Raw genomic sequence first — 57,671 nt, forward strand, 5'->3', positions numbered from 1 at the left:
GGTCGTAGAATTTTTCTATCATTTCACGAGCCTGAACTGGTGGTAATGTCCCTCCACAGTTAACCCCAACCATTATAACATTATCTGCATCTACTTTATCCCTTTTCATTAGCTCTACAAGGGTCATTGCATCACAAGGTTTGGTTGTAACGGCTAATTTAAATGTCCTTTCCGCCTTTAAGATATTTTTCAACGGTTTTGGCCATGTTCAGTGTACCGCAGTGTAGGGATCCTGCTGATTCTATGATTTTTTCAGGGTCGGTTATTAATGTGGGCACTGCATCATACAGGTCTGCGCCTTTTTTCACGGCTAGAACTGCATCTACTATGCCTTCCTCAAGCATGAATTTCAGTATTGAGGTTACTGCTCCACCACATTCTCCACTTTCAGCAATTTCTTCGTTAGGAGACCATGCATAACATATCGTTTACTTCAACCATTTGGATCACCCCATTTTCTCTAGGCTTGCTGCAGATACCTTGAATTCTGGCATTTTAGCTGCAGGATCTAATGCAAAACTTTGAGTTAATGTGTTGGCTGCACACTCCACAAAGTGGAATGGTACAAATATTATTCCTTTCATTATATCAGGAGTGACTCTGGCAGCAATTTCAATTACTCCACGTCTTGTCCTGACACGAATCATTTCTTTATTTTTTTTCCAAGTTCGGCTGCATCTTCTGTGTTGATTTCTACGTAACCTGTTGGAACTTCACGGTCGAGGGTCGCTGATCTTCTCGTCATACTACCAGTATGCCAGTGGAACAGAATACGTCCAGTTGTAAGTGTAAATGGATACTCTTCATCCTGGAAGTTCAGCAGCTGCTATGAATTCGATTGGCATTAATACTCCAAGACATCGGCAGTTGCAAACTGTTCTCCCCAAAGTATAGGAGTTCCAGGATGTGTTTCATCTGGGCATGGCCAGTGTAGAGCCTCTGGTTTGGACAGTCTTTCTTTGTTCCATACCTGCATACTGAGGTGTGACAGTTCTTACTTCTTCAAAGATCTCCTGTGGTGAGTTATAGTTGAATAGGTCAGAGCCCATTCTTGTTGCAATATCGGAGATTATTTCCCAGTCAGCTCTTGCTTCACCCGGTGCGTCAACTGCTTTTCTTATGTACTGCACACGTCTTTCTGTGCTTGTGAATGTTCCGTCTTTTTCAGCCCACGAAGTTGCAGGAAGTACTACATCTGCTAGTGCTGCTGTTTCAGTCATGAAGATATCCTGTACAACTAAGAAGTCCAGGTTTTCAAGACCCGCACTAACGTGGCTAATATCAGGGTCTGAGACCATTGGGTTTTCACCCATTATATACATCCCTTGATATCGCCATCGTATGCTCCGTTCATCATTTCAATTACAGTTATACCTGGTTTGCAGTTAAGATCTCCACATCCCCATGCAGTCCTCATCTTTCCGGCTATCTCTTCTTCTATGACTTTCTGGTATCCGGGGTAGCTTACTGGGAGTGCTCCCATATCACATGCTCCCTGAACGTTGTTTTGTCCCCTTAGGGGGTTAACTCCAGTACCCGGCCTTCCAATGTTACCTGTAATCATAGCAAGGTTCGATGTTGACATAACGTTGTCTGTACCTGTTGTATGTTGAGTTATACCCATAGAATAAACAATCGCTGCATTTTCTGCCTTTGCATACATGATTGCAGCTTCTTTAATCAGATCAGGTGATGCTTCAGTTATTTCTGCAACCTTGTCAAGAGGATAGTTTTGACAACTTCTTTCAGTTCTTCAAAGTTTTTTGTCCTTTTTTCAATGAAATCTTTGTCTTCAAGTCCTTCTGAAATTATTACGTTCATCATGGCGTTCATTAATGCCACGTCTGTCCCTGACTTAAATGGTATATACAAGTCTGCTTTTTTAGCAGAAGTGTGAATCTTGGATCTGCGACTATTAGTTTTGCTCCTCTAGCTTTTGCTTGTAATATTCTTCTCCACATAAGTGGATGTTGTTCTAGGGTGTTGGATCCTATTATAAAAATAACATCAGCAAATTCTATACTCTTAAAGGGAGTTAGTCATAGCTCCTGACCCAAAGGTTTGGGCAAGTCCTGCAACCGTAGGGCCGTGACAAAGCCTTGCACAGTGGTCTATGTTGTGTGTTCCTACTACGGTACGCACAAGTTTCTGCATCAAGTAGTTTTCCTCATTTGTACATCTTGCAGATGAAAGAAATGCAAGAGATTCTGGATTTGTTTCTTTTAATTCGGTTAGTTTGGATGCAACAAGGTCTAATGCTTCGTCCCATGATGCTTCCCTAAATTCACCGCCTTCTTTGATTAATGGTGTAGTTAACCTGTCGTCTCTGTGAACAAACTCGTATGAAAAATTACCCTTAGGACATAATTTTCCTTCGTTTACTGGGTTCCTTTTCCATGGTTCGACACCTTCAAGTTTCCCGTCTACACTTACTAAATTAAATCCACATCCACATCCACAGTAGGGACATGTTGTTGGAGTATATTGGATATTCATTTTTTCCCTCCGAAATTGATTGATATAATATTGACATACAAAATTCCTTCAATTTACATGACTAATTCATATAGATTTTGGATTTAAGTATTTTCAAGTGATAAGTAATACGTGTTAAATGTGTGGTTTGACTATCATTTCCTGATAGAATGGGAGTTCCATTTCTCCAAAAAAAAATGAAAATGGAAAGATTTCACAAACCTTACCAATTTTTATATATTTACCTTTCTTTCTGCAATATCAAGTGGCTGTTTTGGTTCCTCTAATGTAGGTCCACCAGTAGATTGCAGCTACAAATATTCCTCCACCGATGATGTTACCTAGGGTAGCTGGTACCATGTTGTTTAGGAAGAACTGTGACCAGGTTACTCCACCTAGGAAAATTCCCATAGGTATAAAGAACATATTTGCAACAACGTGCTCAAATCCAATAGTTACGAAAGCCATTATTGGGAACCATATTCCAATTAATTTACCGATAATATCATCCGAGGCAATAGCGAGGTAAACTGCTAGACATACCAGCCAGTTACATCCAATAGCCCTAAAGAACACTTGTGTCCAAGTTAAAGACGTAACAGTTTTTCCTGCAGCTACAAACTGAGCACCACCAAGTGCTTTAGTTTTAGCAATAGTGATTGCACCTGCTGCCCAGGGGTCAGCTGTTAAAACACCAGTAAGATATGCAAGAACGTAAGCTACAAATAAAGCGCCTACAAGGTTAAAAACCCAGCTTCCTACCCAGTTACGGATAAGTCCAAACCAACTTGCTTTTCCTTCCAATATTCCAAAAGGCATATACATGTTGTTACCAGTAAACAGTTCAGAACCGGCTATAACGACCAGCATGAGCCCAACTGGGAAAGTTGCTCCAAATAATAATTTAACAAGTCCTGGAGGAGCACCAGCAGCTGCTAGGCCTCCTGTAGCGACTTCAGCTAAAAGTCCTCCAAAAGCAATATAAGCTCCTGCTAAGAAACTTAAAAGAATTAAATTGCTCATCGGAGATTTTTCTTTCAACGCTGCAATTCCAACACAAGCCTTGGCTGTGTCTGCAGGTGATTTAAACGACGATGCCATATTTTTCCCCCTTTTACATTATTCAACATTTCTTAATCACGTATTTCTGAATAATCACGAATTTTCCTGAAATAATCAATTCCCCTTAAGAGGATTAGTGATCTGAGGGTTGGTTTTAATTCTCCATGAATATTCATGATGTATTCATAAACATTCCTCTATTAATGTTTAATATAACCTTTATGAACAGGTAAGATTCCGAAAAGATTATAAGCGTTAAGTAGTTAAATTCATATCGTTAAGTAGGAAAAAGGGCATTTATTTACTAATTTTAGAAAAGAATTTAATTTTTGGGAAAAAGTTCAAAAAAGGATTAATAATTATAAAAAAATAATTTTTTAGGAATTATCCACAGCCCTTATTATTTTTTTCCTCTGATCTGTTCTTCTATTTCCTTTTGAATTTCTTTTTCATCTTTCCCTTTTATTTGTTCTTCTATTTCTTTTTCAATTTTGGCCTTAACTTGTCCTCTTATTTGTTCTTCTACTTCTTTTTCAATTTTGGCCTTAACTTGTCCTCTTATTTGCTCCTCTACTTCTGCTTCAATTTCGGCCTGAATTTTTCCCTTAATCTGCTCCCTGATTTCCTTTTCAAGTTCTTTTGTCATACACGTATCACCTAACTCTTATTTTAGACATTCTGTTAATATATTCTATTATCATATTAAAATATATAAAGATTTTTATTTCTTTATTTTGTAGAATAAACTACACTGATAGAGTATATAAATAAATCAGCTCATATTTAACATTAAAAAGTTTGGAAAACAAACTGATGATGAAAATGAAATAATAACTAAAACTGTTTTAATATTGTATCAGGTTTTTAAGAATTATCCTTTTTCTTTCTGTCTGGACTAACAACTATGTGATGTATCAAATTTTAACTTCGTAATTTCTAAGATTTACTATTGATATCCAAGGATCCAATTAATTCATATAAATACCAACATTCATCACTTTATTATTAATATAATTTCAAATAATTTATGATCCAAATATACAACTAAAATAAAATAACAATTTGTTAGAGACTAAAAGGTGAACTAAACAATATTAATAAGTTATTAAATTTAAATATAAAATATAGGTGTTGCCAATGAGGGATGATATAGAACGGGATGGGATGATTATTGCTTCTCTTCCTACGCGGGCGCAGGTTTGTGTCGTGAAGAATAATGGGATTTTTGAGAGATTTTCTCATGAGAAGGTTGTTAAGTCTTGTTTGATGGTTGGTTCTTCGTTGTGGGCTGCGGAGCAGATTGCTGCGTATGTTGGTAAGGCGGCTTATGATGGTGTTTCTACTGCTGAGATTAAGATGTTGGTTTATGATTGTTTGAAGCGGGTTGATCGTAAGGTTGCGGATAAGTATTTGGCATCTAATGCTTTACGCGTGCGTACTTCTAGGGATACTATTGAGTCTTTTGATCAGAGGAAGATTGAGAAGACTTTGATGGTTGAGACGGATGCTTCTGGGGAGTTATCTCGTAGGATTGCAACTGATGTTTGGAAGGAGCTTAAGAAGTTGGATGTTGATTATTTAACTGCTCCGATGATTAGGGAGATTGTTAACACTAAATTGGTTGAGAATGGTCTTGAAACTTTGCGTAAGAAGTATACTCGTCTTGGTATTCCTGTTTATAATATTACTAATCTTATAAGGAATGGTTCGCGTGATAATGCGAATATGGTCCATAATCCTGAGACAGTGCATAAGTATGTTGCTGATGAGGCGTTGAAGCAGTATGCTTTGCTGCGTATTCTTCCGAATGAATTGGCGGATGCGCATCTGGGCGGGGATATTCATATTCATGACTTGGAGTTCTTTGCGGGCCGTCCTATAAATTGTTTGCAGCATGATTTACGTTTGTTTATTAAACATGGGCTTAAAGTGGATGGTACGGGTGATCATACGTCTGTTGCGGGCCCTCCTAATCATATTGAGACTCTTATGAATCATTCTGGAGAGATTATGCTTGCTGCTCAGCAGAATATGAGTGGTGGACAGTCTATGAGTCTTTGGAATGTTTTTGTGGCTCCTTTTGCTGCGGGCCAGCCGTATGAGAAGGTAAAACAGGCTGTTCAGATGTTTATCTATAATTTGAATATGGCTTATGCTGCTCGTGGTTCTCAGGTTCCTTTTACCTCTATTAACCTTGAATTCAGTGTTCCCAAGTTTTTGGAGGATGTAACTGCTTATGGTCCTAAAGGTAAAAATGTAGGTGTTTATGGGGACTTTGAAGAGGAAACACGATTGTTGCAACGTGCTTTTACTGAGACTTTGCTTGAAGGTGATTCTGATGGTAAACCTCATCTTTTCCCGAATACTATCTATGTTTTAAGGGATAAGATTCTTAATGGAGGATTTGAAGAGGATATTAGACGTGTACATGAGCTTTCAGCCAAGTATGGTACTGCTTACTTTGTGAATATGCTTCCAAAGTACAGGGGTAATATGGCTAATTATATGGGCTGCAGAACCTCATTAAGTGATAATTGGACTGGTGACTGGGATAAGGATTGTTTCAGAACAGGTAACTTGGCTTATGTTACTTTGAACCTTCCTAGGATTGCCTATAACTCCCGGGATGATGATGATGTCTTTGATTATTTGGACTCTTATATGAGTATCGGTGAAGAGGTGTTGATGCTCAGGCGTGAGCAGGCTTTGAATTGTCTGGATAATTATAATTTACTCCCATTTTTAACTCAGGAGGCTGATGAGGAACGTTATTATCAGGTGGATAATTCAACACTTTCATTTGGTTTTGTGGGTCTTAATGAGATGTTACTGGCCCATTGTGGTGAGGGTATTGAGGATCCGGATGCTAGGAACTTTGGTATTAAGGTAGTTAAGTATATGAATAAGCGTACGGAGGAGTTGAAGAAGGAAACTGGTTTGAGGTGGACAGTTCTTCAGACGCCGGCTGAGTCTACTGCTTATCGTTTTGCAACGTTAGATAAGGAGAAGTTTGGTGATAGGGCGATTTTACAGGGTGATGAGTTGGCTTCTTATTATACTAATTCTTCCCATGTTCCTGTGAATTCGGATGTTTTGTTGCCTGAGAAAATTAAAATAGAGGAGAAATTCCATCCTATAACGTTGGGTGGTCATATTTTCCACGCCTTTATGGGTGAGGCGTATTCAGATCCTGATTCTTTGATGAGTCTCACCAATAAGATCGCGAAGAAAAGTGATATTGGATTTTGGGCCTACAGTTCTGCACTTAGCTTCTGTATTAAGTGTAAAACACTTATGAAAGGTCTTCAAACAAAATGTGGAACTTGTGGTGAAGAAACAGAAGTTGAATGGTACGATCGTATCACAGGATATGTTCAACAAGTAGGAAGATCCAGATCGGCTTCAGGCGGTTGGAACCCGGGTAAGATGAGGGAACTAATGGACAGAAAGAGGTTTTAATATCTCTAGAATTTTTTTTTATTTAAACAAAGTTCATTTGTATAATTTAAATGCTAAAAAGCTAATAATATTTCAGTTATACATAAAAAAAAGTTGATATCTTTTCCCAAGGATTTTGAAAAAAAACAGTAGAAATTGAATTAAATTATTTTTTTTTTGTATCTTTTTTGAAATAAAATATAATATATAATATCATTATAACCACTCCCAATACAATTCCGGGAATAGGATATACTGCCCATACCATGGATGCTATAATTATCCCTGCTAAAAATAATAATTTTGAATTTTTTTCCATTTTTTTGAACACCTCTCCAGATAATTATTCTTTTCCTTATTCGATATTAATATGAACATATTTGAGGATATTTATGTTTTTATAGTTATATCAAGAACTATAAAAAGATTAATAATAATCGTTTATAGTGGATACTAACATTTTTAATTATAATTTAAATACACACTAAATCTGAGATTCACTGGGGTTTGGTAAGAGAAATAGAAACCATACAGTATCAGCCCATTAAAGCCATAATGGTATTTTCCTCATTTTGGTCATGTGCTGTTTTTAGGCATATTAAAAGATTTTTAAGAAGATTGAATCCAATAAATAAAAAAATAGATATTGCAATTCAATTTTTTATAACTAACATTTATCGGTATAATAGGGTTTTCTATTATTTATGGCCTCTAAAAATGCTTCTTCGAGTTCTTTATCCGATTTTCCACAGCGCATTGGTTCTATGAGATCTACTAGGTTGTCGTTTCTGAGCAGGCATGGTTTTATTTTACCTTCAGGGGTAATTCTCAGCCTAGTACAGTTTTTACAGAACTGTGTGTTGTCCATTGGACGCACAACTTCGATTTCCCCACCATCAATGAAATACTTCTTCCTATCTTGCATGAATGCTCTTTTTTTAACATTTGAGGAAATTTTCCTTAGTTCTTCTTCAAGTGGGTTCATATTGTAATGATATTCCTCAAGGAACTCAGCTTCTTCGCAGTTTTCAGTTTTCAGGAGTTCAATGAGCTGCAATACAACGCCGTTTTTTCGGCAGAACTGGAACATTTCCCATATTTCCGTATGGTTTATACCTTTCATAACTACCATGTTCACTTTAACAGGGTTAAGGCCAGCTTCAACAGCTTTTTTTATCCCATCCTTGGCCAGTTCCATGTAATCACGCTTGGTTATGAACTTGTAGGTTTCGGGGTTCAGGGTGTCAAAGCTGACGTTCACCCTGTTCAAACCGGCATCAACCAGTGCTTTTGCATATTTTCCCAGCAGAGTTCCGTTGGTAGTTATTGAGATGTCCCTGAATTTTAAGTGGGATAGTCTTCTAACAATATCTACCACATCTTCCCTAATAAGTGGTTCTCCTCCAGAAAGTCTTATTTTATCTACACCAATTTTTCTAGCAATTTTTGCTACTCTATAGATCTCTTCTGGATTCATCTCGTAGTCTTGGGCTACTATGCCATCATGGTGACAGTAGAAGCACTTCACGTTGCAGCGATTGGTTATTGAGATACGCAGAGATATTACTGGTCGTTTGTAGTTGTCAGTTGTCTTCATCATTTATCAACAGTTCAATCCTTTTTGTTTCATGGGCACCGTATTCATCCTTTCGAAGTGAATCAACCATACCACGGACCACGTTTTTAACTAATGATTTAACAAAGGGATTCATGGGTATTGCAAATCCATCCACCTTCAAAACAACGTTGTCGTCTTCAGTCTCGCATTTTACATCTTTACTGGCATCACCGCTGATTTTTGCCTTTTGAAAAGCATCACAGCTTTCAAAACCACATTTTTTACAGTTCAAACTCTGATAAATTCCAAAACTCCGGTTTTCTATCATATCAACCAATGATTCAATATCTGCAGGTTTTAAATCTCTTACATCCACATTTTTAATTGTAAGATCATCTTTGTAGTCTGATGTTGATATTTTAGCATATCTAGAATGTTTAAACCCTTCCACGACCACGAAGTCAAGTTCCTTTACATACTTCATCAAGTTAAAAATAAGATCCAGTTCCATGGTTTCTCCAATATTAAGAAAAGTCTCATCTCCTGAACCAACCACAACTTGCGCTCCTGCTTCTTTATGCTTCCAAGTATCTCTATCTTCTATATCAAACCCTTCAGTAGTGTGTTTAACAGTACCTACATCAAAACCTCTTTCAACAAGTTTTTTTACTATATTTGTTACAAGAACTGTTTTTCCGGTATTTTTTGTTCCAACGATTCCAATGATTCTCATGGTTACACCTTGATCTATTAGAAATCTTAACTAAAAACTTACTTATAATATGTATTGTGATCATCCTATTATTTGTGTATGTGATATCCCTCTTAATTATCGATGATGATTATATATTTCAAATCAATTCATATGATATAAATTTAAAGAGCATTATTAATATGAATGGAATCACCTACCAATGTTTTAACTAATCCTGCAGCGGATAAAGTATCATGAACACCTGAATTGAAGTTGGTGCTGTTAAAATTTATAAAACAAAAAAAATCCACCATTTGAGATTGAATTGTGGTATTAATAAGTACATTTTTTTTATTTTTTTCTTAACTAATCAAATTTTTCTTAATATTGCTATCATTCTGTTTAAAGATTTATGAACTTTTTGTAGTGAAAAAATTGAATTGTTCTGGTACATTTCCTATAAGAATGTAAATTTTTGATCCCAATTTCCTTTCATCGTATATGTATATTATTTAACATTTTAATGAATTTGGAACGTGTTTTCAAAGGGATATTTGCCCCACTTGTATGTGTTTTAACAACACACCAGTATATAAGTATTGCTATTTGATTTTTGATGAAAATTATATATATATCTACTGCGAAAGTGTTATTAACACACATGGGGTGCACATGCCGAAACACATAATATCAGGGTTGAAATATTTAACAGCAGTAGAACTAAGAAAGAAAGGACATAATCAAAGAGATATTGCAGCAGAACTCGATATGGATAGATCAACAGTTTCACATTATTTAAATGGTAGAAACGTGTCTTGGAACTCCATAGAAATAGCAGAAGTTATAAAAAATACATGTCCTAAGGATTTTTTGACCATTACCTATGCCCTTTTTAAGGACAAAGATAAAACTAGAACCATAATAAAAACGTGTTTGGATAAAAAATACGATTGCAAGGTGAAGAACTCGTGCATTGGTTGTGGTATTTGTGTTGATGCATGTATGATGAATTCCATTGTGTTAGATGATTTGAAGGCACGGATAGATCCTTATTGGTGCTGCGGATGCCTTATATGTGGGGAGATGTGTCCCACAAATTCAATAGAAATTATGGAGGTTGAAGGTAATGGAGACAACAGAAATGATTGAAGGTAAAGATGTTTCTGTAGAAAGAACGGGTGCAGAAGCTAGAAAGCTGAAATTCAAAAATGAATTATGTGGATCTTGCGGTCTATGTGAAACTATCTGTCCCGTATCAGCTATAGAAGTGAATCCAACTGGAGCCATGGTTCGAACAGAACAGGAATCAGGTAAAATTGAAATAGATGAAAATAAATGCGTATTATGTGGTATGTGTAGTTGTATTTGTCCATATGATGCATTAGACCTTGAAATTGAGGGTAAATCAATTAAAGAATTAGAAGAATATCCTAAACTCTTAAAATCTTCAGAAATTGATGATGATAAATGTATCTACTGTAAAGCTTGCGAAACTGCATGTCCACCCGGAGCTATTACTATTGCAAGGGAACTTCCAGACAGATCCAAACTTGTAACTGGTGAAATAGAAATAGACAAGGAAACTTGTATAAAATGTGGGGTATGCGAAGAAATGTGCCCCGCCGATGCAATTGAACTTGACTACAAATTCCCAACATCTGATGACCCTACCATAGCTTCTGACATAAACGTTGACAAGGATAAATGTGTTTACTGTTTAGTATGTAAAAAAGCTTGTCCTGTTGATGCAATCAAAGCTGTTTGCAGACAATGTTCATATGGTGACTATGATATCAAAGCAGAGGATTCTGAAATTATAGGAAATTCCGATATAAACTCTGAAACTTGTGTTAACTGTGGATGGTGCGAAGATATCTGTCCTGTTGATGCCGCAAAAGTTACCAAGGCTTTTGAAGGCACTATAAACATAGATGAAGAAACATGTCAGGGATGTGAAACATGTGTGATGGCTTGTCCATGCAACGCTTTATCCTTCCCAGAATCTGATGAAATGGGCAGTATAGAAGAGAAACTCCATGTAGATGAAAAATACTGTATATACTGTGGTGCATGTGAAAAAGCATGTCCTGTCGATGCAATTGACGTTAAAAGAACCAATATACACAGCACCCCTGTCAAATCAAAATCATGGGAAAAGGCATTTGAATCTGTAAAAAACTAGTTGAATAAATTTTTTAAATAACTTAAATTGGAGGTAAATAAATGACAATCGGACTTGTAGTATATCCGGAACTTTGCCATGGATGCGGCAACTGTGTTGTAGCATGTCCTGTCAACTCATTAAGAAGTCCAGAGGTTTCTGGAGGAAAGGGACCTACCGATGATGTTGAAATTATAATGATGGTTGACGATGGCGTCATAGAACTAAAAAACCCAAACTTCTGCGGAAAATGTGGAACATGCGTTGAAACATGTCCAGTTTTTGCCATAAGACTTGAAAAAGTGGAGGAGGCCAAATGAATTTTATATTAAATACTGGTAGAACAATCTGGCAGGGACAAGCAATTGAATCAGGTAAAGACCTTCAGATGTATGTTGATGCTGCAGCAATCTGCAACATGAACAAGGATCAGATGGAAAACATGGGCCTGAAAGATGGAGACAACATAGAAGTAGTATCCGAATTTGGAGATGTTATAGTCAAAGTTGTAACAGCCAAAGAAAAGCTTCCAGATGTCATGATATACATCCCCATGGGACCATGGGCAAACAGGGTCATACGTCCCAACACAGACTCAACAGCAACACCAAGCTTTAAAAACATACCTGTTGAGATTAACCCCACAGAAGAAGCAGTTCTAGACATGCCTACTCTGATGAAAGGTTATCATAAGATTTCAAATTACTAATGACTAGGAGGACTTTCGTTGGAACACATAATAAAAAACGGAATTGTTTACGATCCACTAAACAACATCGATGGAGAACAGAAAGATATCTGTATAAAAGATGGAAAAATAGTGGAAAGCGTAAGTGCAGATGCAAACGTAATAGACGCATCTGGACAGATTATAATGCCTGGAGGAGTAGACCCACACACCCATATAGCCGGTGCTAAAGTTAACGTGGGAAGGATGATCCGTCCAGAAGACAGTAAAAAAGATGTTGTAGGAAGAAAGGCCGGTCAAAGGGCTGGAAGTGGATTTTCAGTTCCATCTACATTTATGACTGGATATAGATATGCTCAAATGGGTTACACAACAGCAATGGAAGCCGCAATGCCTCCATTATTAGCTAGGCACACCCATGAGGAATTCCATGATACACCAATCATAGATCATGCAGCTTACCCACTTTTCGGTAACAACTGGTTTATAATGCAATACCTTAAGGAAGGAGACCTAGATAAAACAGCAGCATACGCTTCATGGTTACTCAGAGCAACTAAAGGTTACACCATTAAGATCGTGAACCCTGCAGGAACGGAAGCATGGGCATGGGGAGGAAACGTACATGGAATAGACGACCCTGCACCATACTTCGATATAACAGGGGCAGAGATAATAAAAGGCCTTGCAGAAGTCAACGAGATGCTTGGACTTCCACATGCTATACACCTTCACTGCAACGACTTAGGACATCCAGGAAACTACGAAACAACATTAAAATCATTCGATGTACCAAAAGGGATAAAAGCAAACCCAACAACTGGAAGCAGAGACAAGGTTCTTTACGCTACTCACGTGCAATTTCACAGTTACGGAGGAACCAATTGGAGGGACTTCGTATCAGAAGCACCTAAAGTAGCAGACTACGTGAACAAGAACGATCACATAGTTATTGATGTAGGACAAGTAACATTAGATGAAACAACTACTATGACTGCAGACGGCCCAATGGAATACGACCTTCACACACTTAACGGACTTAAATGGGCTAACTGTGATGTAGAACTTGAAACCGGTTCTGGAGTTGTTCCTTTTATATACTCAGGAAAAGCACCAGTTCCATCTTCACAATGGGCAATTGGTCTTGAATTATTCTTGCTTGTAAACGACCCAGAGAAGATATGTCTCACAACAGACAGTCCTAACGCAGGTCCATTCACCAGATACCCAAGGGTAATGTCATGGCTCATGAGCAACAAGTATCGTGAAGATATGATCGAAAACCAGGTTCACAAATGGGCTCAGAAGAAAACAAGCATTGCAACTCTCGACCGTGAGTACAGTTTCTACGAAATAGCTCAAATATCAAGAGCCACACCCGCAACTGTACTGGGACTAAGCGACACCAAAGGACATCTAGGTGTTGGAGCAGATGCAGATATTGCAATATATGGATTCAACCCAGAAACACAAGATCCGTCTACAGATTATATGGCACTTGAAGAAGCATTAACAGCTGCATCATATGTGCTTAAAGACGGTGAAATCGTTGTCAAAGACGGAAATGTTGTAAACATAGGACAGCACGGAAGAACCTATTGGGTAAACTCAGTTTACGATGCAGAATTAGAAACACAGATAGTAGGTGAAGTTGAAAAGATGTTCAAAAAATATTACTCAGTAAACTTTGCTAACTATGCAGTGCAAGATGAATATCTTCCAAGATCAACTCCAGTCAACGGGGTGATGTTATGAGTGAAATAATCTTAACACCTAAAGAACAACCACTAGTACCGATTGAAGCAAACAACGTAACTCCAGATGCATTTGCAGGCAAAAGTCTTGACGAAATCAAAAATCTGGGAATATGGAACGGTAACAGGCAAGAAAGGCTATCAAAATTCTTCGACATTGAAGGAGAATCCTCAGAAAACCCATCAGAAATTAAAATAGTTATTGATGGGGATGCACACAACACCAAATGGATAGGAAAAGCCATGACAGCAGGTGAAATACTCATCAAAGGAAACGTTAACATGTACGTTGGCGCAGACATGAAGGGTGGAAAGATCACTGTAGAAGGAAATGCAGCTTCTTGGCCAGGACAAAACATGGAAGGTGGCGAACTTACAATAATGGGGAACGCCGGTGACTACGTTGGATCAGCCTATCGTGGTGATTGGAGAGGTATGAGTGGAGGTATTATAACTGTCCACGGTAACGTGGGTAATGAGATAGCCGAATACATGCTCGGCGGTAAAATGATCATTAAAGGAAACGTCGCCATAATGCCCGGAGTTCATATGAACGGTGGATTACTCATAGTAGAAGGTAACGTCATTGCAAGAGTCGGAGGAGAGATGAAAGGTGGAACAATAGTCGTTAAAGGAGTTATTGACGAGTTTTTAGCTGGATTCAAATACCTTGGAATAGAAAGAGATCTGGAATTAGAAGGAGAAGTTATTAACGGTGCTTACCATAAATTTAAGGGAGATCTTGCAACAAAAGGGGCAAGCGGAATTGTTTACGCTGCTGTTGCAGGAAACGGCCACATAGCACCCTATTAATTGGCGTTATTGGAGGGATAACTTTGGAAATCGTAAAAAATGTTGTTTGTCCGTTTTGCGGAACCTTATGCGACGACATCATCTGTAAAGTTGAAGGAGACGAAATAGTAGGTACAATGAACGCATGCAGGATAGGACACAGTAAATTTGTTCATGCTGAAGGTGCTGAAAGGTACAAAAAGCCACTTATGAGAAAGAACGGAGAATTTGTAGAAGTAAGTATGGAAGAGGCAATAGATAAAGCCGCAACAGTACTTGCAGAATCAAAAAGACCCCTTATGTATGGCTGGAGTTGTACAGATTGTGATGCACAGGCAGTAGGGGTAGAACTAGCAGAAGAAGCAAAGGCCATTATAGACAACACCGCATCAGTATGTCACGGACCATCTGTACTCGCTCTACAAGATGTAGGATACCCTATATGCACATTTGGAGAAGTTAAAAATCGTGCAGACGTTGTTGTTTATTGGGGATGTAACCCATTTCATGCACACCCAAGACACTTGTCAAGGCATGTTTATGGCAGAGGGTTCTTCAGAGAAAGGGGAAAACCAGACAGAACACTAATAGTTGTCGACCCTAGAGAATCAGATTCCTCTAAACTAGCAGACATACATCTGCAGTTGGACTATAACAAGGACTATGAACTCTTGGATGCAATGAGGGCAGTTATACTCGGTCATGAAATTTTATACGACGAAGTTGCAGGTATACCAAAAGAAACAATATACGAAGCTGTTGATGTTCTTAAAAATGCACAGTTTGGTGTTCTCTTCTTTGGAATGGGTATGACACATACTCGAGGTAAACATAGAAACATAGACACAGCCATATGCATGGTTACAGACCTGAATGACAGTGCAAAATTCACCCTTATACCTATGAGGGGCCACTACAATGTTACAGGATTTAACCAAGTATGTACATGGGAAAGTGGATATCCTTATTGTGTTGACTTTGCAACTGGAAGCGCAAGATACAATCCCGGTGAATCAGGTTCAAACGACCTTCTGCAGAACAAAGAAACCGATGGAATGATGGTAATAGCTTCAGATCCTGGTGCTCATTTCCCGCAGAAAGCCATAGAAAGGATGGCTGAGATACCCGTGATTGCTATTGAGCCTCACAGGACCCCAACTACAGAAATGGCAGATATAATTATACCGCCGGCAATAGTGGGTATGGAAGCCGCAGGTACTGCATATAGAATGGAAGGAGTTCCAATCAGGATGAGAAAGGTGGTTGACATCGATCTGCTGTCCGACAAGGAAATCCTTGAAAGAATTCTTGCAAGGGTAAAAGAGATCAACGCATCAAAATAGAATTAAGATGAATATGGTTTGCTTTGTGTTAAGCATTCCTTTTTCTTTAATTCTATTAGAAATAAAAGGAAATTTAAAAATAGTCTTAATGGCTAAACAATTTTCTTCATTTCTATATTTTTCTTTTTTTGAATTTCATATTCAAAATATGAGTTCATTAGATGATATAAAATTATTAAAAATAAGATTATTTTAAAGATCATTTTATTTTCAAGGGAATACATGCTTTTCTATCATCAAATTCAACAATATTAACCTTTATACCATATGTTTCTTCCATGTTTTTTTCAGTAATAACTTCTGATGGTGTTCCAATATCTATCAAATTTTTATCTTTGAGTATAGCTACTTTATTTGCCGATATAAAAGCATGATCTGGAAAGTGGGAGGACATCAGAATAGATAACCCGTTTTTAGCTAACTTTTCTATAACATCTAATGTTCTTATCTGGTTGCCGAAATCAAGGTGGGATGTGGGTTCATCGAGAATCAAAATATCAGGTTCCTGAGTTAGTACACGTGCTATAAAGACTAGCTGCTGTTCTCCACCACTAATTTCTGTATAAGGTTTATTCCTCATATGGGCAATATTTAGGGTTTTAAGAGCTTTATCTGCTATTTTGATATCTTTCCTGCTGGGCGATTCGAATATGTCGAGATAGGGTGATCTACCCATCAAAACAACATCTAAAACTGTGAATGCAAAGGTTGAATTGTGAATCTGGGGGATATATCCAATTTCTTTAGCAATTTCAGATGCATTTAAAGAATGTATGTTAATATTGTTTAGAAGTACTTTTCCAGAGCTTGGAGCCAATAAACCAGTTAAACATTTAATCAGAGTAGTTTTACCGGCGCCATTTGCCCCTAATATGCAAAAAACATCTCCTCTGTCCACTTTAAAGCTAATATTTTCAAAAATATTTTTCATTCCATCGTAAGTAAAAGTAGCATCAATTACTTCCATTAGAGGATTCAAGACCACACCTCTTTACTTTTTCCTAGGAGGTATATGAAGAATGGTGCACCAATAATCGCGGTTAATATTCCTAATGGAATTTCAACACTTAGCAGTGCTCTTGATATATCATCTATCAAGAGTAGGAAAAAAGCTCCTAGAATTATACTAACAGGTAAAAGAATCTTATGATCAGGACCTACAATCATCCTTGCTACATGAGGTATCACCAAACCAATCCACCCTATAATGCCACATATACTGACCGATGATGCTGTTAAAACAGTGCAGCTTACAATAACAATAGCTTGTAATCTACCTGTATTAACACCTAAAGTTTGTGCCTCTTCTTCACCCATTGAAAGAACATTTAATCTCCATCTTATCAGGATAAGTATGGTCATACCTATTAAAATGGGTATGCTCACAATTAAGAGCTGTTGTATGTTAACAGAAGCAAGACTTCCCATTAGCCAGAAAACAATGGTAGGTAATTGTTCGTAGGGATCAGCAACATATTTAGAAAGCGCAATCAATGCACCAAAAAATGATTCAATGGCTATTCCACAAAGAACCAAAGTCAACATGGAAGTGCCTTTAAAGGTTCTGCTTAAAAAATAAGTTATTGTAACTGCTAGTAGTCCCCATAAAAGCGCAGAAATTTGTATAAACAATGCACCAGCAGAAATCAGTATTGCAAGAGCCGCTCCGAATCCCGCACCTGCTGTAACACCTAATTTATCCGGAGATACAAGCGGATTCCTAAATAGCCCTTGAAATGCTGCTCCTGCAACTGATAAAGCTGCACCAACAAGCATGGCGGCAAAAATTCGGGGTAATCTTATTTCAAAAATCACTGTATTCATTGATGGTGATACATTTGCATTTATTGGGAATAATTTAGATACTATTGCGATAAACACTTCATAAGGAGGTATGGGATATCTACCTATTAAAAATGAAATAAAAAACAGTATCACCAGAGGTATTATAAGAATAAATGTAACTGATATCGAGTTTTCAGCAATTTTTTTTCTTAAACTCATATTTAACATTTTAACATCCTTAATTTTATATATTAGAATTCTTTGAGTCCCGATGATGATAATATGTTATATACTTGATCATCTGTTAAATTGAAATGGTAGAAGTTGGAGTAATACTCTTTAGTAAGATTTTTAAGGTCAATATCCTTAAATTTATCAGGATATAGTACTTTAGCTGTCCAAGGGATTCCAATTATTGTATTGGCTCCGGGAGGGCCTTCAAACCAATTGAATGGAGAATTTGGCACTAAATAAACCTGTTTATCTTTTACAGCCTTAACATTTTGCCATAATGGGTTTGAATAAACATTATTATAGAAACTTGGGTCGCTGGCTATAATAACATCGGGGTTCCAATCCAATATCTGCTCCATAGATACGCCTATACTCCCTTTCGTAAGTGGAACCTGAGCTACATTTATTCCACCACTGAGTTCTATAAGTTGAGTGTGAGTTGAACCTTCAGGGTTGGTCATTAAACCTGTTGAGTCCCTTGCATAGTAAACCCTTTTTTTTTCAGTATCGGGGATCGTTGATGAAGTGGAATTTACCTTATTTAAAACATTATCATAGAATGAAATTAATTCTATAGATTTTTCATTCTCTCCAAGAGCCGTTCCAAGAAATTTAATAGATTCTGGGAGTGAAGTTATATTATTGTCTCCTTCTACATCTAATAATGGAACAGATCCGAGTTTTTCCTGAAGTTTATTTATATCGTCTATTGACCCACCATGACCCACAAACACCACATCAGGATCCTTAGAAAGATATGTTTCATAGTTTGCATCCTTTTTACCTCCACCCATAATCGGAAGATTCTGGTATTTAATGGGCATGTATAGATTTTCTGCAGTTGTTCTATTTGAATCCCATCCAACTAATTTATCCGGTGCAAGCATGTAAATTTCAACAGTCACAGAATATGAAAGGGAAGCAATTTTGTTTATTTGTGGGGGAATTTGAACACTTCTTCCTCCCATATCGGATATATGACCTTCTGAAATTGAAGAATTATCTGTATTATAATGTGTATATACATAAAGTGTCCCTATAACGACTATTATTCCAATTAAGGATATTATTACTATTTTTTTATTATTCATTTAATTCCTCTATTCTTATAACTGAAAAACTTAAGAAGTTTTAATTAACACGACATGTAATGTGATGAATTTGAAAAAATTTTTTTGCAAACTTTAATGATCTTTTACAAATCCAAAACCATTAATAAGGTTTGGTCGATATGTATATATATACGTATTGAAGAATATTAAATTAGTTTTATAATCTCATTATATTTTTTTTTTGAGATTTAGAGTTTTATATTAAACTATTCGATAAAATAAAGGTTAAATCCATTAGACTTACAAAAATAATATATTAATCCTATAAATTGATGAATCTATTAGAAAAGGATTAAAGTCGGGGGAATAGGTTGAATATTAGATCTATACTATCATTAATGTTGGTTCTTTTTACTATATTTTTAACAATTGGATCAGCGTTTGCAGGTGCCACTATTGGAGTAAAATTTGATAAAGGCACGGTTCATGTTAATGATACAATTAACTTAATAATTACTATAACCAATCCTGGTCCTGATGATTTAAGCAATGTTGCTATATATGCACCATTTCCCAATGGTTTGAATTTAATGAGTTTTTCAACTGGAACAACTAAAAATAATTATAACATTGATTCCGGGATTTGGCAGGTTGATTATTTGAGACTATCTTCCCGGGGGGGAGGAGTAAAAACATTAACCATAACAGCAATGGTAGGTCCTGAACTGGCTGGAAAAACAGTAAAAGCTACAGCAGATTATATTAGTGTTTCATCTGGAGATCCTCCAATTCCATTAAATGGCTTATCAGGGTCATCAACAACTTTAAAAGTTTTAGATAATAACACTATTAATTCTACAAATAACAGTACTAATAACTCTACGGGTAATGAAACAAATAATAATACGGATAATATTACAAATAATGTTACAGATAACAGTAAAAACAACATCACGGCGAATGATACGAATAATAGTTTGATAAAAAATAATTCAATAAATTTGCAAAATATAAATACTACAAAAAGTGCATTAACACAAACGCTTTCTAATAATAACACCAATGGAACAAACATTGGAAAAAATGGTCAGATTTTACCAAATACAAACCCTTCCTATCAAAAAGCCTACGAAGTCTATTCAAATCCTAATACTGAAAATAGTCCATTAATGGTGTATGTGGTGGGTTTACTGGCAATCATGGGTTTAGTTGCGATCGGTTACTTCTATGGAGTAAAAAAATAAAATCTTCTTATCAATGATTAATAAATCAAATTTCTAAGAACAGATATTTCTATTAATGAGGTGTTTGCAGTGGCTTTTGAAGAAAATATTACGAGTATATCCAGCAATACCATCCACATAGTTTCCCAGAGCCTTTTAATACCCGTAATGGCAGTTCTTGTCATATTCTTTATTTACTCTCTCATTAATCTTGGTACTTTAATATCAGAATATTACTACAGAAGAAAAGTTAAAATTGATTTTAAAAATCTTCAGAGGCTTATCTTATCTGTATCAGAACATGAATCATCCGATGAAATAATGAATATAATTGAAGAAAGTGCACTTCCTAGAAGCCATAAAGAAGTATTAATTACAGTATTGGAAAGTTCAAAATTAGGACCCGATTCAAGAGAAGCACTTGCCAGAAAAATGGTGGAAGATGAAGAGATTACAGCGGCTAAAAAATTGGAAAAAACAGATATTATAGCGAAGATAGCACCAGCAGTTGGTTTGATGGGGACATTGATACCTTTAGGTCCAGGACTCACAGCTTTAGGGGCTGGTGACATTCAGAACCTAGCAGATCATCTTATGATGGCTTTTGATGCTGCAGTTCTTGGTATGGCATCTGCTGCAATCGGTTTCACCATTTCTAAAATTAGAAGGAGATGGTATGAGGAAGAGATTTCAACACTTGATAGTCTGGCAGAATCAATATTGGAGGTTTTAAAATTTTAAGAAGGAGACGGAGAATTCTATCCACGGATGAGGAAATAGATCCAATGATTTATGCAGTGAACATGGTAGACTGTATGCTAGTTCTTGCTGTGGGTTTTCTTATATTCTCAGTAATGTCTATGAACATTCAAAGTGTTGTGTTCAGTGATATGACATTTCAGGAGAAAACACAAGTTTCTCAAATAATAAAACAGACTGTACAGATTCAGATGGGCCAACAACTGAACAACACCCCCCAAATACAAAACAATAACGGTAGTGGTTATTCTGAGATGGGGAAAGTTTACAAGGACACTACAACCGGAAAGTTGATCATGATTCCTGGTGGTTGATATAATCTTTATTTTTGATTGAAATTAATTTTATAAGAAATTGGAGTTTTAAAATGACAATCTTTGTATGTATGGATGATACAGATAACCTTAATTCAAGAGGAACAGGTAGATTAGCTCGTGCGGTAGCAGCTGAACTAAAAAAAACCTATCCTGTCTATGGAGTCACAAGACATCAACTTTATGTTCACAATGATATTCCTTATACTTCCCATAATAGCTGTGCCGTAATACATCTTGATATTGAAGAACAAAAGTTTATAGATGATATTTTTGAGATTGTTAGAATTGAAATGTTAAAGGACTTCATTGAGGGAAGTGACCCTGGCCTAGCAGTGGCACATGAAAATCAAATTACACCTGCATTGATAGCTTTTGGCAAAGATGCAAAAGGTACAGTTTTAACACAAGAAAAAGCAAGAATTCTTGCCAAAAATCTAAACATTCGCCTTGAAGGTCTTGGTGGAACCGAAGATGGAGTAATAGGATCTATGGCAGGTATTGGTCTAGCTTTTGCAGGAAATGATGGTAGATTTTTACTTAAAGGGAGTATAAGGGAGTTATTGGGCCCTCAACCTATTGAAAAATTTATCAATGCGGGGATTGATGGAGTATATACTCTTGATGGGCGTCAATTAAATGAAGGTATTATATTAAACACTCAGAATAAATCTGTAAAACCATGTCCAATAACTGGGAAAGCCATTTTATTTGTTGAAGAAGTAGATGGGATGTTTCATGCGGTAAAAAGAAACTGATTTTTAACTAATTTTTAATAAAAAAATCATCAAAGAATATCAATGTAGCATAGTGATATTCACGAGGTTGTTATTGATTATTGATGAATAAACATGGAAAAAAGTATACAAGTCTACTGGAAGTTTTTTATGCACAGTTTTAGTATGTGTTATATGTATGATCAAGAAAACAAGGATTATTTGAAAACATTAACTGCTGATGCTTTAAACTGCAGCCATAAATTGGATCCTATACTGATTTCAAGATCAAAAAATGATTTTCTGGTTAAATAAACTGTAAAAATTTCTCCAACATCAACTTTAAGTTTAATAAGTGTTCCATCATCTACGATTCCTTTTACAATTCCTTTTAAATCGTTTAAAGCACTGGTTTCAACCTTTAATTTCGATATTGTAATATCTTCAGGTCTTATGCTCATATAAACATTTCCTTCAATGGATTTAGAGGCGAAAACATTGATAGCTCCGATATTTATTAAAGTCAAATTATCATTGAATTTTTTAGCTTGACCTTTTATCACATTTTTCATTCCCACAAATTCAGCAACAAAACTGTTTTGGGGTCTTCTGAAAATGTCTTCTGGCTTTCCAATTTGGTGAATTCTGTGATTGATAATAGCAATTTCGTCACAAAGCCTTTGGCCTTGTATTAAGTTGTGGGTAGACATAATTATGGTTGTTTCATTTTTATTCCTAATCTCCTCTATCATTTCTTCTATTTTTTCTGTTGATAAAGGATCTAAATTAGCTGTTGGTTCATCGAGCATTAAAATTTCTGGTTCAATTATCATAGCCCTAGCTAAAGCAATTCTTTGGATTTCTCCACCAGAAAGGGAGGATGCTTTCCGATCTTCATATCCTTCTAATCCTAAAGATTCCAAGATTTCATTAATCTTATATTGTGTAGGTTCGGCATCGAGGCCCCTTATATTCAATCCGTATTGTATATTTTCGAGGACAGTACCTTTAAAAACCACAGGTTTTTGGAATACCATTCCAATCTTTCTTCGGTAATTCAACTCTTCCATATTTGATTTTGAAACATCTTTCCCATCAAGATATATTTTTCCAGAACTAGGTTTTTCAATTAAATCTACTATTCTTAATAGAGTAGTTTTTCCACATCCAGTGGGTCCAATAATTCCTAAAGTAGTTCCTCTTTTAATACGAAGGTTAATATTTTCTAAAATATTTTTCCCATCATATTCCTTGAATATATTTTCAATCTCAAGTAGAGGCATGTTATTTCTCCTGGAAATGGTTTAATGTTAGATTAATTATAAGTGCGATGCTAAGTAGAATTATTCCAAGGGCTATTGATAGTTCTAAGTTTCCTTTGGCGGTTTCAAGGGACATAGTAGTGGTGATTACCCTAGTAAATCCTCTGATATTACCCCCTATCATAAGAGCTACTCCTACTTCAGAGATAGCCCTTCCAAATCCCAGTATGACTGCAGCATAAATAGCATACTTAGCTTCCTTCATTATGGTATAAATGGTTTGAAATTCACTTGCACCTAAAGAAAGTGCTAGATCCTTAATTTCATCCTTTACTCCATATAATGCGGTAATGGTAAATCCAGTTATAATTGGGAGTATAAGTATAGTTTGGCCCATAATCATACCTCCTGGTGTGAAAAGGAGATTTAAACTCCCTAATGGGCCTTCATTGGATATGATTAAAAATACTAGTAGGCCTACCAGAACTGTTGGAAGGCTGTAAAGAGTTTGAATGAGATTTATAACACTTCTTTTACCTCTAAAATTTTTGAAATAAATTATACCCCCCAAAGGTATTGAAATAATTACTCCAATAAATGTTGATGATAACGTAATTTCGAGTGTACGTAGTGTTATACCTATTACTTCCGGGTCTAGTCTAATAATGAGTTCTATTGCTTGAATAAATCCGTTTAAAATTTCGTTCACTAAACCACCAAAAAAAGGACTATATTAGGAGATGAGTTCCCCTAATATAAAAAATTATCTAATTAGTTGGTTCCGGTTGTCCGGCTAAAGGAATAAATAGCTGTTGACCGTATTTATCTTTTCCATAGTCTCCAACAATAGTCTGTCCTTCAGGTGATAGAACAAAGTCAACCCATTTCATGGCTGCAGCATTGTTTACATTAGGGAACTTTTGAGTATTTTCTGGTATTAAGGAATATATATTTAACAAGTCTTTACCCTTTGTTACAAAAGGAACCAATTTTAATTTACCAACATATGCCAGGAATGTACCAGAATCTGAAAGTGTGTAAGCAGATTTTTGGTCTGCTATAGTCAAAGTATCTCCCATACCCTTTCCTGATTCAACGTACCATGTTTGATTTCTTATGGTTTGGTTGTAATCAATACCTGTAGCATTCCATAGTGCAATTTCTTTAGTATTAGTTCCTGAACTATCTCCACGGGATACAAATTTAATTTGATTAGGATTTGTTGTACCAAACTCTCTTATGTTGGTAAATGCAGTTGTTGCATTAGTACCATTAATCTTTGCAGGGTCATTGGCGGGCCCCACAATATAGAAGTAGTTGTAGGCAAATGGGTATCTTTGAGTACCATAACCATCTGCAACAAATTGTTCTTCTTGTTTTTTGGAGTGAACCATTACAAGATCCACATCACCTTTTTTACCATATTCAAGAGCCTGACCAGTTCCTGCGGCAATGAACTGAACATCTATATTAGGATATTTCTTTTCAAAAGCAGATTCGAGCACGGGTAATAATCCTGTGTCTTCTAAACTGGTGGTGGTGGCGATTTTTAGCGTTTGTTTTCCACTAATTCCGCCGGTGAATGCAAAGGCACCTATTGCTACAATTGCTACAATTGTAACGGCCAATGCTGTCATAATTTTCGTATTTCTTTCCATTCTTAAATTCCTCCATTTTTGAGTGTTATATATTGTATTTATTTCGATATGTAGTTATAACCCTTTCGATCAAAGTTTTTTTAAAAACAAGTATTAATGTTCCATTAATAATTTTGTCAGACATAAATTATTTTTAAATGTGTTTGATTCGTAAATTGTTTATTTTTAATAGAAATGAATAAATAAATTACTCAACAAAAAATAAACAATTATAAGAGGTGATAGTATGAAGATGAGTGCAAGGAACTGTCTTAAAGGGGAAGTAATAGGTGTAGAAAAGGGACCAAATACGGCTACTGTAAAGATAAAAGTAGAATCGCCCGGTGTTATAACTGCCATAATTTCTAAAGAATCAGTAGAGGATCTTGATATTCAATTAGGTGATGAATTGAGTGCAATCATAAAATCTACTGAGGTAATTGTGGCCAAAGAATGATTTTGTCTTATAACTTTTAAAATATATTATTCTTAATTAAGACAATTTCATTTAAAAATTTTTTTTTATTTATCCACGTATTTAGAAATAATATAAAAAAAATAGGAAAAGGAAATTTTTTCCCTATTTACTGAGTTTTGAATTTGTATGAATACTCTATAGATAAATTCCCTGCACGATCTTTGAAGGCTCCTTTCGGTATGTAAACATAGTATTCGTCGTTATGTAGTCTACTTCTTATTTGTTTTAATGTTAATATGTTTTTTTCTAGTTTTTTTGTTATATGAACTGTTTTACATGTGTTTAAGTTTTTGATGTAGATCTTGTTAAAGTTTATTCCATTCAGGAGTTTTTCGCTAAATGTGACAAATATTGGTGATAATAATGGTACTCTGTTTGCATTTTTCTGTGGTGAAGTTGTAATTACTTTTGGTGTATTTTTATCTATAGTATAATTCTGTGTATATATTGGAGATTTGTTTCCAGCTAGATCTACTGCTATATACTTTAGAATTTTGCTTGAAGTGATTGTGATAGGTTTTGTATATTTTGTGTTGTTCATTGTAGGGTTTCTTCCATTTAAAGTGTAATAGATTATTCCAGTTTTATTCATTTTTATGATAACTGTTTTAGTAGTGTTGTATATGCCGCCAAGTGGTGTAACTGACGCTTTAGGGGAGGTATTATCTACAATTAATCTGTTTGTGTTGTTGCTTGTTGCGTATGTGTTGTCTTGTAAGAATTCTGCGAGTATTATATATGTTCCGCTGTTTTGTGTTAGGATATAGTTTAATGTAGCGATTCCTGATGTATTTGTAATTCTTGCCGAGCCTATTGTTATTCCACTAACTCTGAATTTAACGATTTTATCAATTAGGGGTTGGTTGTTGTTGTCTGTAAGTTTTGCAATTAAGTTTGTTATTTTTCCTTTAAAACCAATTATTGGATTTATAATGATCTTTGTTGGTGTGTGGTCTATGTTTAAGTTGTTTGTGCTACTGCTTGTTGCGTATGTGTTGTCTTGTAGGAATTCTGTAAGTATTGTGTATGTTCCTTTGTTTTGTAGGATTTTGTATGATAGTGTTGCGATTCCTATAGTGTTAGTTACAGCGTTACCTATATTGGTTCCGTCTATGCTGAATTTTATTGTTTTACCGATTAGGGGTTGGTTGTTGTTGTCTGTAAGTTTTGCGATTAGGTTTATATTATCCCCTTTTATCCCCTTTGCAGGGCTTACAATGATATATGTTGGAGTTTTAGGACTATTACCATTTACATTGTACCCTGATGTTGTTGTTGAAGCTCCATTAATATTATTTACTGCGTTGGTCCATCCAACTCCTACAGGTTGATTACCAGCAGCGTTTGTGAATGCAAAAATATTAAATGTTCCTAAACTTCCAATTGGTAAATTTTGGAATGAATATTGTATTTTTATAGTTCCCTTATCGATTAAATCATTATTATTTAGCATTCCTGCATATAAGTCAATTAACATAATGTTGAAAGTATTTGTCGTATTTGTCATGTCTTGCTTTTCGAATAATGGATAATTAGCAGAATAGAAAGGTTTCCATGTTTGTAGCCCGTAGATGAAATCTGATTTATAGAATGTTTCATCAAGAGTTGTAGAGTTATACGTATAAATCGAAGGATTGCCTCCTATTGGTATCCATTGGTATCCATTTGCTTTGATATTTACTTGGAAATTATCCGGTAAAGTGCCGTTTACTGCTAGCATCAAAATCCCGTTATCAGCATAACCTTTTCCTCCGGTGTATGCTGTATAAAATGCACCACTTTGAGAATTAGTAAAAATGACTTTTCCAGTTGAAGGATTAGATGAGTTATCTGTTATTTTCACCGCATTTAATCCCCCACTTCCAATTCCAGGGAAGAATGTATAAGTATTATTATTACTATCATTCATTCTGGCCCCATTATGATTTATTACATGCAAGGCGGTATTATTATTACTTGGCATGATGCTTTGTGCTGCAACACTTCCTGAAAGGATAATTGCCATTGTGCATATTATCGATAGGAATATTGTGTACTTTTTCAAATCTTTCAATTTTCCCCCTCCATAAATTTTTATCGATCATATTAATATTTTATATCGATATGCAACTATATGATATTCGTATATAAAAAAGTTTTTATTACATTTATAAAATTTGATGGAAACTTTAAAAATAAAAAAATAAAGAATTTAAATTCTTATAAAGTTTTGAATTTAAAATTGAATGATATATTTAGGTTATTCCCTGATTTATCTTTTATAGAATTTGAGGGTAGATAAACTACATAAGTGGTATTGTGTGATCTAGAGCTCATTTTGATAATTAAAGTGTTAAAAGATAAGATTTTTGTCGTAGATATAATTTTACCAGTATTCAAATTTTTAACGTAAATTTTGGAATAATTTATTCCAGCAGCAATGTTTTCACTGAACTTGATGGTTATGGGTGAAGTTAAAGACACTCTGACGGCATTATTTGTAGGAGAGGTTAAAGAAACCTTAGGAGCAATTTTATCAATGAAATAAATCTGTGAATATATTGGAGATTTATTACCTGCTAAATCTATAGCAAGATATTTTAAGGTTTTATTAGATGTAATTAAAAGTTTTGTAATATATTTAGAACTATTAATATTTGGATTAGTACTATTTAATGTATAATAAATAGTTCCAATCTCACTCATTTTTAAAATAACAATTGTAGTAGTATTGTAATAACCCCCTTTTTGTGTAGCTGATGCGGATGGTGCCGTATTATCTACTGTAAGCTTGGTTGTGTTTTTACTTGTTGCGTATGTGTTGTTTTGTAGGAATTCTGCGAGTATTGTGTATGTTCCTTTGTTTTGTAGGATGGTGTATGGTAGTTTTGCAATTCCTAGTGTATTTGTCACCCCGTTACCTATATTAGTTCCATATATGCTGAATTTTATTGTTTTGTTACTTAGGGGTTGGTTGTTATTGTCTTTGAGTTTTGCAATTAAGTTTACAATTTTTCCTTTAAAACCAATTATTGGGTTCATAATAATATTTGTAGGTGTGGGATCTATGTTTAGGTTGTTTGTGTTGTTACTTGTTGTGTATATAGTGTTTTCTAAAAATTGTGTTAGTATGGTGTATATTCCACTGTTTTGCGTTATGGTATATGGAAGAGTTGCGATTCCTGATGCATCTGTGATTGTATTTCCAACAAATATTCCATTTACACTAAATTTTACAGTTTCACTGCTTATAGGAGTATTTTCATTATCTTTGAGTTTTGCAATTAAGTTTACTATTTTTCCCTTATAACCCATTGTTGTATTAACTACAATTTTAGTTGGTATTTTAGCATATTCATTGATGTAATAACCTGAGGCTGATGTTGACGATAGATTATTTATATTTACGGCATTAGTCCATCCAACTCCAATAGACTCATTTCCAGAAGCAACTGCGAAACCAAACATATTAAAAGTTGCTAAACTTCCTGCAGGTAAATTTCGGATGAATAATCTATTTTTATTGCTCCATTATTATTTAATGTAATTCCGGGATAGTTTGTTGATTTCAGCATTCCTGCATATAAGTCAATTAGCATTATGTTGAAGGTATTTGTTGTATTCTTCATGTCTTGCTTTTCGAATAATGGATAATTAGCAATGTAAAAAGGTTTCCATGTTTGTGGCCCATAGATGAAATCTGATTTAAAGTATGTTTCATCAATAGTTGTGCTGTTGTAGAGGAGGTTTGAATATAAAGGAATAGTTCCATCTGGTGTCCATTGATATCCACTTGCTTTTAAGTTGAGTTGGAAATTATCAGGAATAGTACCATTTACAGCGAGCATCAAAATTCCTTCATCATTAAAACCCTTTCCACCATTGTAAGCGGAATAAAAAGTTCCAGAAAGTGTATTTGTGAATATTATCTTTCCAATCGATGGATTAGATATGTTATCTATTATCTTAATAGCGTTTAATCCTCCGCTTCCAGTCCCAGGGAAGAATGTATATGTATTGTCACTACTATCATTCATCCTGGCCCCATTATGATTTATCACATGCAGAGTTATATTGTGATTGCTGGTCATTACAGTCTGTTCAGCTTCAACCGGTCCCGAAAAAATAAGGATTATTGAGGATAAAAATATTAGAAATGTCATGATTTTTTTCAAAATTTTCCCTCTACAATATTATGAAATTTTTTTTCGATATGTATAATATTGATATTCGATTATAAAAGGTTTAGTGTGAGAAAAATTGAGTAAGAAGAAAGGTAAAAAATTAAAAATAATGCTATTAAAACTTCATTTAATTAAGTCCTTTATTTTAGTTACAAGCAAAAAAAAGAAAAAAAAACAATAAATATAGAGGATTTTCATTGAAATTGATCAAAATTGATTGTCAATCAAACTTCCTAGAACTTTATTCCAAGATTTAGATCGTATATTATTCAGTTTCATATCGGTACGTTTTACTTCAATAATCTTCTGAGGACAAGCTTTTAAACAAGCTCCGCATAATGTGCACATATTCGGATTTACTGCAGATTTATTATCAACTATGGCAATGGCATTACAAGGGCATACATCGACACATGCATGACATGAATCTCCTTTACATATTGATTCATCTTCATTGATATTAACTTCGCCTTCAAACGGTTTTATAACTGTTGCCGCATCTACAGGGCATATATCCTCGCACCAACCACATGTTATGCATTTATCTTCATCTAAAATAATTTCTCCTTTAACTTCAGGGGTTTCTATCATATCCCTTTCCATACAAGTCGTACATACTATTTTTATTGCATCTTCCGGACAGATCCTCTTACAGATACCGCAGTAGATGCATTTGGATTTATTTATTTCAATATCATTTGCAATGGTTTGTTTGCTAGAGTTTATTTCATTTTCTTGGATTGTTATGGCTTTAGCGGGGCACATATCCCTACACATTCGGCAATAGATGCATTTATTAAGGTCTATTTCAGCTTCTCCCCTCACTAGATCCTCAACCTTAGGCAGTTTCCTGTTTAAATATATTGCTTCTGTAGGACAAGCCTTCACACAGTTTCCACAATAAATACATTCTTCTTCATTTATGCAGGCTTCATTTTCCCATTTAGGATAGTTATCCAATTCTCTCGAGTTTTTGTTGTCTAAAATGAAATCTAATGCTTCGAAAGGACATACGGATGCACAAAGTCCACAAAGGACACATAAATCTTTGTTTATATTAATGTAATCCATTTGTAGCAACCCACGGGCTATAGGCAATATTGGGCCTAATTTAATAGATTTTGTAGGACAAATGTCTGAACATATACTGCATCCAACACATTTATCATTTTTATGGGTTAGAGACCGATTTTCTTTCCCTTCTCTGTTTATAGTTACCATTTTTACTCCTTAATCTTTGGATATAGCTTGATTTGGGCAATTTTGTATGCATAAATCGCAATCATCACATTTCTCATCTATAATGCATATATCATTTTCTTTTTCAACTAAAGCGCCCTGTTCACAAATTTTTATGCATAAACCTTCACCGGGACAGTTTTCTATTTTACCGCATTTTTCTGTGTTTATTATAACTGACATATAATCACCCTAAATTGATGATATCATATTGGCGATATGTATATTTAAACATATCGTTTTAGATTAAATATGAAATAAATAAATTGTGAAATGAAAATTCAACTAAATTTAATAAGTAATAAAATATATTTTGATATTATTAATAAAAAATTAAAGATATTTAATCATCTTTGGCTTCAATTACACAACAACTGTCTTTACATTCATGTTCAATTTCAACTATGAAATCTTTCAATTTTTCAATATCAATACAGCTTAAACCTTTTATCATATCACTTTCAATATCTATCTGAAGGACTCCCTCGTTATTTGTAATGACTTCTCCGGGTATGTAACAGCGTCCAAGGGAAAGCCTTACAATATCTCCGGGTTTAACTTCTTTTTCAACGTATTCACATATTTCAGTACATGTAGCGGTTTTCTTTTCTGTCTTCATAGCATCACCTTAATATTTTTTATATTTATATAACAACTCTCTTTAATCTATTCACTACCATTCATTTCAATTTTTTCATGAATTTTAATTAAATATTCATTATTAATAAAAATTAATAATATACAAAATGATATTATTTGTTAATTATTAATTATCTAACACTTTCTAAAGAATTCTCGGATAGGATCCTCATGAATCAGTGATTTTTTAATGAAATAATTGGATTTAAATGCAATTATCTTTTACTTGTGTGATAACATTAATTCCATATGAACAATTATATTAGGTTGAATCTTAACAAGAAACCGATTCGAGAGCCATTTCCCCAACTATTAATGTTTCTTAATTTTAAATTTTAACCATCGATATTGCAGCAGCCTTAAAACCTATAAAAACATTTTTACCTAATGTAAGATTGAGCTGCTCTCGGGCATACTCAGTTACATCTACAAAAAAATTAACTTCACCTAAATTTACATTTAACCTTATCAAATTGTTTTTAAGTTTCATACTGGTTATTTTGCCTTTAAAAATATTTCGAACACTTGATTCTTGAGGTTCTAACATTATAAATATATCTTCCGGGCTAATTAAAACTAAAACTCTGTCTCCAATATTAAAATTCCCTCTAAGTGGAAGAATTACTTTTTCGTTATTTAGTTTTATGTAAGCTATTTTATTTTTTTCATCAACATCCAAAATTTTACTTTCAATTTCATTAACATCTTCATGCATCTTTAAAATACTCTCAACTTTCCTATATTCCTTAAGAATAAATTTACCTTCATTAGTTAGTTTACTTTCTCCTCCACCACCTTTCCCCCCTCTTTTTGTGGAGACAATTGTAGCATCTATATCTTTTTCAAGATTTTCAATATATTTCAAAGAGCTTCTATAAGGTATTTCCACTTTCTTAGAAGCTTTCATAATCGAACCACATTCATCAATATATTTTAAAAGCTTAAATTTCTTATTATTCAATAACATTATCTTATCATCAAATTTCAATCGGTATTGCGGCCCATCTTTTGATCCATGCATTTTAGACCTCCATGATGTAATGGTATATCTTAAAACTTAATATACATATACCATTTTATCAATTTTTTTATCTTTTAAAATAATATTTCAAAATAATTATTTTAATCAGTAATAATCGATGGAATAAAATTTTTTCTAAAAAAAATAATTAAAGAGTGAATTTATTTAAATATTGGTTATAAATGAACTAACTTCAATATTCAGTTTATACCACAATAACATTTGATAACCTTCTTAACATCGTTTACAATTTTTTCGTATGTAATTTAATTCTCGAAAAATGAATCGATTAAATTTAAGTCGATAGGTAGTATCCATTCTCTGTTCAAAGATCTTGAGTGAATAAACATTACATTCTCCATTTTGATAATACTGAAGATGAAGAGATAACCATAGGATGGTCGAAGATAATATCAAATGCAAGACACTAAAAGTCTGAGGCACGATTTAGATAATTAATTTAATTTTAATAATATTTATTCAAAACTCTTCCATATCGGACACTTTCATCAAAGTTTCAACGGCCTTAGGTTCTACATCCATGCCATGTTCTTTTAATGCAGCAATAGGATTTAAACCTCCAGGTGCAACTATTCCAACATGATATCTTTCAACCTTTGCATTATAAACTAATTCGCTTGGTTTTCCAATCTTTAAAACTGAAAAACCCGCATCTTGAACTTCTTCAAGTACATCAACAGCTGATGGCCGTGCTATATAAGGGATCTCCCTTAAACTTGCTAGAACTCTTCCTGAACCTTTTATAGCGTCTAAAACAGAAGTCATTCCCTTTGCAATATAAATTTCATGAGGATCTAATGAAGAACCGCTGTATGCTGTAAGTTCTATGAACCTAGGTTTTTTACCATCTGATTCGAGTATTCCCCCATACTGAGGTGTGGTTGATACTCCATTTTTTACCAAAATACCATCGAGAGTAAGACTACACACAGTTGCTATTCCAGTTTGACCAGCTTCTTTTCCAGGTATTATCTTGAAATATTTACTGGTACAATATTGAGGACCTGTATTCATGACCTCTTCAAAAATGTCTAGTGCATCATCAAGTTCGTCTGTCTTAATGTATGATAAGTTGCTTATAACGTTTCCAGAGTGTGTTTCAAGGTCAAAATCCACCTGATATATTAGATTCCAAGCTTTGGAAAGTAGAAATTTCACCTTTCCATGAATTTCAGGGCCTGTATTTTTTAGAATGGGTTTAGGTTTAACTAAGCTTTGCATTTCTCCGAATTCTATAGTATTTTCGGCTAGTTTAATATTAACATCAAATCCTGCTTCTTTTGCTGCACAAAGTGGTGCTATTCCGCCAATAACAGCTATTCCGACCATATTATCATCAACTGGTATTCCGAGCACAGATTCTCCTTCATTACCTATTTTGAGTAATCCTATTATTCCTAACTTTTGAAGATTTTCAAAAATCTTAACCGCATTTTTCCTTGCACTTTTTGGTATAAGCCTGAAGTTGGCAGGTATAATACCATTTCCATTATCAATAACCTCTAGAACTGATGTCATATTCTTGTCAGTAAATGCTTCAAGTGGAGTCATAGAAGTCTTCTTGTAAGAAATAAGTTCGGTAAACCTAGTAGGAATATAATCCTCAACATTAACTATGCCTCCATATTTAGGAATAACTGGAATTCCCTTACCCAGAAGCATGCCGTCAATGGTGGTTCCACAGACAGTTTCAAGTTTTACTTCGCCACCTTCCTTTGGAATAGTGTCTAGAAACTTTACATAAGGACTTACAGCAATCCCCTTTTTAAATACAGATTTCAGAATTTCCATCACATTTTTTTCGTATTTAAATGATGAAGTGTTCACAATAACCTTTCCAGTTCCATCTGAAGGATTTAATGTAGTTTGGTATATCATGTCTTCAAACTTCGAGAAAATAAAATCTACCTGATCATAAATTAGGCCTTTTTCAAGTTCTTTAAGGCCCTTATTAGTTATTTGTCTTCCAGCATACCCTATACGTTCTGTAAATCCTTTTTCATCGAGGATACGCATGTGATATCTTACTGCCCTCTCTCCGAGGTCATAACCTTTTTTTTTCAGTTCTTCTGCAATTGTCTTTGCTCCGAGAACTACTTCTCGATCAGCAAGAATACGCAGAATTTCCATCATTTTACGATCGGTTTCTTGTGGCATTTATTCACCAGATAATGTTACTTTAAGATATATTCTCTTCATAATAGTGATTTTATCATTTATCTGCTTTTTTATTGAATATTTTCTTTAAAATACTTTTGTAATAAGTTTTTAAGAAATTCAACTTTTTTATTACTTTGATTTTAAAAAAATAAAAAAAGAAGGTAGATTTAGATCATCAAGTATCTGTTGAGTTCGTATGGGAATACTTGTATCCTGTAATCATCCCATTCTTTCCTCTTGATATCCATGAACTGGTTGTAAACATGGTCTCCAAGGGAGGATTTTACAACATCATCATTTTCTAATGCATGATATGCTTCCCATAGGCTTGAAGGTAAAGTTTCAATACCCTTACTCTCAAGTCCTGCAGCGTCAAGTTTGAACACATCTATCTCGGTAGCAGCTCCAGGATCCATTTTATTATTGATACCATCCATTCCTGCTTCTAACATTGCTGCAAATGCAAGGTATGGATTACATGAAGGATCTGGGCATCTGAATTCTACCCTTGTACCGTTACCACGGGATGCCGGGATCCTTACAAGTGTTGACCTATTTTTAAGTCCGTAGGCTATGTAACAAGGTGCTTCGTAACCTGGTACTAATCTTTTGTATGAGTTTACAGTTGGTGCAACTATTGCTGAGAGTGCCTTTGAATGATTGAGTAATCCTCCAATAAAGTATCTTGCTTCTTGAGAGAGTTCATCCTGACCATCAGGGTCGTAGAAGATGTTTTTACCATTTTTGAATAGACTTTGGTGGACATGCATACCGCTACCATTTACTCCGAAGAACGGTTTTGGCATGAAAGTAACCATGTATCCTAGATTATCAACGATGGCTTTTATAGCCTGTTTGAATGTTATTACAGCGTCTGCTGTTTTCATTGCATCGTCGAATTTGAAATCTATCTCATGCTGACCTGGACCTACTTCGTGGTGACTTACTTCAACATCAAAGTGAAGTGATTCTAATCCTAAAACTAGTTCCCTTCTAACGTCTGTTCCCTGGTCAACTGGTTCAACATCGAAGTAAACACCATCGTCATGAGGGATGATATTTCCATCTCCATCTTCTCCAATGATGAAAAATTCAGGTTCTGGACCAACATTGTATTCATATCCTTTGGACTCTACTTTTGCTAGTGCTTTTTTAAGCACATTCCTTGGATCACCTTCAAATGGGGTTCCGTCTGGCCAATAGATATCACATATAAATCTGCAAACACCCTTTTCTTCAGGTCTCCATGGTAGAGTTGAGAATGTATCTGGGTCGGGTTTTATTATCAGATCGCTGGAATTAATGTCAACGAATCCTTCTATGGATGAACCATCAAACAATAATCCGTCTTTAAGTATATCTTCAATGTCTCCGGGTTTAGCCAATGGGACTGCCATGTTTTTTGGGGTTCCATGTATATCCACAAATTGTAACCTAACAAATTTTGTGCCGCATCTTTCGATGTCTTGAACAACCTTTCCTACTTTATCTTGCATAGATCTAATACCTCCATGAAATAAATATCATGATCTTTTATACCGGAAAGATGTTTCCTTTTACTGGTATATAAATGTTTTGAAGGGATTATGAAGATCAAATATTCTAGATTTTAGAGGTTACTCAGGATAAATGATAAAAGTAGGCTAAATAAAAGCTAAAACTGTGATAAATAGGATAACGAGTTTAATCATTTTAGACTTTTTTAATAGAGTATATTTATATTATTTAGATTTCTCATAAATTTTTAATTGGAATTATTATGATCAAACAAAAAAACAATTACTGTATAATGATTAGAATTTTTGTAATCAATTAGAATTTTATTACTGAAAATGGGTTTTTTTTCATTAGATCAAAAATCAAAACATCAGGTGCAGTTATTACATTTCCTCTGTTAGTTAAAATTTTAATAACCTCAAATGACTGAATGCAACCAACTATATTGGGTATTGGCCCAATTACGGGAGGAACAGCTCTAGTGAGCTTTTTTAATTCGTTTAATACTTCTGAATTTAGATCTTTTTGATACGACGTTAATTTGAAAGTTTCTTCATAAGAAGGTGTTTCCGTGGTAAAAGTAGTAATTTGTCCCATAGTGCCATGAATAGCACCATGAACAAATGGTATATCTAATTCTAATGCGCACCTGGACGTTATAATCCTAGATTCAAGGTTATCGAGCGCATCAACAATAACTTTGCTACCTGCAATGATCTCGCTGACATTATCCTTATTCAATTCAGTGTCAAAGGTTTCGACATTAACAAATGAGTTTATTGAACATATTATTTCCTTAGTAACTGCAGTTTTTTCCCTACCAACACTATCCATGCTGCTCATGAGCTGTCTGTTAATGTTAGAAACATCGAATTTGTCTTTATCAACTATTCTAATATTAGATACACCCATCCGGGCTAACATCTCAATCGCAGCTCCGCCGATGCCTCCACAGCCAATAACTGTTATTGTAGAATTTTTAAGCTTTAATTGTTCTTTTTTGTTCAGAATTTCCTTTTGTCGATCTATCATTTCCCAATATATTCTTTCATCGTAATTTCCTGACATTTTGCACCTTCTAAAGCAGAATCTATTACAATAATATCATCCATTTGATTCATATAATTTATAATATTAAATAATCATCGAAACAAAAAATTTGTTTAATTATTATTCTCTTTGTTGAGATAAAAATTGTTATTTAGAAAAGCAAAAAAGAATTTGAAACAATATAAAAAAGAATAAATTTAGTCTCTGGAATATTATTGGAGGCCATAAAATTATGTGAAGTGCCGGGGGCGGGATTCGAACCCGCGGCCTCACGGTATCCCAGGAAAAAGTCAGAGCACGTGCTTAATACCCTATGAGCCGTGCGCTCTAACCAGCTGAGCCACCCCGGCATGGCTTATATGCTGTTAGGTATCATCTCACTTAAACCTTTCTATAGAACAGAATTTAATACAAAATTATTTTATCAAATTAAATGAAATAATTATTGATATCTCAGATCTATCAGTCAATACCTGCTAGTGCGCGTATTAAACTGCTCTGGGTAATAAGGCCTACTAAATTCCCATCATCTACCACAGGAATTCTCTGATAACCTTTGTCAGCCATTATTTTAGTTACTTCAATTATAGGTGTATCTTTCTCTGCAACCATTAGATCCTTACTCATCAAGTCCTCTACTTTAAGCACTAATGCTTCGCCTCCTGCTAGAAGAACATCTCTATGTGTTATCATCCCAACAAGTTTTCCTTCATCCACGACGGGTAATCCTCCAACGTTACACCGCATCATTTTGAGTTTTGCAGCTGCAACCAAGTCATTTCGCGAGGTAACAAAGATATCTTCAATCATGATATCCTTTGTCAATAGCTTTTTTATCATACATTTATTCTATTCATCTCGATATTTAAAATATTATATTTCAAAAAATAAACTCATGCTGAATTTTTAAATCTTAATATAGTTATTATTTTATTTGAATCGCATTTTGGAGGTTAAATTTATCCAAAAATAGAAAAATATATGAATATAACGATTAAAAATACTATAAAAACATTTGTTTGGTTATGATCTATTATAAGTTCTTGCAAGATTTAATTTTAATTAAATGATCACACTTATGAAATGGAACAAATAGATATAGGAATTTAAGCATATCATTAATAAATTACCGCCTTTGAATACTAAATTTGAAGTGTCTTGGCAGAAAAATTGAAAATTATCAGTTATATTAAAAATTTAATAATACATTTTTTTAATGGATTTATATGGGGTATGAAAAGTGACTCAGATGCAAGAGGCCCGAAAAGGCATTATAACAGATGAAATTAAATCAGTAGCAGAAATGGAATGTATTGATGCCCATAGAATTGTTAAAGGTTTAGCAAATGGACGTATTGTAATTCCAAAAAATATAGGGAGTAAAAGCAGACCTTTAGGTATAGGAAAAGGCCTTAAAACCAAGATAAATGCTAACGTAGGATCTTCTTCAGAACTTGAAAAAGTTGAATGGGAAGTTAAAAAGGCCAAAGCAGCAGTTAAATATGGTGCAGATACGATAATGGACTTAAGTACAGGACCAGAATATGAAAAAGTCATGAAATCCATCATGAAATCTGTAGAAGTACCAATAGGAACAGTTCCAATTTATGAGGCAGGTATTACAGCTTCAAAAATAAAAGGGGCTGTTATAGATATGGATGAAGATGATATGTTCGGTGCGATAGAAAATCAGGCAAAAGCTGGTGTTGATTTTGTAACTGTACACTGTGGTATAACAAAGGATCTTATATCTAAGGTTAAAGATTCAAACAGGATAATGGGTATAGTAAGCAGAGGAGGTTCTTTTTTAGCTGCATGGATACTTAAAAACCAAGAAGAGAATCCACTCTACAAAAATTATGATTATTTATTAGAAATAGTTGAAGAATACGATGTTACATTAAGTTTGGGGGATGGACTTCGCCCAGGGTGTTTGCATGATGCATCTGATTTGTCACAAATACAAGAACTTGTTAATCTAGGAGAATTAGTTGGTAGGGCCAGGGAAAAAGGAGTTCAGGTAATGGTTGAGGGTCCAGGTCATGTTCCAATCAATCAGATAACTGCCAATGTAGAGATCCAAAAAACTGTTTGTAAGGAAGCCCCATTCTATGTTTTGGGCCCTCTTGTTACCGATTTGGCACCAGGATATGATCATATCACTTCAGCTATCGGCGGAGCAATTGCTGCTTCAGCAGGTGCGGATTTTTTGTGTTATGTTACTCCTGCCGAGCATCTTGCAATACCTAACATTGAAGATGTAAAAGATGGCGTTATAGCTTCTAAAATAGCAGCAGAAGCAGCTGATGTTGCTAAGGGTATAAATGGTGCATGGGAAAAGGAAGTTGAAATGGCAACTGCAAGGAAAAACTTCGACTGGCAAAAACAATTTGAATTAGCATTCGATAATGAAAAACCAAAAAAATGTAGAGCTCGTAAACAAACATCTGAAGATATGTGTACTATGTGTGGTGAATTTTGTGCTTTAAGACTTGTTAGAGACAATATTTAAATTTATTTTATTTCTACGGACTATCCAATTGATTAGAACTCGGAACTAACTTTTTTATAAGAAAAATATCGTTTGTAACATGCCAAACTATTTATATGATTTCAAACAATTAATTATTAAATTAAAATATTGAAAACGAATATAAATGGAGTTTAATTTCATGAAAGCTGAACAATTAAATCAAAAATGTCCTGAATGTGGATGTACGGATAAAGATATATCCCGAAAAAGAAACACCGGAACTAATGATGAAGCATTTTACATACCACATATACCTCAGGGAACAATAGGAGTAATTCGCTGTAGTGAATGTCGACATATATTTGAATACTGTACAGATGAAGAATGTCTTGTTGAAATTAAAAAAATAGATTTTAACAAGAAGTAGATTTTCTTCAAAATTTTACAACCATAGTTTTTTTCTTAAATAAGTTATTAGTGATTAATACTATCTTAAACACATTCTAAATCTTTTTTAACTAAATATTTTAAAATTTTAAATAGTGGTTGATTACATAAAAAAAGAATAAGAAATAATTCTAATGCCAAGGGAGGCTAAAGAAATGATCATGCAACACGTTGAAGGTCAGGATAAAGGGAAATTAGTTCTTTTTGCTTTAAGTACATGTGGATGGTGTAAAAAAACCCGAGCATTAATTGAAGATCTTAATGTAGATTATGAATATGTTTACGTTGATCTACTTAATGGCAAAGAAAGAGAAGAAGTCGTAGAAATGGTAAAAAAATGGAATCCCCAAGTTTCATTTCCAACTCTAATAATAAACGACTCTAAAACCATAATTGGATTTAAAGAAGACGAAATAAAGGAGGCAATTGAATGAGTGGCTCCAATGAGCCCTCAGACAATGATGTTGATTTATACTACCTTAAAGTAAAAGAAGAAGCAGAATCATCAGGATATATTCTAAACAATGATATTGAATTTACAAAAGGGCTTTTAAAGAGCATTCTAATAAATAATGCACGTTATGGTTATGGGGCATGTCCTTGTAGGTTAGCTTTAGGTGAAAGAAATGATGATTTGGATATCATCTGCCCTTGTGATTATAGGGATCCTGATTTAAATGAATATGGGGCTTGCTATTGTGCACTTTATATTTCCAATGAAATCTTAACTGGAAAGAAAAAAGTACAGTCCATACCCGAGAGAAGGCCATCATTTGAAGACAGAGAAAAAATTAAGGAAGAAAAAGAAGTTCAAATAACTGGACTATCAAAGCCAGTTTGGCGCTGTAAAGTCTGTGGATACCTTTGTGCAAGAGATAAACCACCTGAAACATGTCCAATTTGCAAAGTTTCCAGTGACAGATTCGAAAAGTTCATATAATCTTAAATAATTTCTTTTTTGAATTTATAATATATTAATTTCTTTATTCAAAGGGATAAAAAAATTATTAATTCGGGTTTTTTTTATTTTTATTATTTATGATACATTAGTTATTCACTAAACCAAGGTAAAAATCAAAACTATTAAATTTTGAACTTAGTAAGAGTATATTGAATAGAGTTATATCAAATTTAAAAATTATATTGTAAATAAGATATTTTATTGCAAAAATATGTTTAGATTAATCTAAGTTAATTAATTTGAAGTTGAGGTTTTTGACATGATGAAAGCGGAAGTTGGAATGAGTTACAATAGAATAGTAGATGTTTATGAAGCTTTGGATTCCACAACAAAGAGGCTTGAGAAGACTTCCATACTTGGAGATTTTTTTGCAGACATAGGTGAAAAAAATCCTAAACTACTCCCGGTAGTAACATTGCTAGCATTGGGTAGGGTATTTCCAACTTGGAGCGAAGAAGAACTTGGAATAGGTACAAAACTCTTAATGAAGGCCATTGCTTTTGTAGTAGGGGTGAAACCTGAAGATGTTGAGGATATGCAACGAGATGCAGGGGATATTGGGCAGGCAGCTCAAAACCTTTTCATGAAAAAAAAGCAATCAACTCTCTTTTCAAGATCCCTTACAATTGAAAAGGTACACAGCAATTTGATTAAGATTGCTAATATATCGGGTAGCAAGGCACAGTCAAAGAAATTGGAAATTCTAAGGGAACTTTTATCTTCTGCTTCACCTACAGAAGCCAAATATATCACCAGAACTGTAATAGAAGAACTTCGTGTGGGTGTTGGTGAAGGAACTATTAGAGATGCACTTGCTCAGGCTTTCGATGTAGACAAAGGAATTGTTGAAAGGGCGCATATGCTCACCAATGATCTGGGTCTGGTTGCTGAGGTATCAAAAGAAGAAGGGGTCCAAGGACTTCAAAAACTCACTTTATTACCTGGAAAACCTGTGAAACCCATGCTTGCTCAGCTTTCTCCTGGCATTTCTAAAAGTATTCTTGAAATGGGATGGGCTCTATGCGAGACCAAATATGATGGAATAAGAGTTCAAATTCATAGATTAGGTAACGAAATTAATATTTTCACTAGAAGATTAGAAAATATTAGTAAAGCAGTGCCAGAAATAGTAGAATACATTAGAAAATCTCTTCCTTCCAAGAATTTTATTGTTGAGGGCGAGATAATAGTTACTAAGGATGGAAAACCTATTTCTTTCCAGTACATTCTCCAAAGGGTACGTAGGAAATATGATATTGAAAGGATGAGGGATGAGGTGCCTCTTAAACTCTATTTATTTGATGTATTATATTATGATCGGCCATTAATAGATGTTCCATTTGAGAAAAGAAGAGAGGTTCTAGAATCCATTGTAACAGTTAGTGGAGATAGGATACAACTCAGTAGAAATGTTAAGGTTACTCCAGAATCTTTACAAGATGCAGAAGATCTTTTCAATGAATCTATAAAAGCAGGTCATGAAGGTATAATGATAAAAGACCCCCATGCACCATACATGCCCGGAATTCGAGGTAAAAAGATGCTTAAATTTAAAGCTGAACCTGAGACCTTGGATCTTGTAATTGTAGGAGGCAGTTATGGTAGGGGTAAAAGAGCCCACCTAATTGGTTCTTATCTTCTTGCAGCCAGAGATGAAAATAATGAACTAAAAACATTGGCCTATGCAGCAACAGGATTAGACGATCAAACATTATTGGAACTTTCTACACTAACAGAACCTCTAATAACAAGTAAAATAGGTAGACAAGTTAAAATAGCCCCTCATATCATTCTTGAAATAGCTTACAGTGAAATAGTTAAAAGTCCGGAATATGAAAGTGGTTATTCCCTACGTTTCCCTGTTGTAAAAAGGATAAGGGATGATCTGAGTATTGATGATATAGATACAGTTGAAAGAATTGATTCTATGTTCAAAGGTCCTGATTGAAGTCGATTTCTTTAGTTATGGATTTCTTTTTAATTTTTTTGTGAAAATTTAAATCATTTTTCGTATTAATTTTTATATTATCAGTAATAAAAATTATCATACTGATACTATGAAAGATCGTTATATGTTCAAAATCGCACTTGCAACTGCAATCATAGGGATAGTTGGCATGATGATTTTTGCAGGACAGATAACACCTAAACATCCAAATATAAATGAAATTGATCCTGGAATGCTTGACGAAGAAATTACGATTGAAGGAGTAGTGGATAATATCAAAGAATCTCCTAAAAGTCAAACATATTTTTTGGAAGTAACAGATAATACTGGAAAAATTAACGTGGTTATTTTTAAAAGAAATGCTAAGGATATTGAAAATAATAATCTAACTATTTTTCAACTTAATAAAAGAAGAATAAAACTTTTAGGTACAGTTACAGAATATAATGGTAGAATGGAACTGATATTAAAGGATGCAAAGTCAATTGAAATCATTGCATAAGTTGAATTTATTATCTTAAATTGATAAGATAAGTGAGAACTTCAAAATATTTTTGTATCATATTAAGTTAAAATCTAAAATTCATATTCCTGGATTTAACTTGTTGAATGAATTGAATCAAAACAATAAAATTAATACTATAAATTTTAATATATTATGTTTCATACCTTTAACAAAAGAAATTATAAAATTTGGAGTTATTTTCATGACGATAAAACGATTATTTGGAACATTTGGGGTTAGAAGAATTGCAAATCAGGAATTAACACCAGAATTTGCATCAAAACTTGCAGCAGCATATGGTTCACTTGTAAAGGGTACAGTTGCTGTTGGCGGAGATCCGAGAACATCTACAGAAATGATAAAACATTCTGTTATTGCAGGATTATTATCTTCCGGTTGTGATGTTGTTGATCTAGGAATATTACCAACTCCTACTGTTCAGTTTGCAGTCAGAAATTATTATGATGGGGGAGTAATGATAACAGCATCTCATAATCCTCCAAAATACAACGGGTTGAAGTTTGTTGATTCTGATGGAATTGGAATCCCTGAGGATATGGAGAAAAGTATTGAAGATATGTTCTTTAATGAAAATCCTGAAAGGGTTTCTTGGAATGAAATTGGAGAAGTATTTGCTAACCCAGGTATTATAGATGAATACGTTAATAACGTTTTTAACCGTGTTAATCAGGACTTAATAAAAAACGCCAAATTGAAAGTTATTGTTGATTGTGGAAGTGGAGCAGCATGTTTCACGACACCTTATCTTCTACGAAAGCTTGGTTGTGAAGTAACTACTATGAATTGTCAACCTGATGGGTTTTTCCCTGGAAGAAATCCAGAACCTACAGCTGAAAACTTGGAAGAACTCAGAAAAGTTGTGAAATCAACAAAGGCTGACTTGGGAATTGCTCATGATGGGGATGCAGATCGTACAATATGTATCGATGAGAATGGAGATTTTGTTTTTGGTGACAAAACATTTGCATTAGTTGAAAAGGATATGCTTAAAGAAAATGGCGGAGGAATAATTGTAACAACTGTTGCAACATCCGCTGCAATATATGATATTGCAAAAGAGTACGGGGGCGAGGTTATTGCTACAAGAGTTGGTGATCTTATTGTTGCAAGAGAATTAAAGGATATGGATGGTTTATTTGGTGGGGAAGAAAATGGTGGTTTAATATTCCCTGATTTTGTTTATGGTAGAGATGCAGCATTATCAACAGCAAAAATAGTTGAAATAATGGCAAAAGAAGACAAACCCCTTTCAGAGTTAATAAGAGAACTTCCAAGTTACAGTTCAGCTAAGCTCAAGATTGAATGTCCTGATAATTTTAAAGTTGAAGTCATGGAAAAAATTGCAGATGCAACATTGGAGTATGAGGTAGATACAACAGATGGAGTAAAGATATTGACAGATGAGGGATGGGTTATTATAAGACCTTCAGGGACTGAACCAATATTCCGATGTTTTGCAGAAGCTGAAAACGAGAACGATGCAAAAAAAATGGCTGAATGGGGAATCTCACTCGTTAAAGAAAATATGAAACAATAATTTAAAATACCCATTTTTTTTGTAACTATTTAATATATAACTTTCAAAAAATTCAATCTTTGTAAAACCCGTAAAACTCTGAACAGTAGGCACACATGGGATATTTTTCATATTTATAATGACTTGCATCGTCTTTGTTCATATCGAATTTTTGAAGACAGAAATAGCAAGTCTCTATTTTTCCTCCATTTTCACATTCACATTTATAATTATTTTGTTCTTCTATTTTAACACCCCTATAGTGATTTGGATATTTATTTAGGATATTTTACTTTTTAATAATTTATGTATACAATCACTTTTTCTTATACTTTACAAGTTGGTTATCTAAGTTCAGAAAAAAATTTTACCTTGAAACAACAAAATTATAACTATGATAGTCAAGGGAAAAAGAAGGAAAGTTGCATGGGGCATAACTGGAAGTGGCGAAAAGATTATGGAAACTGTAGAGATTATGGAAAAAATGAAAAAGAAGTACAGAAAAATCTATGATATTAGAGTTTTCATTTCCAAAGCCGGTGATCAAGTTTTAAAATATTATAATCTTTCAAATACATTGGAAACAATTTTTGATAAAACTTGGACGGAAATAAATGCAAATGCACCTTTTTTAGCTGGACAAATTCAACTTGGGAGTTATGAATTTCTCTTGGTAGCACCAGCAACCTCTAACACAGTAGCAAAGATATCACTAAGGATAGCTGACACATTACTTACAAATGCGGCTATAATGGGTCAGAAAACATCGACACCTATCTATATTATGCCAACAGACTTTAGAGAGGGAAGTGTAATTACACAGCTACCTAATGGAAAAGATCTAGAATTAAAAATTACTCATGAAGATGCTGAACACGTTGAAAAACTATCTAAAATGCCCAACACCTTCGTTTTTGAACATCCCAATGAAATACCTTCTATATTTGAGAAGCATTCTGGCAATTAAACAGTTGTTGATAAAAACTGCAAAGTCACACTTAGATTGAACAGTCCATCATCGTTAGCAGTCATGTCAGAAATTCCTCTGAAGTAGTGGTCAACATCTCCTGCACCTGCGATATTCAATGCTAACGGTTCAACTTCGTCAATTCCTTTGAAAAAATTACCAATATCTATTATTTCGGCTTCAGATCCTTTAAAATTTACTACAACACTGCCTCCAGTCCGTGACTGTATTGTAACATGTTGATCATCTACTTCTAGTTTTTCTTCACTTTTTTTTGTATTTGCTCTATTTTTTATGAATACTATATTGGATTTTTCCATCTTTAATCACCTATACCTAGCTAATAGAAGTTTTTTAAAACAAATCAATAGTTATATATTAGACAGGGCAGTATAAACTTTTTTTTATTTGAAATGTTTATATCACTATTTACTTTAAAAAGGATAATAAAATAATCAAAAGGGTTTTATTAGAACTTGTAGCCTATTTCTCTTAAGAATTTTTTCCTGAATATTATATCATCTTCAGTTTCAATTCCGACCGGTTTAAAACCATCAATAACTCCAATTATTCCTCTTCCTTGTTCTGTTTCTGCGATAAGTATCTCAATTGGATTTGCAGTAGCACAAAATAGGTTTACAACTTCGGGAACACTTTTTATTCGTTGTAACACATTAATGGGAAATGCATTTTTTAGAAATATTAAAAATGAATGTCCACATCCAATTTCTAGCATCTTTTCTCCGGCAAGTTCTGATAATTCGTCACTATTACCTTCAATTCTTACAAGACAGTCTCCAGATGCTTCACTAAATGCTATTCCAAATTTTGCACCAGGCACTGTATTAAATATGGCTTCATACAAATCTTCAATTGTTTTTATGAAATGACTTTGTCCCAATATTATATTACAATCTTCTGGAGCTTCCAATTTAACTACTTTTATTTGCATGTCCATAAAAAACCTCCATTTTTGTTATAATGAATTTTATAGTCTTCATAATTATTCAATTTATCTAACTTTCAATAATTTTAATTGGATTGGTTGAAATCATTTTCAAAAATTACTTTAAATTTAGGAGCGATCATTATATATAACAGAATTTTAAATAAATTGTCATTAACAATCATTATAAATATTTTAGAGTTTGAAAATTTCTAGCTTTTAATAAAATCAAACTAAAAAGTGTCCATGTTTTTAATTTATGAGAGGTTTCAACATGAAAGAGAAAATGAAAGAAATTGCTCAACGTGTTTCAGAGTTAAGGGAACTTTCTGATATTGGTATAGATGAAATGGCAAACCAATTGAATGTTCCTGTTGAAACTTATATGGGTTACGAAGAAGGAAAAAATGATATATCTGCAAGTGTACTTTACGAAATAGCCCAGAAATTGAATGTGGATATGGGGCTACTGCTCACTGGAGAAGAAACTAGAATGCATATATTCGCAGTTACTAGGAAAGGTAAAGGTGTGAGAGTTGAAAGAAGAAAAGAGTACAAATACGAGAACCTCGCTGAAAAATTCATACATAAGAAAGCCGAACCATTCATAGTATCTGTTAAACCAAAGACCCAATTAGGAAAACCTTTAACCAACTCACATCCAGGCCAAGAATTCAACTATGTTATCGAAGGAACCTTGAAAATTTACATACACGATAATGAAATTGTTCTAGAAAAGGGCGATTCAATATTCTTCGATTCATCTTATGAACATGCAATGGAAGCACTAAATGATAAAAAAGCTAAATTTTTAGCTATAATTCTTTAAAACAACCAGATATATATTATAATCAGAGAAAATTAAAAATAAACTGTAAGTTTGGGAGATAGTGTTAAAGGGGTATTACAATGTCATCGTTACTAAATAAATTCGTTCCAAAAATGGAATTCGATTCATATCAAGATTTTGAAAAGAACTTTAAGATAGAAGTTCCTGAAAAATTTAACTTCGCATACGACGTAGTTGATGAGTATGCTGAGAAGGATCCTGAAAAGATTGCAATGGTCTGGTGTGATGACAATTCAGAAAAAATTTTTACATTCAAGGAAATGAAAACCTACAGTGATAAGGCTGCAAATCTTTTTAAAAACTATGGTATTGCCAAGGGCGATACAGTTATGCTTACATTAAAGAGTAGATACGAATTTTGGTTTTGTCTGCTGGCACTTAATAAGATAGGTGCAATACCTATCCCCGCAACGCATATGCTCAAGTCAAAGGATATTGTTTACAGAATTAAAAGTGCAGATATAAAGATGATGGTTTGTATAGCTGAGGACCAAGTTCCTGAATGTGTTGACAAGGCAGAAAAGGCTATTGGCGATAGAAAACTGATCAAATCAGTTGTTGGTGGGAAAGAGAGACCAGGATGGATAAATTTCAGGGAAGAACTTGAAAATACTTCAGAAGAATTTAAACGTCCCACAGGAAAAAATTCAACATCAAATGAAGATGCATCAGTTGTTTATTTTTCATCAGGAACAACAGGGCTTCCAAAAATGATACTCCACGATTTCACCTATCCGCTAGGGCATATAATAACCGCTAAGTACTGGCAGAATGTTGTTGATAATGGGCTTCATTACACAGTAGCAGACACTGGCTGGGCCAAATGTTTATGGGGAAAAATATATGGACAGTGGATAGCAGGAAGTGCAGTATTTGTTTATGATTATGAACGTTTCGACGCTGCTCAAATGCTTGAAAAAGCATCAAAACATGGTGTGACCACATTTTGTGCGCCTCCGACTATTTACAGGTTTTTAATCAAGGAAGACCTTTCAAACTATGATTTTTCAACCTTAAAATACGCAGTAACTGCGGGTGAACCATTAAATCCCGAAGTTTATAATAAATTCTATGAATTTACAGGTTTAAGATTAATGGAGGGATTTGGGCAAACGGAAACAGTGGTGAGTATAGCCAATTTCCCATGGATGGATCCCAGACCAGGTTCAATGGGAAAACCTTCCCCTGGATACGATATGCTGTTAATGGACAAACATGGTAAGATATGTGATATTGGTGAAGAGGGCGAACTAGTTGTTAAAACAATTGATAAAAAACCCCCTGGTCTCTTTGGAGGATATTATAAGGATAAAGTCAAAACTGACCAAGCATGGCACGATGGATATTATCATACAGGAGACACAGCTTGGAAAGATGAGGACGGATATTTATGGTTTGTTGGAAGGAATGATGATATCATTAAAAGTTCTGGTTACCGTATAGGTCCCTTTGAGGTTGAAAGTGCAGTTATATCCCATCCTTCAGTACTTGAATGTGCAATAACAGGTGTTCCACATCCTGTAAGGGGCCAAGTTGTTAAAGCTACCATTGTATTGGCCAAAGGTTATGAACCTTCTGAAGAGCTTAAGAAAGAAATTCAAAATCATGTAAAAAGTGTTACAGCTCCTTATAAATATCCTAGAGTAATTGAATTCGTTGATGAGCTTCCTAAAACTATAAGTGGAAAAATAAGACGTATAGACATAAGGGAAAAAGACAAAGAGGAACAAAATTAACACTATTAATTGGATGTGACAATAACACCAGGTAATAGGATTAAATGAGTATTAATTTTATTATTAAATGTGATTGAGCATTTAAAAATTTTATAAATGTAATTTATAAATTATTATATATACAAATCAAGAAAGATTGATATTATGTCTGAAAAAAAGGATAAAAAGGAACCATATCCTGTAATAAACACTTTAGAGTGTAAAGAATGTGAGAGATGTATTTTAGCATGTAGAAAGGGCGTTCTAAAGATAAGTAGTTCCCTGAATGAAAGAGGATATCATTATGTTGAATACACTGGTGAAGGATGTACAGGTTGTGGAGACTGCTATTACACCTGTCCAGAACCTTTAGCAATTGAAGTACATATACCTAAGCGATCTAAAGATAAAAAGAAGAAAAAAAATGAGGAGGAAACTGAATGGCAACACAGCTCATTAAAGGAAACACAGCCGTTGTAATAGGGGCTATGTATGCGGGATGCGATTGTTACTTTGGATATCCAATTACCCCAGCCACAGAAGTCCTCCATGAAGCATCCAAATATTTTCCTATGACTGGAAGAAAATTTGTTCAAGCCGAATCAGAAGAAGCCGCTATAAACATGGTTTATGGTGCGTCGGCAGCAGGTCACAGGGTTATGACAGCATCATCAGGTCCGGGTATAAGCCTTAAACAGGAAGGAATGTCTTTTCTAGCAGGAGCTGAATTACCATGTGTTCTTGTGGACATAATGCGGGCTGGACCAGGTTTGGGTAATATTGGACCGGAACAGGCAGATTATACACAGCTCGTGAAGGGTGGAGGACATGGTAACTATAGAAACATAGTTTTAGCACCTAACTCTGTTCAAGAAATGTGTGATTTTACAATGAAAGCATTCGAACTTGCAGATAAATACAGAAACCCCGTGGTTGTACTGGCAGATGGAGTATTGGGTCAAATGGTTGAGCCTTTACAATTCCCTGAAAATGCTTTTAAACCCTCTATAAACACATCATGGGCTGTTTGTGGGAATAAAGAAACAAAAAGTAATTTAGTTACATCTATATTCCTAGATTTTGACCAGCTTGAAGATTTTAACTTTAATTTACAGAATAAATATAGAATTATAAAGGAAAATGAAGTTGAATTTGAAGAATTTGCAATGGAAGATGCTGAAATAATTCTAGTTGCATATGGGATAAGCAGTAGAATAGCTAGATCAGCTGTTGAACAGGCAAGGAAACATGGGATAAAAGTTGGATTATTCAGACCAAAAACACTCTTTCCATTTCCTGAAAAAGCTCTAAAAAAGATAGCAGAAGAAAGGGAATGCAAATTCATATCTGTTGAAATGAGCAACGGGCAGATGATGGAAGACATAATCTTGGCAATAGGTTGCAGTAGACCAGTAGAATTAATCAATAGAATGGGCGGAAATCTTGTGGATGTAGAAAATATAACCAAAAAGGTAATAGAAATTGCTGGAGGTAAATAAATGTCAAACAAGATTGAAGATCCCACAGAAAAGATTTTAAGAAAACCAAAATCTATTCTCGATGAATTTCCCCGTAAAGGTGGAAGTGCACCTACAGCAACTCATTATTGTCCGGGATGCGGACATGGAATTCTTCACAAACTTATTGGAGAGGCAGTTGACGAGTTAAATATCCAGGATAGAATGGTAATGACTAGTCCGGTGGGATGTGCTGTTTTTGCCTATTACTACTTTGATTGTGGCCATGTACAAGTTGCACATGGAAGGGCACCTGCAGTTGGAACAGGAATATCACGAGCAGAAGACAATGCAATTGTGATATTGTATCAAGGAGACGGGGATCTTGCTTCAATAGGATTAAATGAAACTATTCAAGCTGCCAATCGAGGAGAAAAAATGGCTGTTTTCTTTATAAATAATACAGTGTATGGAATGACTGGTGGTCAAATGGCACCTACAACACTTGTTGGTGAAGTCACAGTAACCTGTCAAGAAGGAAGAGACCCTAGATTCACAGGATACCCACTGCACATGAGTGAACTTTTAAACAACCTCAAAGCACCTGTTTTCATTGAAAGGGCTTCACTTTCAGATCCTTCACATATAAGAAAAGCTAAAAAGGCGGTTAAAAAAGCACTTGAAATTCAGAGAGATGGCAAGGGTTATGCATTTGTTGAACTTTTATCACCTTGCCCAACCAATCTAAGACAAGATGCAGAGGGTGCAGAAAAATTTTTGAATGAAAAAATGGAGGTTGAATTTCCATTAGTTAATTTCAGGGATAGAACATCCGAGGTTGAACCTTTATGTAGAGGTAAAAGTGTTTTTTCAAAGGAATTACTGGATAATATATTTGAAGTTGATAGTGGAAGTTCAATGGAACCATTGGATGATCCTGACTTTGAAACAAAGGTTATCAAAATATCCGGATTTGGAGGACAGGGTGTTTTAAGTATGGGCCTCATAATTGCCCGAGCTGCATGCAAAGCACGCCGTTATGTTTCATGGTACCCTTCATATGGTCCAGAACAGCGAGGAGGAACATCAAACTGCACAGTAATAATATCTGGGGAAATAATTGGTTCTCCAGTAGTGCACAATCCGGATATATTGGTAGCACTTAATAAACCTTCTCTTGAAGAATTTGCACCAAGGGTTAAAAATGGTGGTACTATACTCTATGATTCGAAAATTGGAGAATTCATTACTCAAGAAAATATCAAGGCTATTGGAGTTCCTGCAATGAAAATAGCAAAGGAAAAAGGAGTTGGAAAGGCTGCTAATACTGCGATGCTGGGTGTTTTAATGGCGATTTCAAAGGAACTTTCTGAGGAAGTTTTCAAGGATGCTGTAAAACAGGCTTTTGCAAAAAAACCTAAATTAATTCCTGTTAATCTGGATATATTGGAATCAGGTTCAAAATGGGCTCATAAAAATTTAGAAATTGATAAATAGGGATTGGAATATATTTTCATCCTATTTTTTTTAATAGTACTGAATCTGATGCTTATTTATTTTTATTTATTATTTTTAAAGTCAAAATGGATTGAAACTTTTGTTTGATGTCTAAATTTGTTTCAAAGTATATCTGAATTTGTAATATATTCATAAAACTAATATAACTGATTAAAAATGAATATTTATCCCTTATAACTCTTTAAATTCCTTTTAAAACAAAGTTTAAGTAGAACAAACAATAAAATATATATTAGAATTAGTTTTTTATTATATTTTTAGGGAGGTTTGTAATGTCAATAGATTCATCAAAAAAGGACGTTAGTATTGTTCTTTGCGGAGAAGCAGGTCAAGGTATCCAAACTGTAGAAAATATACTTGTTAAGGCAATTAAAAAGAGTGGATATAATGTTTTTTCTACCAAAGAATACATGTCACGTGTTAGAGGTGGCGAAAATTCCACAGAGATCAGAGTATCATCAAAGAGAGTAATTTCCTATGTTGATAGAATTGATATATTGCTATCGTTAAGTAAGGGAGCAGTTCCACATCTAGAAAACCGTATAAAATCTGATACACTCATAATGGGGGATGAAAAAACATTAGAACCCCTTTCTACAGAAAATTACAACTTACTTAAAGTGCCTTTAATGGAAATAGCTAAAAAAATGGGTGGATCAATTTTTTCAAATGTAATAGCTGCAGGGATAATAGCTTGTGTTCTAAACATACCTAAATCAATATTTGAAGATTGTATCGAAGAAATTTTTGCACGTAAAGGTCAGGAGATTGTTAAAAAGGATACAGATGCAGGTATGAAGGGATATGAAATTGGCAAGAAAATAGTTGATTCTGGAAGAATTAACTTACAGATTGAAAGGGATCCCAAAGTTTTAGAAGAACTACTTTTAGATGGAACAGAAGCAGTGGGATTGGGATGTATAGCGGGGGGCTGTAAATTTATGTCTTCCTATCCTATGACTCCATCCACACCTCTCCAAGTATTTATGGCTGTCAATTCAGAGGAATTTGACATGATCTTTGAGCAGGCAGAAGATGAGATTGCTGCCATTAACATGGCAATAGGTGGATTCTATGCAGGTGCTAGATCAATGGTTGCTACTTCAGGAAGTGGATTTGCACTCATGGAGGAAGCAGTAGGTCTTTCAGGAATGATTGAAATACCAGTGGTAATATATTTGGGTCAAAGACCAGGACCGGCAGTTGGTCTACCAACAAGGACATCACAGGAAGATCTGAACCTTGCATTATATTCAGGTCCTGGAGAATTTCCCAGAATAATATTTGCACCGGGAAATCTTGAAGATGCGTTTTTCCTTTCTCAAAAAGCATTTAACCTTGCTGATCATTACCAGACACCAGTATTCATACTTTCAGACCAATATTTTGCAGATATATTCTACAACCAACCAGTATTCGATCTGGAGGGTCTTGAAATTGAAAATCACATAATAAAAACCAAATCAGATTATAAACGATACGAAATAACAGCCAGTGGAATATCTCCAAGAGGAATTCCCGGATATGGTGAAGGATTGGTTGTTATAGATTCTGATGAGCACGATGAGGAGGGACATCTTACAGAGGATCTAGATCTCAGGACCGAGATGGTTGACAAGAGACTAAGAAAATTAAATGAAATACAGAAGGAGATAATACTTCCAGATTTGTTAGGTGGTTCAAATTATAAAATTTTGGTAATAGGATGGGGATCAACCTACGGCTCCATAAAAGAAGCTTTGGATAATCTTGAAAATGAAGATATTAGCTTTTTATATTTTAAACAAATCTACCCATTAGATCCATCAATAAAAAACCTCCTTAACAATGCAGAAAAAACCATAATATTTGAAAATAATGCTCAAGGACAATTTGCAGAATTAATAAAACTTAAAATTGGATTTGAAATAGAAAAAAAGGTTTTGAAGTATAATGGTATGCCATTTTCAGTGGAAGAAGTTGAAACGAGTCTCAAAGATTTTATAGGAGGATAAAAAATGGATCCTAAAATATTTGATATAGACGGAGCAGACATTGCCTGGTGTCCGGGATGTGGAGATTTTGCAATTCTCAAGACAATAAAGGAAACACTTGCAGAAATGGAAATCAGCCCAGAAGAACTGGTTTTTGTATCTGGAATTGGGCAGGCTGGTAAATTACCTCATTATATTAAAGCAAATGTTTTTAATGGGCTTCATGGCAGATCTTTACCTGTATCCACAGCAATAAAAGCTGTTAATCCAGAACTTATTGTAATTAATGTGAGTGGTGATGGTTGTACCTATGGTGAAGGAGGTAATCACTTTATTCATAACATTAGACGTAATCCTGACATAATAAACATTGTTCACAACAACATGGTGTATGGTTTAACAAAAGGACAAGCATCCCCAACAAGTCAAAGAGATTTCAACACTCCTTTGCAGATTGAAGGCGTATCATTAGAACCCTTCAATCCGCTGGCAATAGCAATAGCCCTAAATGCATCATTTGTTGCTAGGGCATTTAGTGGAGATATAAAACAAACTAAAGAAATCCTTAAAAAAGCAATAAAACATAAGGGATATGCTTTAATTGATATATTCCAACCATGTGTGACTTTCAACAAGGTTAACACATTTCAATGGTTTAAAAACAATACCTATTATTTAGATGAATCCCACGACCGCTTTGATAGAGAGGAAGCATTCAAAAAGTCAATTGAAACAGAAAAATATCCTTTAGGCATATTCTATATGAATTCCGATAATAAAACATTTGAAGAGAATATAATTGCCTATAAAACAAACAAATCACCCATGTACCAGAGGGATCTTGACATTGACAAATTGAAGAAATTAATTGACACAAAAAAATGAATAAAAATTTTTAAATAGAATTTCTTCAAGATATTGTTAATAACAAAAATGTTAAAATAGGGTATAATTAATTATTAAAAGAATTAGAGGTAACGTATGGATAAAATTAGGATTCGATCTTGGAATGTCAATGGTATTAGGGCAGTTCATAAAAAAGGGTTTTTGGAATGGTTTATTAACGAAAAACCAGACATTCTTTGCCTTCAAGAAACAAAAGCAACTAGAAAACAATTTCCTAAAGATTTAAGGGTTGTTGATAATTATCATCTTTATAGTTCCGAAGCAGAAAAGAAGGGATATAGTGGAACTGCAACATATTCATCTATCAAACCTGAAAAAGTAGAATATGGGTTTGGAATTGACAGATTCGATCTTGAGGGAAGAACAATTATCACAGATTATGGGGATTTTATATTGTTCAACATCTATTTCCCTAACGGTAAGATGTCTCCTGAGAGGTTACAATACAAGATGGAATTCTACGATGTATTCCTAGGATATGTAGATGAGCTGAAGGATGAGGGAAGGAATATAATTGTATGTGGAGATGTTAACACTGCACATAAAGAAATAGATCTGGCCCATCCAAAAGAAAACTCAAAAATTTCAGGGTTTCTTCCTGAGGAAAGGGCTTGGATGGATAAATTTTTTAGTCATGGCTATGTCGACACTTTTAGAGAATTTAACAAGAAACCCGAACAGTATACGTGGTGGAGTTACCGTACCAGGGCAAGGGATAGAAATGTCGGCTGGAGACTGGATTATTTCTTTGTAAACAAGGAATTTATGGATAATGTTGAGTCTTCATACATCTTATACGATGTAATGGGATCAGATCATTGCCCAATCGGTCTTGATATTAAGATATAGAACTAAAATTCCTGAATTAACGTATTTAAGGAGTTAAATTTTATTATTTTATTTAATATTTAAGTTTCGCATCGATTTTAGATTATATTATAATATTTTTAAAAAAACTTAAACATCAAAACTTAAAAGTTTTATGGGATGTTTTACTAAGATAAAACACCTAATTATTATGCAGCGTTTTTTTGTATAATCATTTAGTCTTCATTATAAAAAACTTAAACAGGAATTTAATCAATACTTAGAGGGATGTTATATGGGTTATAAAGGATCTTCACAGAAATTTTTGGAATTATCAGGCATATCAATTGGGGATATTATTAAAATTACAAAAAACAATGTTTCTTACCAGGGAATTCTACTTGATAGAGCGGAAGATCCTGATGATAAACACATAGTTTTAAAACTAGATAGCGGTTACAACATAGGGATAGATGTTGGGGGAGCATTGGCAGAATTAGTAACAAAAGGAGATAAGCCCAATTTAAAACTTACACCTTTAGATATTGGGAAAGATGTAGATAAACCAGATATATCAATAGTATCCACGGGAGGAACTGTCGCATCTGTTGTTGATTATAAGACCGGTGCAGTTCATCCTGCTTTTACAGCAGATGATCTTATTAGGGCAAATCCAGAATTACTTGTCCACGCTAATATAAATGGTGAAGCGATTCTCAATATTCTGAGTGAAAATATGAAACCCGAGTATTGGGTAAAAACTGCAAGATCAGTAGCTGATGAAATTAATAGCGGGGCCGATGGGGTTGTTGTAGCACATGGTACAGATACAATGCACTACACATCAGCAGCTCTGAACTTCATGTTAGATACACCTGTACCTGTTGTTGTGACAGGTGCTCAGAGAAGTTCCGACAGACCCTCTTCAGATGCATTTATGAACCTGATAAGTTCGGTGGTAGCAGCAAAATCTGATATAGCTGAAGTAACACTTTGTATGCATGCAGAAGAAGATGATTCATATTGTTTACTTCACCGTGGAACAAAGGTCAGAAAAATGCATACAACTCGCAGAGACACCTTCAGAAGTATAAACACCCTTCCAATTGCTAAAATTGAAAAAGGTAAATTAAAACTAGTTGATAAAAATTCAGATTATAAAAAGAGAAGTAACGAAAATGTACAGCTTCATGATGATCTCGAAGAGAAAGTTGCTTTAATTAAGAGCTATCCCGGAATTGAGGCAGACATAATTGATTATCACATTGACAAGGGGTACAAGGGAATTGTTCTTGAGGGTACAGGATTGGGACATTGTCCTGAAAATTTACTGCCATCGCTTGAAAGGGCAAAAGATTCTGATATTCCAGTTGTTATGACTTCACAATGTTTATATGGTCTGGTTAATATGAATGTGTATAGTACGGGTAGAAAAATTGTTTCTGC

54 protein-coding genes, 1 tRNA gene and 2 pseudogenes (1 of these 57 running past the window's edge) are annotated in these 57,671 nt (G+C 34.4%); 30 read left to right on the forward strand and 27 right to left on the reverse strand.

Going from position 1 to position 57,671, the window contains the following annotated elements; translation table 11 throughout:
• From DL91_RS13010 to DL91_RS00020, 4 genes and pseudogenes are all read right to left on the reverse strand, one after another.
• Positions 1-441, reverse strand: a pseudogene (locus DL91_RS13010) (coenzyme F420 hydrogenase/dehydrogenase beta subunit N-terminal domain-containing protein); the annotation flags it as partial.
• Positions 442-446: 5 nt separating this feature from the next.
• Positions 447-2,496: pseudogene (fdhF, locus tag DL91_RS14300) on the reverse strand (formate dehydrogenase subunit alpha).
• Positions 2,497-2,736: 240 nt separating this feature from the next.
• Complete coding sequence (locus DL91_RS00015; RefSeq protein ID WP_048189686.1) at positions 2,737-3,576, reverse strand: formate/nitrite transporter family protein; 840 nt, start codon at positions 3,574-3,576, stop codon at positions 2,737-2,739.
• A gap of 361 nt (positions 3,577-3,937) precedes the next feature.
• A complete protein-coding gene (locus DL91_RS00020) occupies positions 3,938-4,183 on the reverse strand; it encodes a hypothetical protein (protein ID WP_048189687.1) in 246 nt (81 codons plus the stop codon).
• A 491-nt stretch (positions 4,184-4,674) separates the two neighbouring features.
• On the opposite strand from DL91_RS00020, the gene nrdD reads away from it, so the two are divergent.
• A complete protein-coding gene (gene nrdD, locus DL91_RS00025; RefSeq protein ID WP_048189688.1) occupies positions 4,675-6,996 on the forward strand; it encodes an anaerobic ribonucleoside-triphosphate reductase in 2,322 nt (773 codons plus the stop codon).
• 145 nt (positions 6,997-7,141) lie between these two features.
• Here the strand turns inward: nrdD and DL91_RS13215 are convergent, their stop codons facing one another.
• The 3 genes from DL91_RS13215 to mobB form a co-directional block, all read right to left on the reverse strand.
• The gene (locus DL91_RS13215) at positions 7,142-7,294 is read right to left on the reverse strand and encodes a hypothetical protein (protein WP_156095858.1); all 153 of its coding nucleotides are present in this window, start codon (positions 7,292-7,294) and stop codon (positions 7,142-7,144) included.
• Between the two features lie 348 nt (positions 7,295-7,642).
• Entirely contained in the window at positions 7,643-8,572 is a 930-nt protein-coding gene (gene moaA, locus DL91_RS00030; RefSeq protein WP_048189689.1) for a GTP 3',8-cyclase MoaA, read from the reverse strand.
• On the reverse strand, positions 8,559-9,266 hold the full coding sequence (gene mobB, locus DL91_RS00035) for a molybdopterin-guanine dinucleotide biosynthesis protein B (RefSeq protein WP_048189690.1): 708 nt from the start codon (positions 9,264-9,266) through the stop codon (positions 8,559-8,561). The genes moaA and mobB overlap by 14 nt, the downstream gene beginning before the upstream one ends.
• 633 nt (positions 9,267-9,899) lie before the next feature.
• On the opposite strand from mobB, the gene DL91_RS00040 reads away from it, so the two are divergent.
• Genes DL91_RS00040 through DL91_RS00070 form a run of 7 tightly spaced genes read left to right on the forward strand, consistent with a single transcriptional unit; the run spans position 9,900 to position 15,965 of the window.
• The gene (locus tag DL91_RS00040) at positions 9,900-10,376 is read left to right on the forward strand and encodes a 4Fe-4S dicluster domain-containing protein (RefSeq protein WP_048189691.1); all 477 of its coding nucleotides are present in this window, start codon (positions 9,900-9,902) and stop codon (positions 10,374-10,376) included.
• Complete coding sequence (gene fwdF / locus DL91_RS00045) at positions 10,354-11,409, forward strand: tungsten-dependent formylmethanofuran dehydrogenase subunit FwdF (RefSeq protein WP_048189692.1); 1,056 nt, start codon at positions 10,354-10,356, stop codon at positions 11,407-11,409. Before DL91_RS00040 ends, fwdF (DL91_RS00045) begins: the two co-directional genes overlap by 23 nt.
• A gap of 41 nt (positions 11,410-11,450) precedes the next feature.
• Positions 11,451-11,708: a 4Fe-4S binding protein gene (locus tag DL91_RS00050; RefSeq protein WP_048189693.1), complete on the forward strand. Its 258-nt coding sequence runs from the start codon at positions 11,451-11,453 to the stop codon at positions 11,706-11,708.
• The gene (gene fwdD, locus DL91_RS00055) at positions 11,705-12,097 is read left to right on the forward strand and encodes a tungsten-dependent formylmethanofuran dehydrogenase subunit FwdD (RefSeq protein WP_048189694.1); all 393 of its coding nucleotides are present in this window, start codon (positions 11,705-11,707) and stop codon (positions 12,095-12,097) included. The genes DL91_RS00050 and fwdD overlap by 4 nt, the downstream gene beginning before the upstream one ends.
• A gap of 18 nt (positions 12,098-12,115) precedes the next feature.
• On the forward strand, positions 12,116-13,831 hold the full coding sequence (fwdA, locus tag DL91_RS00060) for a tungsten-dependent formylmethanofuran dehydrogenase subunit FwdA (protein ID WP_048189695.1): 1,716 nt from the start codon (positions 12,116-12,118) through the stop codon (positions 13,829-13,831).
• Entirely contained in the window at positions 13,828-14,643 is an 816-nt protein-coding gene (locus tag DL91_RS00065) for a formylmethanofuran dehydrogenase subunit C (protein WP_048189696.1), read from the forward strand. Before fwdA ends, DL91_RS00065 begins: the two co-directional genes overlap by 4 nt.
• Before the next feature lie 23 nt (positions 14,644-14,666).
• Positions 14,667-15,965 carry a formylmethanofuran dehydrogenase subunit B gene (locus DL91_RS00070; protein ID WP_048189697.1) on the forward strand — a complete coding sequence of 433 codons (1,299 nt, stop codon included), beginning with the start codon at positions 14,667-14,669 and terminating at the stop codon, positions 15,963-15,965.
• A 199-nt stretch (positions 15,966-16,164) separates the two neighbouring features.
• Here DL91_RS00070 and DL91_RS00075 read toward each other — a convergent pair whose 3' ends face one another.
• From DL91_RS00075 to DL91_RS00085, 3 genes are read right to left on the reverse strand one after another with little or no spacing between them, the layout of a single operon-like run.
• A complete protein-coding gene (locus DL91_RS00075) occupies positions 16,165-16,932 on the reverse strand; it encodes an ABC transporter ATP-binding protein (RefSeq protein WP_197050653.1) in 768 nt (255 codons plus the stop codon).
• 8 nt (positions 16,933-16,940) lie between these two features.
• Positions 16,941-17,969 (reverse strand): FecCD family ABC transporter permease, encoded by a 1,029-nt coding sequence (locus DL91_RS00080; protein ID WP_369792061.1) that lies wholly within the window; start codon positions 17,967-17,969, stop codon positions 16,941-16,943.
• Positions 17,970-18,001: 32 nt separating this feature from the next.
• Positions 18,002-19,075: an ABC transporter substrate-binding protein gene (locus DL91_RS00085; protein WP_048189700.1), complete on the reverse strand. Its 1,074-nt coding sequence runs from the start codon at positions 19,073-19,075 to the stop codon at positions 18,002-18,004.
• Between the two features lie 332 nt (positions 19,076-19,407).
• Between DL91_RS00085 and DL91_RS00090 the strand changes: the two genes are divergently transcribed.
• The 4 genes from DL91_RS00090 (at position 19,408) to DL91_RS00105 (ending at position 22,090) form a co-directional block, all read left to right on the forward strand.
• The gene (locus DL91_RS00090) at positions 19,408-20,280 is read left to right on the forward strand and encodes a DUF11 domain-containing protein (protein ID WP_048189701.1); all 873 of its coding nucleotides are present in this window, start codon (positions 19,408-19,410) and stop codon (positions 20,278-20,280) included.
• Positions 20,281-20,349: 69 nt separating this feature from the next.
• A complete protein-coding gene (locus DL91_RS00095) occupies positions 20,350-21,000 on the forward strand; it encodes a MotA/TolQ/ExbB proton channel family protein (protein WP_048189702.1) in 651 nt (216 codons plus the stop codon).
• A 44-nt stretch (positions 21,001-21,044) separates the two neighbouring features.
• The gene (locus tag DL91_RS00100) at positions 21,045-21,332 is read left to right on the forward strand and encodes a DUF2149 domain-containing protein (RefSeq protein WP_048189703.1); all 288 of its coding nucleotides are present in this window, start codon (positions 21,045-21,047) and stop codon (positions 21,330-21,332) included.
• A gap of 53 nt (positions 21,333-21,385) precedes the next feature.
• The gene (locus DL91_RS00105) at positions 21,386-22,090 is read left to right on the forward strand and encodes an ABC transporter substrate-binding protein (protein ID WP_048189704.1); all 705 of its coding nucleotides are present in this window, start codon (positions 21,386-21,388) and stop codon (positions 22,088-22,090) included.
• 176 nt (positions 22,091-22,266) lie between these two features.
• Here DL91_RS00105 and DL91_RS00110 read toward each other — a convergent pair whose 3' ends face one another.
• From DL91_RS00110 to DL91_RS00120, 3 genes are read right to left on the reverse strand one after another with little or no spacing between them, the layout of a single operon-like run.
• On the reverse strand, positions 22,267-23,331 hold the full coding sequence (locus DL91_RS00110; RefSeq protein WP_048189705.1) for an ABC transporter ATP-binding protein: 1,065 nt from the start codon (positions 23,329-23,331) through the stop codon (positions 22,267-22,269).
• Position 23,332: 1 nt separating this feature from the next.
• The gene (locus DL91_RS00115; protein ID WP_048189706.1) at positions 23,333-24,019 is read right to left on the reverse strand and encodes an ABC transporter permease; all 687 of its coding nucleotides are present in this window, start codon (positions 24,017-24,019) and stop codon (positions 23,333-23,335) included.
• Positions 24,020-24,077: 58 nt separating this feature from the next.
• A complete protein-coding gene (locus tag DL91_RS00120; protein ID WP_048189707.1) occupies positions 24,078-24,968 on the reverse strand; it encodes a substrate-binding domain-containing protein in 891 nt (296 codons plus the stop codon).
• A 226-nt stretch (positions 24,969-25,194) separates the two neighbouring features.
• Here DL91_RS00120 and DL91_RS00125 point away from each other — a divergent pair, with 226 nt between their 5' ends.
• The gene (locus DL91_RS00125; protein ID WP_048189708.1) at positions 25,195-25,404 is read left to right on the forward strand and encodes a molybdopterin-binding protein; all 210 of its coding nucleotides are present in this window, start codon (positions 25,195-25,197) and stop codon (positions 25,402-25,404) included.
• A 127-nt stretch (positions 25,405-25,531) separates the two neighbouring features.
• Here DL91_RS00125 and DL91_RS00130 read toward each other — a convergent pair whose 3' ends face one another.
• From DL91_RS00130 to DL91_RS00185, 12 genes are all read right to left on the reverse strand, one after another.
• On the reverse strand, positions 25,532-27,478 hold the full coding sequence (locus DL91_RS00130; RefSeq protein ID WP_048189709.1) for a chitobiase/beta-hexosaminidase C-terminal domain-containing protein: 1,947 nt from the start codon (positions 27,476-27,478) through the stop codon (positions 25,532-25,534).
• Positions 27,479-27,624: 146 nt separating this feature from the next.
• A complete protein-coding gene (locus DL91_RS00135) occupies positions 27,625-28,872 on the reverse strand; it encodes an Ig-like domain-containing protein (RefSeq protein ID WP_048189710.1) in 1,248 nt (415 codons plus the stop codon).
• Between the two features lie 11 nt (positions 28,873-28,883).
• Positions 28,884-29,579, reverse strand: coding sequence for a hypothetical protein (locus DL91_RS00140; RefSeq protein ID WP_048189711.1), 696 nt, complete (start codon positions 29,577-29,579; stop codon positions 28,884-28,886).
• 216 nt (positions 29,580-29,795) lie between these two features.
• A complete protein-coding gene (gene fwdF, locus DL91_RS00145) occupies positions 29,796-30,809 on the reverse strand; it encodes a tungsten-dependent formylmethanofuran dehydrogenase subunit FwdF (RefSeq protein ID WP_048189712.1) in 1,014 nt (337 codons plus the stop codon).
• 9 nt (positions 30,810-30,818) lie between these two features.
• Positions 30,819-31,010, reverse strand: coding sequence for a ferredoxin (locus tag DL91_RS00150; RefSeq protein ID WP_048189713.1), 192 nt, complete (start codon positions 31,008-31,010; stop codon positions 30,819-30,821).
• Between the two features lie 160 nt (positions 31,011-31,170).
• Positions 31,171-31,446 carry a DUF2097 domain-containing protein gene (locus DL91_RS00155; protein WP_048189714.1) on the reverse strand — a complete coding sequence of 92 codons (276 nt, stop codon included), beginning with the start codon at positions 31,444-31,446 and terminating at the stop codon, positions 31,171-31,173.
• Positions 31,447-31,794: 348 nt separating this feature from the next.
• On the reverse strand, positions 31,795-32,487 hold the full coding sequence (locus DL91_RS00160; protein ID WP_048189715.1) for a TOBE domain-containing protein: 693 nt from the start codon (positions 32,485-32,487) through the stop codon (positions 31,795-31,797).
• Positions 32,488-32,967: 480 nt separating this feature from the next.
• Positions 32,968-34,665 carry a DUF128 domain-containing protein gene (locus DL91_RS00165; RefSeq protein ID WP_048189716.1) on the reverse strand — a complete coding sequence of 566 codons (1,698 nt, stop codon included), beginning with the start codon at positions 34,663-34,665 and terminating at the stop codon, positions 32,968-32,970.
• Between the two features lie 170 nt (positions 34,666-34,835).
• Complete coding sequence (glnA, locus tag DL91_RS00170) at positions 34,836-36,164, reverse strand: type I glutamate--ammonia ligase (protein ID WP_048189717.1); 1,329 nt, start codon at positions 36,162-36,164, stop codon at positions 34,836-34,838.
• Positions 36,165-36,480: 316 nt separating this feature from the next.
• Positions 36,481-37,233, reverse strand: coding sequence for a HesA/MoeB/ThiF family protein (locus DL91_RS00175; RefSeq protein WP_048189718.1), 753 nt, complete (start codon positions 37,231-37,233; stop codon positions 36,481-36,483).
• A gap of 222 nt (positions 37,234-37,455) precedes the next feature.
• Positions 37,456-37,565, reverse strand: a tRNA-Met gene (locus DL91_RS00180).
• Positions 37,566-37,677: 112 nt separating this feature from the next.
• Positions 37,678-38,055 carry an HPP family protein gene (locus tag DL91_RS00185; RefSeq protein WP_048189719.1) on the reverse strand — a complete coding sequence of 126 codons (378 nt, stop codon included), beginning with the start codon at positions 38,053-38,055 and terminating at the stop codon, positions 37,678-37,680.
• A gap of 400 nt (positions 38,056-38,455) precedes the next feature.
• Here DL91_RS00185 and thiC point away from each other — a divergent pair, with 400 nt between their 5' ends.
• The 8 genes from thiC (at position 38,456) to afpA (ending at position 46,053) form a co-directional block, all read left to right on the forward strand.
• A complete protein-coding gene (gene thiC / locus DL91_RS00190) occupies positions 38,456-39,727 on the forward strand; it encodes a phosphomethylpyrimidine synthase (RefSeq protein WP_048189720.1) in 1,272 nt (423 codons plus the stop codon).
• Positions 39,728-39,887: 160 nt separating this feature from the next.
• Positions 39,888-40,115, forward strand: a complete 228-nt coding sequence (locus DL91_RS00195) for a TIGR04165 family Cys-rich peptide (RefSeq protein WP_048189721.1) — start codon at positions 39,888-39,890, stop codon at positions 40,113-40,115.
• A gap of 175 nt (positions 40,116-40,290) precedes the next feature.
• A complete protein-coding gene (locus DL91_RS00200; RefSeq protein ID WP_048192249.1) occupies positions 40,291-40,569 on the forward strand; it encodes a glutaredoxin family protein in 279 nt (92 codons plus the stop codon).
• Positions 40,566-41,075: a ferredoxin-thioredoxin reductase catalytic domain-containing protein gene (locus DL91_RS00205; RefSeq protein ID WP_048189722.1), complete on the forward strand. Its 510-nt coding sequence runs from the start codon at positions 40,566-40,568 to the stop codon at positions 41,073-41,075. The genes DL91_RS00200 and DL91_RS00205 overlap by 4 nt, the downstream gene beginning before the upstream one ends.
• 301 nt (positions 41,076-41,376) lie before the next feature.
• Entirely contained in the window at positions 41,377-43,044 is a 1,668-nt protein-coding gene (locus tag DL91_RS00210) for an ATP-dependent DNA ligase (RefSeq protein ID WP_048192250.1), read from the forward strand.
• A 109-nt stretch (positions 43,045-43,153) separates the two neighbouring features.
• Positions 43,154-43,546, forward strand: coding sequence for an OB-fold nucleic acid binding domain-containing protein (locus tag DL91_RS00215; RefSeq protein WP_048189723.1), 393 nt, complete (start codon positions 43,154-43,156; stop codon positions 43,544-43,546).
• A gap of 205 nt (positions 43,547-43,751) precedes the next feature.
• Complete coding sequence (gene glmM / locus DL91_RS00220) at positions 43,752-45,107, forward strand: phosphoglucosamine mutase (protein ID WP_197050569.1); 1,356 nt, start codon at positions 43,752-43,754, stop codon at positions 45,105-45,107.
• A gap of 373 nt (positions 45,108-45,480) precedes the next feature.
• The gene (afpA, locus tag DL91_RS00225) at positions 45,481-46,053 is read left to right on the forward strand and encodes an archaeoflavoprotein AfpA (RefSeq protein ID WP_048189724.1); all 573 of its coding nucleotides are present in this window, start codon (positions 45,481-45,483) and stop codon (positions 46,051-46,053) included.
• On the opposite strand, the gene DL91_RS00230 is transcribed toward afpA, so the two are convergent.
• Complete coding sequence (locus DL91_RS00230) at positions 46,050-46,373, reverse strand: hypothetical protein (RefSeq protein ID WP_048189725.1); 324 nt, start codon at positions 46,371-46,373, stop codon at positions 46,050-46,052. The two genes, afpA and DL91_RS00230, sit on opposite strands and share 4 nt — an antisense overlap.
• Before the next feature lie 149 nt (positions 46,374-46,522).
• The gene (locus DL91_RS00235; RefSeq protein ID WP_156095862.1) at positions 46,523-47,011 is read right to left on the reverse strand and encodes an adenosine-specific kinase; all 489 of its coding nucleotides are present in this window, start codon (positions 47,009-47,011) and stop codon (positions 46,523-46,525) included.
• A gap of 262 nt (positions 47,012-47,273) precedes the next feature.
• Between DL91_RS00235 and DL91_RS00240 the strand changes: the two genes are divergently transcribed.
• From DL91_RS00240 to gatD, 9 genes are all read left to right on the forward strand, one after another.
• The gene (locus DL91_RS00240; RefSeq protein ID WP_048189726.1) at positions 47,274-47,828 is read left to right on the forward strand and encodes a helix-turn-helix domain-containing protein; all 555 of its coding nucleotides are present in this window, start codon (positions 47,274-47,276) and stop codon (positions 47,826-47,828) included.
• An 80-nt stretch (positions 47,829-47,908) separates the two neighbouring features.
• Positions 47,909-49,585 (forward strand): AMP-binding protein, encoded by a 1,677-nt coding sequence (locus tag DL91_RS00245; RefSeq protein ID WP_048189727.1) that lies wholly within the window; start codon positions 47,909-47,911, stop codon positions 49,583-49,585.
• 144 nt (positions 49,586-49,729) lie between these two features.
• The gene (locus DL91_RS00250; protein ID WP_048192257.1) at positions 49,730-50,044 is read left to right on the forward strand and encodes a ferredoxin family protein; all 315 of its coding nucleotides are present in this window, start codon (positions 49,730-49,732) and stop codon (positions 50,042-50,044) included.
• Positions 50,005-51,063, forward strand: coding sequence for a 3-methyl-2-oxobutanoate dehydrogenase subunit VorB (locus DL91_RS00255; RefSeq protein WP_048189728.1), 1,059 nt, complete (start codon positions 50,005-50,007; stop codon positions 51,061-51,063). Before DL91_RS00250 ends, DL91_RS00255 begins: the two co-directional genes overlap by 40 nt.
• Positions 51,064-52,518: a 2-oxoacid:acceptor oxidoreductase family protein gene (locus DL91_RS00260; protein WP_048189729.1), complete on the forward strand. Its 1,455-nt coding sequence runs from the start codon at positions 51,064-51,066 to the stop codon at positions 52,516-52,518.
• Between the two features lie 293 nt (positions 52,519-52,811).
• Positions 52,812-54,533 (forward strand): 2-oxoacid:acceptor oxidoreductase subunit alpha, encoded by a 1,722-nt coding sequence (locus tag DL91_RS00265; protein ID WP_048189730.1) that lies wholly within the window; start codon positions 52,812-52,814, stop codon positions 54,531-54,533.
• Positions 54,534-54,536: 3 nt separating this feature from the next.
• Positions 54,537-55,397 (forward strand): thiamine pyrophosphate-dependent enzyme, encoded by an 861-nt coding sequence (locus DL91_RS00270; protein WP_048189731.1) that lies wholly within the window; start codon positions 54,537-54,539, stop codon positions 55,395-55,397.
• Between the two features lie 96 nt (positions 55,398-55,493).
• On the forward strand, positions 55,494-56,267 hold the full coding sequence (locus DL91_RS00275; protein WP_048189732.1) for an exodeoxyribonuclease III: 774 nt from the start codon (positions 55,494-55,496) through the stop codon (positions 56,265-56,267).
• A 253-nt stretch (positions 56,268-56,520) separates the two neighbouring features.
• On the forward strand, positions 56,521-57,671 hold the 5' portion of the coding sequence (gene gatD / locus DL91_RS00280; RefSeq protein ID WP_048189733.1) for a Glu-tRNA(Gln) amidotransferase subunit GatD. It continues 163 nt past the right edge of the window; only the first 1,151 of its 1,314 coding nucleotides appear in the window; the start codon lies at positions 56,521-56,523; its stop codon lies beyond the right edge, outside the window.

The sequence above is a fragment of the Methanobacterium sp. SMA-27 genome (assembly GCF_000744455.1).
GTDB lineage: Archaea > Methanobacteriota > Methanobacteria > Methanobacteriales > Methanobacteriaceae > Methanobacterium_B.

Bases quoted from the DNA above. Each gene is read 5' to 3' on its own strand.
- DL91_RS00015 (WP_048189686.1), bottom strand. From the start codon at position 3,576: ATGGCATCGTCGTTTAAATCACCTGCAGACACAGCCAAGGCTTGTGTT.
- DL91_RS00020 (WP_048189687.1), bottom strand. From the start codon at position 4,183: ATGACAAAAGAACTTGAAAAGGAAATCAGGGAGCAGATTAAGGGAAAA.
- nrdD (WP_048189688.1), top strand. From the start codon at position 4,675: ATGAGGGATGATATAGAACGGGATGGGATGATTATTGCTTCTCTTCCT.
- DL91_RS13215 (WP_156095858.1), bottom strand. From the start codon at position 7,294: ATGGAAAAAAATTCAAAATTATTATTTTTAGCAGGGATAATTATAGCA.
- moaA (WP_048189689.1), bottom strand. From the start codon at position 8,572: ATGAAGACAACTGACAACTACAAACGACCAGTAATATCTCTGCGTATC.
- mobB (WP_048189690.1), bottom strand. From the start codon at position 9,266: ATGAGAATCATTGGAATCGTTGGAACAAAAAATACCGGAAAAACAGTT.
- DL91_RS00040 (WP_048189691.1), top strand. From the start codon at position 9,900: ATGCCGAAACACATAATATCAGGGTTGAAATATTTAACAGCAGTAGAA.
- fwdF (WP_048189692.1), top strand. From the start codon at position 10,354: ATGGAGACAACAGAAATGATTGAAGGTAAAGATGTTTCTGTAGAAAGA.
- DL91_RS00050 (WP_048189693.1), top strand. From the start codon at position 11,451: ATGACAATCGGACTTGTAGTATATCCGGAACTTTGCCATGGATGCGGC.
- fwdD (WP_048189694.1), top strand. From the start codon at position 11,705: ATGAATTTTATATTAAATACTGGTAGAACAATCTGGCAGGGACAAGCA.
- DL91_RS00065 (WP_048189696.1), top strand. From the start codon at position 13,828: ATGAGTGAAATAATCTTAACACCTAAAGAACAACCACTAGTACCGATT.
- DL91_RS00075 (WP_197050653.1), bottom strand. From the start codon at position 16,932: ATGGAAGTAATTGATGCTACTTTTACTTACGATGGAATGAAAAATATT.
- DL91_RS00080 (WP_369792061.1), bottom strand. From the start codon at position 17,969: ATGAGTTTAAGAAAAAAAATTGCTGAAAACTCGATATCAGTTACATTT.
- DL91_RS00085 (WP_048189700.1), bottom strand. From the start codon at position 19,075: ATGAATAATAAAAAAATAGTAATAATATCCTTAATTGGAATAATAGTC.
- DL91_RS00100 (WP_048189703.1), top strand. From the start codon at position 21,045: ATGATTTATGCAGTGAACATGGTAGACTGTATGCTAGTTCTTGCTGTG.
- DL91_RS00105 (WP_048189704.1), top strand. From the start codon at position 21,386: ATGACAATCTTTGTATGTATGGATGATACAGATAACCTTAATTCAAGA.
- DL91_RS00110 (WP_048189705.1), bottom strand. From the start codon at position 23,331: ATGCCTCTACTTGAGATTGAAAATATATTCAAGGAATATGATGGGAAA.
- DL91_RS00120 (WP_048189707.1), bottom strand. From the start codon at position 24,968: ATGGAAAGAAATACGAAAATTATGACAGCATTGGCCGTTACAATTGTA.
- DL91_RS00125 (WP_048189708.1), top strand. From the start codon at position 25,195: ATGAAGATGAGTGCAAGGAACTGTCTTAAAGGGGAAGTAATAGGTGTA.
- DL91_RS00135 (WP_048189710.1), bottom strand. From the start codon at position 28,872: ATGTTTGGTTTCGCAGTTGCTTCTGGAAATGAGTCTATTGGAGTTGGA.
- fwdF (WP_048189712.1), bottom strand. From the start codon at position 30,809: ATGGTAACTATAAACAGAGAAGGGAAAGAAAATCGGTCTCTAACCCAT.
- DL91_RS00150 (WP_048189713.1), bottom strand. From the start codon at position 31,010: ATGTCAGTTATAATAAACACAGAAAAATGCGGTAAAATAGAAAACTGT.
- DL91_RS00155 (WP_048189714.1), bottom strand. From the start codon at position 31,446: ATGAAGACAGAAAAGAAAACCGCTACATGTACTGAAATATGTGAATAC.
- DL91_RS00160 (WP_048189715.1), bottom strand. From the start codon at position 32,487: ATGCATGGATCAAAAGATGGGCCGCAATACCGATTGAAATTTGATGAT.
- DL91_RS00165 (WP_048189716.1), bottom strand. From the start codon at position 34,665: ATGCCACAAGAAACCGATCGTAAAATGATGGAAATTCTGCGTATTCTT.
- glnA (WP_048189717.1), bottom strand. From the start codon at position 36,164: ATGCAAGATAAAGTAGGAAAGGTTGTTCAAGACATCGAAAGATGCGGC.
- DL91_RS00175 (WP_048189718.1), bottom strand. From the start codon at position 37,233: ATGTCAGGAAATTACGATGAAAGAATATATTGGGAAATGATAGATCGA.
- DL91_RS00185 (WP_048189719.1), bottom strand. From the start codon at position 38,055: ATGATAAAAAAGCTATTGACAAAGGATATCATGATTGAAGATATCTTT.
- DL91_RS00195 (WP_048189721.1), top strand. From the start codon at position 39,888: ATGAAAGCTGAACAATTAAATCAAAAATGTCCTGAATGTGGATGTACG.
- DL91_RS00200 (WP_048192249.1), top strand. From the start codon at position 40,291: ATGATCATGCAACACGTTGAAGGTCAGGATAAAGGGAAATTAGTTCTT.
- DL91_RS00205 (WP_048189722.1), top strand. From the start codon at position 40,566: ATGAGTGGCTCCAATGAGCCCTCAGACAATGATGTTGATTTATACTAC.
- DL91_RS00210 (WP_048192250.1), top strand. From the start codon at position 41,377: ATGAGTTACAATAGAATAGTAGATGTTTATGAAGCTTTGGATTCCACA.
- DL91_RS00215 (WP_048189723.1), top strand. From the start codon at position 43,154: ATGAAAGATCGTTATATGTTCAAAATCGCACTTGCAACTGCAATCATA.
- glmM (WP_197050569.1), top strand. From the start codon at position 43,752: ATGACGATAAAACGATTATTTGGAACATTTGGGGTTAGAAGAATTGCA.
- afpA (WP_048189724.1), top strand. From the start codon at position 45,481: ATGATAGTCAAGGGAAAAAGAAGGAAAGTTGCATGGGGCATAACTGGA.
- DL91_RS00230 (WP_048189725.1), bottom strand. From the start codon at position 46,373: ATGGAAAAATCCAATATAGTATTCATAAAAAATAGAGCAAATACAAAA.
- DL91_RS00235 (WP_156095862.1), bottom strand. From the start codon at position 47,011: ATGGACATGCAAATAAAAGTAGTTAAATTGGAAGCTCCAGAAGATTGT.
- DL91_RS00240 (WP_048189726.1), top strand. From the start codon at position 47,274: ATGAAAGAGAAAATGAAAGAAATTGCTCAACGTGTTTCAGAGTTAAGG.
- DL91_RS00245 (WP_048189727.1), top strand. From the start codon at position 47,909: ATGTCATCGTTACTAAATAAATTCGTTCCAAAAATGGAATTCGATTCA.
- DL91_RS00250 (WP_048192257.1), top strand. From the start codon at position 49,730: ATGTCTGAAAAAAAGGATAAAAAGGAACCATATCCTGTAATAAACACT.
- DL91_RS00255 (WP_048189728.1), top strand. From the start codon at position 50,005: ATGGCAACACAGCTCATTAAAGGAAACACAGCCGTTGTAATAGGGGCT.
- DL91_RS00260 (WP_048189729.1), top strand. From the start codon at position 51,064: ATGTCAAACAAGATTGAAGATCCCACAGAAAAGATTTTAAGAAAACCA.
- DL91_RS00265 (WP_048189730.1), top strand. From the start codon at position 52,812: ATGTCAATAGATTCATCAAAAAAGGACGTTAGTATTGTTCTTTGCGGA.
- DL91_RS00270 (WP_048189731.1), top strand. From the start codon at position 54,537: ATGGATCCTAAAATATTTGATATAGACGGAGCAGACATTGCCTGGTGT.
- DL91_RS00275 (WP_048189732.1), top strand. From the start codon at position 55,494: ATGGATAAAATTAGGATTCGATCTTGGAATGTCAATGGTATTAGGGCA.